The sequence below is a fragment of the Shewanella insulae genome (genome assembly GCF_009831655.1).
Taxonomy (GTDB): Bacteria; Pseudomonadota; Gammaproteobacteria; order Enterobacterales; family Shewanellaceae; genus Shewanella; species Shewanella insulae.
Map to the genome: position 1 here is coordinate 115344 of NZ_WRPA01000001.1, position 57671 is coordinate 173014.

The window sequence follows — 57671 nt, forward strand, 5'->3', positions numbered from 1 at the left end:
TGATCATCTCGGGTGATCTCGACGGCAAGAACTGGCAGCGCCGCCTGGCCTTGACGGGGGGAGATAAGCCAAGGGGGATAGATCTTATCTGGGCGCGCAATCAGATAGCCAGTTTGCAGCTGAGCAAGAATGCGCAGAATCAGGCGGCGATAAAAGAGAGCGTGACCCAGTTGGCGATGGAGTACCACCTGGTCAGCCCTTATACCAGCCTGGTGGCGGTGGATAGAACGCCAACAAGACCCGAGTCTATGGATGCCATGGAACTGTTTAAACCCGCCCCCATGCCGATGCAACATCAGTGGCCACAGACAGCCACCGAGAGCCGCCTCTATCTTGCGCTAGGAGCCATGATACTGCTATTGGTCGGGGCTTATTGGGTGAGTTATCTACCTTGTCTGCGCAGACTTTGGTACAGACGCTGGGAGGCTTGCTGATGAATCGTCGTAGACGCCTGGGACTCAGGCATGTTTTGCTTCTGACCGCATTGATGGCGGCCATGACACTGATCTTTAAAGGAGGTTATATGCAAGCCAAGGCACATTTTGCCCAGTTCCTGATTGAGCAGGCATGGGACAAAACCTTAGCGGATCGCCAGCAACATAAGCCCTGGAGCTGGGCCGATACCTATCCTGTGGCCAAGCTGCACTTTGTCGATGACCAGGGGCGGCGACGCGGCGCCCCCCTCTATGTGCTGGCGGGGGCATCGGGGCGTAATCTGGCCTTCGGACCTGCCGCTATTCTGGCCAATAATCAGATCAATCATTGGGGCAACACGGTTATCGCCGGGCACAGGGATACACATTTCGCCAGGCTAGAGGGAGTTCACCCGGGTCAGGTGATCACCCTGCAGGATGCTTCGGCCAAGACGGTAAGTTATCGGGTGTTGGGCACTAAGGTGGTGGATGAACAAGACACTGCGCTGCTGGCTCAGGAAGATGCGCTGCGCCTGACTTTAGTGACCTGTTATCCCTTCGACAGCTTAGGCGGCCAGAGCCGTCAGCGCTTCGTGGTGGTCGCCGCGCCTATGCCGGGGGAGGAGACTGTGGTGACACGTCTATCCGCATCGCCGGATAGGCCTGGTCTCTTTGAGGAAACTGAATTCACTGAGTTATCTCAGTTTCCTCAGTCCCAGCAGTTACCCCAGTTATCGCTGCAATCTGGGCGACTCCAATCTGGGCGACTCCAATCTGGGCGACTCCAATCTGGGCGACTCCAATCTGGGCGACTCCAATCTGGGCGACTCCAATCTGGGCGACTCCAATCTGGGCGACTCCAATCATAGCGTTCAGCGCCTAGGGAACCGGTCATAGAGATTAGCGATTAGAGTGGCATTACTCGATTTCGGCCAAGGCGCTTGGCATCATAGAGGAAAGCATCTGTGCGCTCGATGAGCGACTCGAAGGTATCACCCGCCTGCCATTCGCTCACCCCAAACGAGGCACTGATCTTATCGATCGTCTGATTCTTGCGTCTGTCCTTGAGGGAGATCTTCTCCAGGGTTCTACGCATGGCATCGGCCAGGTGACGCGCCTTGCGCTGATGACTGTGTGGCACGATCAGGGCAAACTCTTCACCGCCATAGCGATAGAGCTTGACCCCGTCGCGGCAGGACTCGCTGAGACGCTTGGCTACCGCCTTTAACACATTGTCACCGAGGTGGTGGCCATAGGTGTCGTTGAAGCTCTTGAAGTGATCCACATCGGCTAAGATCAGACAGGTTCCCTCTGGGGATTGGGCCAGCAGCCCCTTGAGATCTTGATCGAAGGCGCGGCGGTTGAGGGCGTCGGTGAGGGCGTCATGATAGACGTCCTGCTCGGATCGTTTCAGTGCCTCTCGCAGGGCGGCGATCTCCTCCTGAGCCTTGTCGAGACGGCCGGTAAAATACTCGGTACTCTGACGAATGTCGTCTGACTCCTTCACCAGATCCCGCACCAGTCCCAATACCTTTTCCAGGCTCAGACCTTCCTCCTCGATGCGATTGAGGCGACTGAAGTTGCTGTCGACCCGTTGCTGAAACAGCATGGCATCCTGATTGGTGTCTTTGATCGATTGTGATAGCTCTATGGTCATCGCCTCGAGATTCTGGCGCATGTTGAGCACATTGACCTCGTTGGGATCGGCAATATGTTCCCGGTAGAGGAGCTCGGCCGTGACCGGCGGACAGGTGTTGTACTCATTGACTATCCTGTCCATCTTAGTGATCAGCTCGGGGTTTTGCTGCCCGACATAGGCGTACCAGAGGGCATAGTTGGTAGGGGTTGTCGGGATCTGATGCTTTAACATCAAGGGGACGGCTCTCTTGAGATTGATTGCGGCTTCGCGCAGCAAATCTTTGCTCATATCGACTCCTGGTTAGGCTGGTCTGGAAGGCGCCTGCTAATCTGGTGGCTACTAATAGCATAGCCACCAAAGTGACGCCTTGTCTCTCAATACTAGAGAGGCCTAGTTAAGACTTTGTTGATTTGGCGCCCATTTTAACCAATCGGGATTTAGGCTGGATTGCAGACTAAAGACATGATGCTGCCCAATACGGTTGTTTTCCGTGGTGGGAGATTGGGTCGCAACGCCAATACCGCCGGCGATGATGGTCTCAAGGGAGCCGGTTTCTATCTGCGCGCCAGAGAAGAGTCCGACATCCACCTTTATGCCGGAGAGATCCCAGAACTGACTGCTCCGATTGACCAGGTGGCTATAGCCCTTGGCAATCTGCGCTGTCATCTCGACCTGAGTGCCGCTGGCGGAGAGCTGTACCTGTTTCACTTCGCCAATCTTGATGCCGCGGAAGATGATAGGGGTGCCTATCTTTACCGAACCCAAGTTGTCATCTATCAGGGTGAAGGTGAGCGCGTCTTGCGCCAGCAGTGCAGGCGACTCGACGCTGCCCATAAAATCATGGACGCTATTGTTACTCGTACCTGGGAGCACGGATACATAGGGCCCGGTTATCAGGGTTTCGACGGCCGTGATACCCGACAGAGAGATGTCGGCATCGACGATAAAATATTGGGCATCGTCGGCCAGGAAAGGCGTGGCATAGTCGCCATATAGATAGGCATCGACACTGACGCTGTGTAGGTCCTGCGACAATCTAACCTTTTCGACTTCGCCTATCTGGTGACCCTGATAGCGGATCGGCGCATGGCTGCTCAGGCGAGTGCTGGCATCGAATACAATACTAATGGGCGTCGCCTTGGCACGGGCTAAAGTCTCTGAGCCGTAGAGATGGCTTTGATTGCCTATGTCATCTTGCTCCAGCAGTCCTAGAGATACGCTGCCCTTTAAGGCGCCTTCTAAGGGCGCCACGTCTACCTTGACGCCATTAAGGCTGGCGTCGACGCTTAGGGCGCCGTTGCGCCAGAAGATGGTATTTGGCTTAACCAGAGAGGCAAACGGCTTGTCGATACCAAGCTCGATAGCAAAATCCTGGCTGCTTGCGCGCCAGTCGACTCCTTGCACCTGACCAACCTGCATCTTCTTGTAGTAGATAGGGGAGTGGGCGGCGAGTCCGGCACCGTCAGGGCTAGTCAGCACTATCTTGAGTCGATTCTGCTTGGCGAGGTAGCCCTCGGCCTGCTTAATGTTGGCAAAAAGCGGCAGCGATCGGCTTGGATTTGCGGCCTTCTTGCTGCGTCCTTGTATCAGGCTAATGGCGCCTTTGGTGAGTGTGGTCAGATCCCGGGTGTTTACACTCACGCCGTCCAGCGAGGCATCTATGGCCAGGGCTGATTCGGCAACGAAGTAGCTCCCCCTATGGATGAGCTTGGCAAACTCGGGCCAGATCTGGATGCGGTAGGCGAGGCCGGAAAAGTCTGGTTTAAACTCGACGCTTTCGACTTGGCCTATGGGTAGCTGTTTAAAGCGCACCTCGGCGCCGGCGCTGATCCCAGGGTTTTCCTCGGCGCTCAGGCTGAGGATGAGGGGCGCCTGTGAGTGCTTTGGCGCCTCGGTCAGCAGCGGATAGCTGGTCTGATGCTCGCCGCTTCCTGGCAGGAAGGCTACCACATTGCCGGTTACCAGACGGCTGGCGTGCTTAATGCCGCTGAGAGAAAGATCCGCGCCTTCGAGCCAGAATTGGCTATCAGTGCCCAACAGCTCGGCGTATTGAGTCGCTATGTTTGCATCGAAGCGCACACCCGACTCGGTCAGGTGAGTCTGGGTGATCTGGCCAATACTGATGCCACGATAGACGATGTCGGCCCCCGTGCTCAGGCTATCGGCATCGTTGGCAGTGAGGCTAAAGCTGATGCCGCCAAGGGCATGCTCTTCGTCTTCGAAGATAGCGAAGGTTTGATTCGTCTCTGCCTGCTGGCTCGTCCCCTCTGATGAAAAGCTGACGCCGCCGGCGAGGATGGCCGACAGGCTCTCAGTCTTGACCTTGATGCCTGAGAGTGAGGCGTCCAGAGCTAATCCAGATACGTTCCAGAAGCGCGAATTTTGCTTTACCAGGTGGGCGTACTTCTTCTCTATGTAGGCATTGAAGAGGATGCTGTCGTCGTTCACCAGGCGGTAACTGACTATTTTGCCGACCGGGATCTGACGGTAAAACACCTGGGAGCCCACATCTAAGGAGCCGAGGGATGCGCTGGTCAGTTCTATCATCAAACCGTCTGAGCCGGGCGCCACGGGCGGTGCCTGATCCTCGGCGGTAAATTCGTTTCGATAATCTCCCTCGCCAGGCTGGATGGCGATATAGTTGCCCGAGAAGAGGGCGTCAAGCCCCTCGACGCCGGTGATCGAGGCCTTGGGGGTGACCAGCCAAAACTTGGTTTCATCCTTTAAGAAAGGGGTTGAACGATAATCCATCAGCAGATCTACGTAAACGCCCTGGAGCTGATCGTCGATACTAATATCCACCACCTTACCCACGGTGAGGCCCTGATACCTGACCAGTGTCTTACCCACGTCTATCCCCGTGGCGCTCGGGAAATGGATACGCACCTCGACGCCTGATTCGCGAATACTCTTGATGCCTAGCCAGGCTCCAAGCGCCAAGGCGATCAGGGGAAGTAGCCAGATAGGAGAGAAGAGTTTTTTCTTAACGACTTTTGGTGTTTCAATTTGTGTCATCTTTCGATTCCAATCGGTCCCAGAGTAAACGCGTGTCTAATACTTTTGCGGCCAGTTGTGTCAGCAGGATAACCAGGGCGAAGGCGGTGGCCGCCGGCGCCGGCTTGGCATCCCAAATCTGCCCCATGTTAATGAGCGCCGCAGTTATGGAGATCACAAACAGATCCAGCATTGACCAGCGGCCTATCCATTCGATGATATGAAAGCCTGCCATGAGAGTCTTTTTCGAGATCGGCAGGCGATAGCTGATCGCGGTCAGATAGAGCGCCAATCCAAAAATCTTCAACATGGGTACTAAGATACTGGCGGTAAAAAGAATAATGGCAATAGGTAATAGGTCTAGGTGCACCAGATGGTTGATGCCGCTGAAAATGGTGTCCTGGCGTACCTGCCCCTGACTGGTCATGATGGTGATAGGGTAGAGATTGGCCGGAAACAGCAGAATGGCGGCAGTGATCAGCAGCGCCCAGCTCTTCTGCACGCTGGTGCGATCCCGGCTCTGCACCGCTTGGCCGCAGCGAGGACAATTACCCTGCTCGAGGTGACACAGATACTTGCAGGTGGGGCAGTTGGTCAGTCCCAATGTTTCGCCCTGGGGAGGCCTGCTGAGTTTACTCATCCAGCACGCTCCACATATGTTCTATGTCATATTCCCGCTGCATGAAGATCACCATGATAAACAACATGGTGAAACAGAAGGTGCCGATACCAAAATAGAGATCGGTGTAATCGGAGAGCTGAAATACCGAGACGAAGATGCTGATCATGTAGATCTCTAGCATGGAGAGCTGCGCCAATAAACTGTGCTGTTTCAGTAGTTTCTTATAGATGTTGCGAAAGAAGGGTACCCTGAGCCGATATTTGACGATCAGCACTTGGGTCAGAATTGACACAATCAGCAGGCCGGGGGCGATCACCGCCGCCACCAAGACTGCGATACCTACAACCCAATAGCCCTGGGAGGCGACGGCCATAGCACCACCGGCTATGGTGGTGGTGCGAATACTGCCTAGAAAGTGCATCTCCAGCACGGGGAAAAAGTTGGCGGGAAAATAGAGCACCAGGGCCGTGATACACAAAGCCAACATGCCGTTGACGGAACAGTAGGGAGTATCATAGAGATTGGTGTGGCAACGAGGACAGAGGGCCCGCACGCCAGTAGGCAAAGCGCGTTTTCTCACGACCAGATCGCAAGCACGGCAGAGAACGATACTCTTATCTAACACCTCTGTTTTCATATCTGTTCTGGGGCGCTTCCTGTCATCTAAGGTCATAGCAAGAGTGCAAATTTCTTGATATAGACCAGTAATCTATTGCCTATAAGATATTACTATAGTCAATCTATTGAAATACCTAGTAAGGTGGCTCTTAAATCCAGAGCCAATAGTGCAGCAGATTCTATCAGATAAAGTTTGATACTTGCATAAGAAGTTGTATTTATGAGATTCTACAACTGTATATAAAAACAGTGTGAGGGCGAATATGGCAGTTATAACGAAATTTGTCGTAGTCAGAGAAGGGGTGGAGAAGATGACATTCACATCTAAGAAGGAGGCGGATGCCTACGATAAGATGCTCGATATCGCGGATAATCTTCTTCCTTTTATCGAACAAGTTGATTTAGGCTTAGATGAAAATGCATTAGAACAGCTCTGTTTCTACATGGCAGAGAATAAAGATCAGCTCATGGGACTCTTAAAAGGCGGCGCTGCTACAAAGGCCGCACCGGCTAAGAAACCCGCCAAGAAAGCTGAATCGAAAGCTGAAACGAAAACATAAAATGTTAGGAAATTTGTATGAGTGCACCTTGTTATACGACGCTTACCCGTCAAGTTGAAGCGCTTTTTAGCGGCGAAGATAATCTCGTTGCGGCGATGGCGAACTTTTCAGCGCTGCTCAATGAGCATCTGGAGGATATAAACTGGGTCGGTTTCTATCTGCTGCAAGGTGAACAGCTTATTCTGGGACCCTTCCAGGGCAAAGTGGCCTGTACCCGTATCCCAATGGGTAAAGGGGTTTGCGGCACCGCGGCCCAGAGTAACACCACTCAGCGCATCGCCGATGTCCATGCCTTCGACGGCCACATCGCCTGTGATGCCGCCAGCAACTCGGAAATTGTTATCCCGCTGCGCCGCCAGGGGCAGGTGATCGGCGTGCTCGATATCGACAGTCCTTCCTTCTCGCGTTTCGATGAGGCGGATCAATTGGGGCTAGAGTCCTGCGTAAAAAGTCTGGAAAAGGCTTTATTTGCTTAAACTACAACCAATTTCGCACAATTGATGGTCGCTTTCGTCTGACGCGCCCTTATAATAGGCCGCTTGATGAATTCAAAAACATGCCGTGACATTTTTCATTAGTTGAAATGAATACATGGCGTTTATTGACTGTAATTGATAAGGTATGTTGGATTGTGTGGTCGCCGCCTAGTGGCAAATTAGCGACCGGATGTCTAACCAATATGAACGACACGCCAGTGCCGAAGTAAACCCGGCGAGGTGGTAGTCCCTTTTAAACTGTGGAAGTAATGATGGAATCAACAGAAAAGTTGACCGACACCAACGCAATTCTTGCGTATTTATATGAAACATTTCCTTTATGCTTTATCGCTGAAGGTGAAACTAAGCCTCTAAAAATAGGATTGTTTCAGGACTTGGCTGAAAGGTTAGCTGATGATTCTAAAGTCAGTAAAACGCAATTGAGAATCGCCTTACGCCGTTACACCAGTAGCTGGCGTTACCTGAAAGGGGTTAAGGCTGGGGCACAGCGTGTCGATCTCGACGGCAACGAGTGTGGCGAGCTGGAGCAGGAGCACATTGAGCACGCACAGGCTACACTGAAAGAGAGCCAAGAGAAGGCTAAGGCAAAACGTGCCGCTAAAGCGGCGGCGGAGAAGGGCGAGAAGTCTGGTGCTAAGCCTGAGAAGAAAGCCTTCAAGAAGCCACAACCTAAGCGCAACAAGCCGGCCCCTAAAGCCGCTAAGCCACAGGTTGAAGTTAAGGATTTAAGCCCGGCAACGCTGACCGAATTGAAACCAAATCAACGCGTGAGTGTCAAATTAGGTAAATCGCCTGTTGCAGGTGTGGTCCTGGACATCAAGAAAGAAGATGTTCAAGTGCAGTTAGATTCAGGGTTGACGGTAAAAGTCCCGGTAGAGCATATCCTGTTATAACTGTTCATCGTTTAAAAGGAGTAACTTGTTGATGCGAAAACTCACTCTGGCAGCATCCATTGCCAGCATCTTTGTAGGATTCTCGGCATGGGCACTGACGCCCAGTATTCCATCTAGCGAGTTGCCCTCTCTGAAACAAGAGCCGCAACATAAAGTAGCGAGCAAGCGGGTGACGGGTCTGTTCACTCGCGCCCATTACCATAGATTCGACCTCGATGATGCATTCTCCGAGCAGGTGTTCGAGCGTTATCTTAAGCAGCTCGATTATCGCCGCAATGTCTTGCTTCAGAGTGATATCGACAGTTTCAAGCCTTATGCGACCCAGTTCGACGATATGTTGAAGAGCGGCGATCTCACCGCGGCCTATAAGATATTTGATCTGGTGCAGCAGCGTCGTTATGACCGTTTTGCCTACGCCTTATCCTTGCTCGATAAGGAGATGGATTTCAATGCTCCCGGCGACAGCTACCAATATGACAGAGAAGAGGCTGCCTGGCCCAAAGATGAGGCCGAGCTCAATGAGCTGTGGCGTCAACGGGTTAAGTATGATGCCCTAAACCTTAAGCTGACCGGTAAGAACTGGGATGAGATTGTTAAGGTGCTTGATAAGCGCTACAACAACGCCATCAAGCGTTTGAGCCAGACCAAGAGCGAAGATGTCTTCCAGGGTGTGATGAACGCCTTCTCTCGCAGCGTCGAGCCGCATACTAGCTACCTGTCACCGCGTAACGCCGAACGTTTCCAGATGGAGATGAACCTGAGCCTAGAGGGCATAGGTGCGGTGTTGCAGATGGATGATGACTACACAGTGATCAAGAGCCTGGTGGCTGGCGGCCCGGCGGCCAACAGTGAGAAACTTGCGCCTGAAGATCGCATCGTGGGTGTTGGCCAGGAAGGTGAAGAGATAGTCGATGTGATCGGCTGGCGACTGGATGACGTGGTCGAGTTGATCAAGGGGCCTAAGGGCAGCAAGGTGATTTTGCAGATCCTGCCTAAGAAGGGCGGTTCTTCTGCTAAGCCAATCGATGTGACCATAGTACGCGACAAGATCCGTTTAGAGGATCGCGCCGCGACTTCTGAGGTGATCGAGCCTGAAAGCGGCAATTACGCCGGCCGCAAGGTTGGGGTGATTAAGATCCCAGGTTTCTATATGAACCTGTCTCAGGATGTCACCAAAGAGTTGGTTAAGCTCAAGGAGGCCAAGGTCGAAGGTGTGGTCATCGACCTGAGAGGTAACGGTGGCGGCGCGTTAACCGAAGCGACGCTGTTAACAGGTCTATTTATCGAGCAAGGCCCTGTGGTGCAGATCCGTGATGCTAACGGCAAGGTGTCGCAAAACCGCGATAACGATGGCCGAGTTACCTACGCTGGCCCCCTCACCGTGATGGTGGATCGTTACAGCGCCTCGGCATCCGAGATCTTCGCCGCCGCATTGCAAGACTATGACCGCGCACTTATCGTGGGTGAGTCGACCTTTGGTAAGGGCACTGTGCAGCAGCATAAGAGCCTGGGTCGTATCTATGATATGTATGACAAACCTATCGGTCATGTGCAGTACACCATCGCCAAGTTCTACCGCATCAACGGCGGCAGCACTCAGCTTAAGGGCGTGACGCCGGACATCCCATTCCCGAGTGCACTCGAGCCGGGTGAATACGGTGAAGCTGAGGAAGCCAACGCGCTGCCTTGGGATAAGGTGCCTGTAGCTCAATACGGTACGCTTGGGGATATTACCCCTGAGCTTGTAACCAATCTTGACTCGCGTCATCAGCAGCGTATCAAGAAAGACGTTGAATTTGGCTATATCGATCAGGATATTGCCGAGTTTAAGAAGAGTCACAAAGAAACCAGCGTCTCTTTGGTTGAGAAAGAGCGAGTGGCCGAGCGTGAAGCCAACGATGATAAGCAGCTTGCGCGTCTCAACGAGCGCCGTGCTGTGGAAGGGCTCGAAGCACTTAAGTCTCTGGATGATGCCGAAGAAGATATGAAAACGCCGGACGCATTTCTCGATGAGACTGTCTATATCACACTGGATTTAGTGGATATGGAGAGAGTGGCTAAGAATCAGGCGAAATAATATTGAGCCAACTTTTTTAAAAACGCGCTATTGGCGCGTTTTTTTATAATCTTTTCAGATGAGGGAATCTAAATGGCACAGGTTAAGGCCAAATATTTAAAAGACTATCGCGCACCGGATTTCACTATTACTCATGTGGATCTCTCCTTTGTGCTCGATGGTGCCGATACCCGGGTGACCGCGGTCAGCCAAGTTAAGCGTATAAACCAGGATGCTAAGACGCTGGTATTGGATGGCGAAGGGCTGAGTGTGAGTCAGCTACTGGTCAATGGTAAGAGCCATGATTATCGTGTCACCGAGGGACAGCTAAGCATAGACACCGATTTAGTTGAATTTGAACTCTCCATAGTGACAGAGCTGGATCCCCAGGCCAATTTGGCGTTGGAAGGCTTGTACATGTCGGATGGCGCCTACTGTACTCAGTGTGAGGCAGAAGGTTTTAGACGCATTACCTTTTTCCTCGACCGCCCCGATGTGCTGGCGGTATACAAGGTTCGCATCGAAGCCGATAAGGCGGCGTTTCCATACCTCTTGAGTAACGGTAACCGTGTCGATAGCGGCGATCTCGACGGCGGACGCCATTTCGTGTGCTGGGAAGATCCTTTTCCGAAACCTGCCTATCTGTTTGCCTTAGTTGCGGGCGATTTCGACCTGCTCGACGATAGCTTCACCACCAAGAGTGGCCGCGATGTGGCGCTGCAGGTCTTCGTGGACAAGGGTAACCTGCACAAGGCCCATCACGCCATGGCATCGCTGAAGAAGTCGATGGCCTGGGACGAGAACCGCTTCGATCTCGAATATGACCTCGATATCTACATGATAGTCGCGGTGGACTTCTTCAACATGGGCGCCATGGAGAACAAGGGCCTGAACGTGTTCAACACTAAATATGTGTTGGCCGATAAAGACTCGGCGACCGACGAAGATTATCACGGTATCGAGTCTGTGGTAGGCCATGAGTATTTTCATAACTGGACGGGGAACCGCGTTACCTGCCGCGACTGGTTCCAGCTGAGCCTGAAAGAGGGACTGACGGTGTTTCGCGATCAGGAGTTTAGCTCAGATGTGGGCTCCCGAGCGGTTAACCGTATCCATGCCATCAAGGTGATCAAGAACCAGCAGTTCGCCGAAGACAGCGGCCCAATGGCCCACGCGATTCGTCCCGAGTCTGTGATCGAGATGAATAACTTCTATACCGTCACTGTGTATAACAAGGGCGCCGAAGTGATCCGCATGATGCATACCCTCTTGGGTGAGCAGGGATTCCAGGCCGGGATGAAGTGTTATTTCGAACGTCACGATGGCCAGGCGGTCACCTGTGATGATTTCGTGGCGGCGATGGAAGATGCCAGTGGTGTAGATCTGACTCAGTTCAGACGCTGGTACAGTCAGTCGGGTACGCCAGAGCTAACGGTCAATGAGACTTATGACGCCGAGAGTCAAGAATATCGCCTGAGTCTGCGTCAGCACACGCCGCCGACGCCGGAGCAGAGTGAGAAGCTGCCGCTACACATTCCTCTCGATCTTGAGCTGCTTGGCAGCGACGGACGTTCGCTAGTTAGTCAAGTCTTTAGCATTACAGAGGCCGAGCAAGATCTGGTGTTTAGCGGTATGACTGAGCAGCCTGTCCCTTCGCTGTTGCAAAATTTCTCGGCGCCGGTGAGGCTTAACTTCGACTATAGCGTAGATCAACTTATCCACCTGATGCGTTATGCTGGCAGTGAGGTGGCCAAGTGGGAGGCTTCAGCAGCATTGTTTAGCCAGGCGGTTTGGCAGAACGTGGCGCACCTCAAGGCGCAAAAGGCGATGTATGTGGATCCACGTCTGGTCGATGGGGTGAAAGGTTTGTTGCTCGATGAGCAGCTGGATCAGGCCCTGCTGGCCGAGGTGCTTAAATTCCCGAGCCTAAATACCTTGGTTGAGCAGGTGAGCCGAGTCGATCTAGATGCCCTGGCGTCGGCCCGCGAATTTATGCTCGAAGAGATCGCATCGGGTGGTGAAGATGAGCTATTGGCGCGTTATCGTGAACTGAGCACGATGGACAGTGCCGGTGCGAGGGCGCTAAAGAATGCCTGCCTTGGCTTGTTGCTGCAAACATCGGATGCCCATCAAGGCCTGGTGCAGAGCCAATATGAACAGGCTGGTAACATGACAGACAGCCTGGGCGCACTGGCGGCGCTAAACCTTGAGCAATCTGAGCTTCGCGTTAGTCTATTACAGGATTTCCAGCAGAAGTGGGCCGACACCCCATTGGTGATGGATAAATGGTTGACCCTTGAGGCGTGCTGTCCAGGTGAAGATCGCTGCGATGCGCTACGTGAATTGACCCAGCATAGCGCCTTTAGTTTTGCCAACCCGAATAGAGTACGCTCGTTGATCGGCGCCTTCGCGGCGGCAAACCCTGTGGTGTTCCATCGTATCGACGGTAGCGGCTACCGCTTTCTGACAGAAGCCATCATTAAACTCAACACCTTAAATCCTCAGGTAGCTGCACGTATCATTACGCCGCTGATTCAATTTAAGAAGTTTGATGAGCAGCGCCAGAAATTGATGCGCAGTGCCCTGGAGGACATTTTGGCCTTACCGGATCTGTCGAAAGACCTTTATGAGAAGGTTTCTAAGGCGCTGGCTTAGGAATCAGCTGAGAAGCGAGTAGGGCGGGGAGCAACGGCACCCCGCCTCTTATTAGATCAAACTATGATGACATTTACCTTCCCCATGCAGGTGAGTTACCAGGATTTTCTCAATTACTATCAAGGCAGTATCGATAAGATCGAGGTGAGAGACAGCTCTGGTAAGACCCTGTGGATCCATGCCCGTCACTTCCGTCCCTTCCTGACCACTTCAGGTATCAGGGGCTATTTTCGCTTGCAACTGGACGATAACGGCAAATTTGTTTCGCTCGAACAGTTTTAAGTTTTTTAGAGTATATACTTCAAACGGGTGATTGTACTTCATTTGAGTGTTAGCTTGGATTAATACAAGTTTAATTGCCTGTTTATGCTTGCTTTTTCAACCTGTGAATTTCATCTGGTATGACTTGTTAGATTAGATTTAAATCGCGCGTTTGAATTTCGGTAAGCCCTTTAGCTTAAGTGCACAAATATCAAGGTAATTTTCTGTTTTTTCGCCTTGCTCATCACCCCCAAATGCTGTAACAATGGTGTTACCTGTACGCTAACAAGATGTTGGCCACCATTCCTATAACAAAGAATCCAGCAGGTTACGGAGAAGAGCTAAAATGAAAAACGTTAAAAATGGCTTTAACAAGTCAGCGCTAGCTTTGGGGATCGTCGCGGCGTTGAGTATTGGAGCGACATCGGGCGTGCAAGCCGTGTCGTTCGATTGGGGAGAAGTTCAAGGTACGTTCGATTCAACATTCAGTGCCGGTGCAAGTTGGCGTGTTGAAGAGCGAGACTGGGATAATCAGATCGGTAAGGTGAATCACCCGCGCTTCGACTGGTCAAACTATACCGCGTTCGGTAACACCAAATACACCTCGGCCGAGATTTGGGCTCAGCCAGGTTCCTACTCGAGTAACGGTGACTTGAGTAACATGCTCTATTCTCAGGGTGACGTAACCTCGATGGTCTTCAAGGGATTGCATGAACTGTCGCTCAAGTATAAGAATTTTGGTCTGTTTGCCCGTGGCATGTATTTCTACGACCAGAAGGCCAACAACGGCAGCTATGGCTACAGCGATCCGATAACCGGAAAAGAGTATGACCCTTGCGCCGACTCCGAAGCTTCTAAGGTGCAGTGTAAAGATGTGCGCCTGTTAGATGCCTTCATCTACGGTGATTTCGATTTCAACGATGGCGCCAACCCGCTGACCGTTCGTATCGGTAATCAGGTGGTGTCTTGGGGGGAAAGCACGCTGATCCCGCACGGCATCGGCGTGATCAACCCGGTGGATCTTAACATTCTTAATGCCCCAGGGGCCGAGCTAAAAGAAGCCTTTAGGCCGCAGGGCATGATCTGGGCGTCTCTTGGCGTGACTGAGTCACTGTCGGTCGAAGCCTTTTATCAATACGATTGGGAGCCAGTTTGGGTACCGACCCCGGGTTCTTACTTCTCGACCAACGATTTTGCTGGCTACGGTGGCTACTCGCAAAATGCGCAGCTGGGCTTCAATGCTAACCCGGATATCAATCTCGACTTCTTGATCGACGAGTATCAGAAGCTGGCAGCCATGGTTGCATCGGGTCAATATGATCCGGCGACACTGGGTTCATTGGCGTTAGCCTACCCGACTAAGGTGACCCTGATGCAAGATCAGGCGAGCGCCAGCGATTCGGGTCAGTACGGTATCAAGCTGGGTTATTACGCACCAGAGCTGGGCGAGACAGAGTTTGGCTTCTACTACATGAACTATCATAGCCGTCGTCCGCTGATCAGCGGCACTACTGCTAACTTTACTGCCGAAGCAATAGGTGCAGATCTGGCACAACTTGGAATGCTTGGTGGTACTGGGGCAACAGTTGATCGTCAAACATTGCTCGGTTTAGAGACCTTCTCAAAGGCGCAAATCGTTTACCCTGAAGATATTCAACTCTACGGCTTTAGTTTCAACACTCTGATTGGCGATACCTCCGTTGCCGGTGAAATTGCTCATAGACTGGATGAACCATTACAAATTGATGACGTTGAGCTTTTGTTTGCGGCGATGCCGCAGCAATTAGCGAACATTGATCCTAACCTCCCGCACTATAGAGGCGATCTCGATGGGATCTCACAGGTGCAGAATTATGGACCGGGCGAATATGCAGAAGGCTATATCCGCCGCGATACCACTCAGGCACAGGTAACCTTTACCCATCTGTTCGGTCCGACACTGGGGATGGATAATCTGGTGATGCTGGCCGAGGTAGGTGGCGTTTGGATCCATGACATGCCAGGCTTCGATGAGCTGCGTCTCAATGGTCCTGGCACGGCGCGTTCGGGCGGTAACCCAGATATGCCTGGTATCATCGAGGCGGTACATAACGGCCCTGAAACGAATCCTTTCCCAACGGATTTTGCCTGGGGTTATCGTTTAGTTGCCAAGGCCGATTACAACAACCTGTTTGCCGGTGTAAACATGTCGCCGCGCATCATCTTCTCCCATGATGTTGACGGGATCACCCCAGATCCTATGTTCCTGTTCACCGAAGGTAAGAAGTCCGTCGCTATCGGCGTGAACTTCGATTATCAGAGTCGTTGGGGCGCAGATTTCTCATACAACTCCTTCTTCGGTGGTGTCGGCACGACGAATCTGATGTCAGATCGCGATTATGTGTCGTTTAACATCAAGTATTCAATCTAATTCACAAGGACAATAAGAATGAAAAAACTAACACTATTGTCGGCTGCTGTGATTGTCGCATTGACCGCACCAACAGCCTTTGCGAAAGTTTCAGAGGCGCAGGCGGCCAAGCTTGGCACCGAACTCACGCCACTTGGCGGTGAAAAGGAGGGCAACGCCGATGGTTCTATTCCGGCTTGGGATGGTGGTATCACCAAGCCTGTCGCCGGCTACGAGAAGGGAATGCATCATCCCGATCCTTTCCCGAACGACAAGATTGAATTTACCATTACCAATGCTAACAAGGCGCAGTACAAAGACTACCTGACCCCAGGTCAGATGAAGTTGTTCGAACTGTACCCTGATAGTTACAAGATGAATGTCTACCAGACACGTCGTACCGCTTCTGTACCTCAGTTTGTCTACGACGCAACCAAGGCCAACGCCACACGTGCCGAGCTAGTGGCAGACGGCAACGGGATCTCTGGTGCCTCAATTGGCGTGCCTTTCCCGGTGCCACAAAATGGGCTTGAAGCCATCTGGAACCATGTGCTGCGTTTTCGTGGCGTAGACGTCGAGACGGCCCGTAGTCAGGCGGCACCAACGGCATCTGGTGGTTACACCCTGGTAGAAACCGCCGAAGAGATCCGCTTTCAATATTCGCGTCCTGAAATGACGCTGGATAAGTTAAAAGAGTCTAATACCCTGTTCTACTTTAAGCAGGTGGTGACTCAGCCGGCACGTCTGGCGGGTACCGCGCTGCTGGTTAAAGAAACTATGGATCAGGAAGCACTGCCACGTCAGGCCTGGACCTATAACACAGGACAGCGCCGCGTGCGCAAGGCGCCAAACGTTGCCTTCGATACGCCGGGCACCGTATCTGATGGTCTGCGCACCACAGACGATTTCGACATGTTTAACGGCTCACCCGTTCGATACAACTGGGAGCTTGTGGGTAAGAAGGAGATCTACATTCCTTACAACGACTACAAGTTGCACTCAGACAAGCTGAAATATGAGCAGATCCTCAAGCCAGGTCATATCAACCCAGATTATGTGCGCTGGGAGAAGCACCGTGTATGGGAAGTTAAGGCACAGCTTAAGGATGGTATGCGTCACATCTACAAGACCCGCGTCTTCTATCTCGATGAGGACTCTTGGCAGGTGGCTATGGCAGACATGTATGACAACCGTGATGAGCTTTATCGCGTAGCCGTGGCACACGCCATCAACTACTACGAAGTGCCGACTCACTGGACCACACTTGAAGTGATCCACGATCTGCAGTCTCGTCGTTACCTGGCCATGGGGCTGGATAACGAGGGTCGTATGTATAACTTCGATGCCAAGCTGAGCGAAGCGAACTTTACGCCAGCGGCATTGAGACGTGCTGGCATCCGTTAAGCACTCGTTCGTTAAGTACTTTTTAAGAACTTAGGGGAGAGGGGCCTGTTGGCCCCTCATTTTACGAAAGGAAGTTTGTATGTGGTTTAGCATGCTTCGGCTTGTCGCTTTATCTTCTCTGTGTTTTGTCACCCTAGCCGGGGCCCAAGCGGCAACCGAGGTGGCATCTTCCGATATTCAGCCGCTGGCGACACAATCCCTGGTATTGGATATTGCCAAGCAGGGAGAAACTATGATTGCCGTGGGCGATCGTGGTCATCTATTTCGTTTTACCGACAGCTGGCAGCAGGTGATCTCACCGAGTCGCGCCTTGCTGACCAAGGCAACGCTGCTGACGCCAGAGCTTGGCTGGGCAGTGGGTCACGATGCCACCATCTTACATACCCAGGACGGGGGCAAGAGCTGGGTGGTGCAGATGCGTTCCCCCGAGATAGAAAAGCCTTTCCTGGATGTGCTCTTCTTCGACGCCAACCATGGTATAGCGATTGGCGCCTATGGACTCTTCTATCGTACCAAGGATGGCGGTAAACAGTGGCAGCAGGAGTTTCATACCGAGCTCTTATACGAAGAGGATCAGGCCTATCTCGATGAACTCAAGGCGGAAGATGAAAGCCTGTATCTAAAAGAGCGCAGTACATTATTACCCCACTTTAATCGTGTGGTGCGTCTAGCCGATGGCCGCCTGTTGATGGTGGGCGAACTTGGTCTGGCGGCCGAGTCACAAGACAATGGCCTTAGCTGGCAGCGTATCGAGTTTCCCTATGAGGGCTCGCTGTTTAATATCTTAGTGGCCAAGCAGGGGATCTATGTGCTTGGCCTGCGTGGACATCTGTTTAAGAGCGCCGGCGACCTAGAGCAGTGGCAGGCAATCGAGCTGCCTTCCAAGTCGACGCTGAATGGTGGAATTGTGCTGAGTGACGATAAGGTCAGGCTGGTCGGCAATGGCGGCGTGGTGATCGACGTAACCGCCGATGATGGCGTGACTATGGTGACCCAGCGTCAGGGGGAAAACCTGGTGGCTATCGGCCAGGATAAGTCAGGTACACTGTGGATTGCTGGTACCAAAGGCTTAGTTGCATTACAACAAAAATAATAAGGCCATGGCATGTTAGATAAATTAGTTAATGGATTAGAATCCTTCCTGTTTCGGCAACGGGCCTATGTGATATTCGCCTTCTTGCTGGCAACCCTGTTTCTCGGCTTTCAGGCCAGCCATCTGAAGATGGATGCGGCGTTCGTTAAGAATATCCCGCTTAATCATAGCTATATGCAGACTTATCTTAAGCATCAGAAGCAGTTTGGCGGCGCAAATAGCATCATGGTGGCGGTGGAAGATACCAGTGGCAACATCTTTAACCCCAACTTTTTCGATACCTTAAAGCAGGTACACGACCAGCTGTTCTTCATTCCAGGTGTCGATCGTGCCCAGGTTAAATCACTCTATTCGCCATCGACCCGATTTACCGAGGTGGTGGAAGATGGCTTCGCAGGTGGCCCCGTGATCCCGGCGGATTTCTCTACCACGCCAGCCGGGCTTGAAGTGGTGCGTAGTAATATCGAGAAGGCGGGTATCGTCGGACGTCTTATCGCCGAAGATTACTCGGCGGCCATGGTGACCGCTCAGTTGATGGATTTCGATCCGCAAACTGGCGAGCCACTCGATACCTTGGCCTTTGCCAGTCAGCTCGAGAAGGAGCTGCGGGGCCAATATGAAAATGACAAGATAAAGGTTCATATCATTGGCTTTGCCAAGATGGCCGGTGACGTCGCCGAGGGGGCCAAGGGGGTCGTGCTCTTCTTTGCCATCGCCATCTTAGTGACCGCCGTGATGGTGTATCTCTTCTCCCATTCGGTCAAGCTGACCCTGCTTCCTCTGGTTTGTAGCCTGGTGGCCGTGGTTTGGCAGCTGGGCCTGCTTACCGTGGTCGGCTTTGGCCTGGATCCCATGTCGATTCTGATCCCCTTCCTGGTGTTTGCCATTGGGGTGAGTCATGGCGTGCAGATGATCAACGCCGTTAGACGTCGCGTGGGGGAGGGGGAGAGCACCAAATCTGCCGCCGCACTAGCGTTTCGTAGTTTGCTGATCCCAGGTGGCGTCGCGCTGCTCTCTGACACCGTAGGCTTCATGACCTTGCTGGCCATTGATATCGGCATCATTCGTGAGCTGGCCATCTCGGCATCCCTGGGTGTGGCGGTGATCATACTGACTAACCTGGTGCTCCTGCCGCTGCTGATCTCCTTTACCGAGGTCAAGGCGCTACCGACAAAATCAAACGGCAAAGTGGAGGCTATCTGGCGTAAACTCTCCTGTTTCGCCACGCCTAAGTATGCGCTAGTCGTGCTGATCGCCACCGCACTCCTCTACGGGCTTGGGTTGCAGCAGGCCAATAAGATGAAGATTGGCGATCTACAGGGCGGAGCGCCGGCGCTGCACTTTGACAGTCGCTACAACCAGGATACCTTCTATATTACCGATCACTTCTCCATCACCACAGATGTGATGACTGTGATTGTCGAGGCCTTTCCCGAGGCCTGTACCTATCATGACGTGCTGACGCAAATCGATGAGTTCGAATGGCAGGTAGCCAATACGCCTGGGGTCGAGTCCACGGCCAGTCTGGCCTCAATCGCCAAGCGGGTTAATGCCGGCTTTAACGAGGGCAACCCTAAATGGCAGGTGCTGCCGCGCACCACCGCAAGCTTAGTACAGGCGGTTGGGCAGATCCCAACCACCTCGGGCCTGCTGGATGGTAACTGCTCTGTAATGCCTGTGTACCTGTTTCTCACAGATCATAAGGCGGAGACTATTGAGCTGGTTATCGACAAGGTGAAGACACTGTCGGCCCAGATGGACAACGACAAGCTTAAGTTCAGGCTGGCATCTGGCCCCGTCGGTGTGATGGCGGCCACCAATGAGGCCGTAGCCGAGGCGCAGCTGCCTATGATGCTCTATGTCTATGGCGCCGTGTTTGTACTCTGCTTGATCAGCTTCAGATCGATTCGCGCGACCGTAGCAGTGATCTTGCCGCTGTATGTGGTATCGACCCTGGCGCAGGCGCTGATGACCTTGCTCGATATCGGCCTGGCGGTGAGCACGCTGCCGGTGATCGCCCTTGGGGTCGGTATAGGCGTCGACTATGGTATCTATATCTTGTCGACCATGGCGGTCAAACTCAGAGACGGCATGCCGGTGCAAACCGCCTATCATCAGGCGCTTATCGAGCGGGGTAGCGCGGTGATCTTCACCGGTCTGACACTGGCCATAGGTGTCAGTACCTGGTTTTTCTCGGCACTCAAGTTCCAAATGGACATGGGGATCCTGCTAACTTTCATGTTTTTAGTGAATATGTTAGGCGCAATAATTATTTTACCGGCAATAGGCGCTGTTTTCTGGCGTAAGCCGCGATAGTGAGCTGAAAGAGAGAGCATTAGCTCTCTCTTTTTTTGCATAGTTACGCTCACTTTACGATTGTTTTTTCATCGAGTACGCCCATATGGCCGCAAAACCCCGGGGGATGAGGATCTACCACTAAAATAGTTCTCGAAAATTGGCACATTTAGTAATAAACTTCGCGCTATGACTTAGGTCACATAATTAGATTTGGCCTGTCATATGCTCAAGCATCCATAAAATTACAAAAACGCTGCCATAGACCCTAAAGGAAACAGCAACATGGCCTTGAAAGATGCAATGCCTTCAGTACTACTCGAGAACGTAGTCAGCCTAATTCATTCGAAAGTTCCCAATACACAAGCCAAACAAGTTGAACAGTTCGCAACTTGTATTTATGCCCACATGTCGAAAGATGACTTGCAACACCGCAATGACAGTGATCTTTACGGCGCTGTCCTCAGCCTTTGGAATGCCGTGAATAAGACGCCGGTAGGTGAGACTCATATTCGCGTGTTTAACCCGAGTCAATCTAAGCATGGTTGGAAATCATCCCACTCTATTATCGAGGTGATTCAACCAGATATGCCTTTTCTTGTTGACTCGGTAGGCATGGCGCTTAACCGCATGGGGATCACCACCCACATGATGCTGCACACGCCATTAACCGTTAAGCGTGAGCAAGGCGTGATCACCGGCGTTAGCTATAACGAGGTAAAGGATGAGAGCAACGACAAGGTTGCCGTATTCCTGATCGAGGTCGACAGACTGAGCAGCGACGCCGATATCAAGAGCCTGGAGAAAGAGATTCAATCAGTATTGGGCGATGTTGCGGCGTCGGTCAATGACTGGCAGGCGATGTCGAATAAACTGAGCGACACTATCGCCGAGTTGGCCGACCGTCCGTTCCCGGGTGAGAAGCGCGAGCTGGAAGAGGCCATCAACTTCCTGACCTATCTCAATAATCATCACTTCACCTTGCTTGGTTACCGTCGTTACGACCTGCACAAGGTCGAAGGTGATCTCGAGCTGTTGCCGGTCAGCGAATCAAGCCTGGGTCTAATGAATGTACCGGGTAAGCCTAAGAGTTCTAAGGGACTCATGCTCTCTAGCCTGTCGGACACAGCGCGTAAAGAAGCGCTTGATAGCAGCCTGCTGATTTTAACCAAGAGCACAGAGAAGAGCCGCGTTCACCGCCCAGCCTATGTCGATTACATCGGCATCAAGCGTTTCGACGAGCAGGGTAACGTGATAGGTGAAGACAGGTTCATCGGCCTGTATGCCTCAAATCTATACAACCGTAGCCCACGTGAGATTCCGCTGTTGGCGCAGAAGATCCAGCGCGTACTGGATGATTCTGGCTTGACGCAACACTCCCACGACTACAAGGCCTTGATGCATATTCTGGAGACCTTGCCTCGTGATGAGATCATTCAGGCGCGGGAATCCGAATTGGCCAGCATGGCCCATGGCGTTCTGGAGATGCAAGATCGCGACAAGCTCAAGTTGTTTGTACGCAAGGATGGCTTCGGTCGTTTCCTCTCTTGCCTGGTGTATGTCTCTAAAGACAGATACAACACTAAGCTGCGTGAAGATACCCAACGTATTCTGGCGCAACACTTCAACACTAAAGAAGATGTTGAATTTACAACCTATTTTTCTGAGTCTACGCTCGCACGTACTCACTATATAGTTAAAGTCGATAATAATATTACGGATGTAGATGTGGCTGCCATCGAAAACAATCTTATTGAAGCTGCGCGTTCATGGGAAGACAAGTTAAACACAGCGCTGATCACTGCCCAAGGCGAAGAGTCGGGCAACCGTCTGGTTAAACGCTATGTCAATGCGTTCCCACGCAGCTATAAAGAGGATGTGTTGCCTAGCTCAGCCGTGGTAGATATCGAGCATCTCGAAGCGCTGGATGATGATCACAAGCTTGGCATGCTCTTCTATCAGCCACAGGAAACGGCTTTAAAAGACAACAAGGTCCGCCTGAAGCTCTTCCACAAGGATGAGCCGATCCATCTGTCTGATGTATTGCCTATGTTGGAAAACTTCGGCCTGCGGGTGATCAACGAGCGTCCTTATGAGGTGATGACTGCCGATGGTTCGACCTTCTGGATCCTTGACTTCTTGATGACGGTTCAAGGGGCGGCGGTTGATAACCTGGCAGATAGCCAAGATAGATTCCAGACGGCCCTGTCTCAGGTGTGGCGTAAAGAGCTTGAAGATGACGGCTTCAACCGTCTGGTATTGGCAACGGGTCTCTCTGGCCGCGAAGTCTCTGTGCTGCGTGCCTATGCTAAATATATGCGTCAGATCGATGCGACCTTCAGCCAGGCCTATATTGAAGAGACCTTTAGCAGCTATCCACAGATCGCCGATCTGCTGGTGAAGATGTTTATTCGCAAGTTCAATCCTAAGCTGAAGACGCGTACCCTGTCTAAGTTTGTTGAACAGATAGATATGCGTCTCGAAGAAGTCTCTAGCCTGGATGATGACCGTATCATCCGTCGCTACCTGGATCTTATCAACGCCACGCTGCGTACCAACTTCTATCAGGTGTTGCCTGACGGTAACAACAAGCCTTACGTGTCATTCAAGTTCTCGCCTGAAGAGATCCCTGAGATGCCACGTCCGCTGCCTAAGTTTGAGATCTTCGTCTACTCGCCAAGGGTAGAGGGTGTTCACCTGCGTGGTGGCAAGGTTGCCCGTGGTGGTCTGCGCTGGTCTGATCGCCGTGAAGATTTCCGCACCGAAGTACTGGGTCTGGTGAAAGCCCAGCAGGTGAAGAACACGGTTATCGTGCCTGTGGGCGCCAAGGGTGGTTTCGTCTGTAAGCAACTGCCGACTGAGGGTGGACGCGATGCCTTCTTCACCGAAGGCCAAGAGTGTTACCGTCTGTTTATCCGCGGTCTGCTTGATATTTCTGACAACATCGTCGAAGGCGACATCGTTCCTCCGGTTAACGTGGTACGTCACGATGAAGACGATCCATACCTGGTTGTGGCGGCAGATAAAGGCACCGCAACTTTCTCGGATATCGCCAATGCCATCTCTGAGGAGTATGGTTTCTGGTTAGGCGACGCCTTCGCGTCGGGTGGTAGTAACGGTTACGACCATAAGAAGATGGGTATCACGGCGCGCGGCGCCTGGGAATCGGTTAAGCGTCACTTCCGTGAGATAGGTATCGACTGTCAGACCACAGACTTCACCTGTTTGGCCATCGGTGACATGGCCGGCGACGTATTCGGTAACGGTATGTTGCTCTCTGAGCACACGCGTCTGGTGACGGCATTTAACCATATGCATATCTTTATCGACCCGAACCCAGATGCGGCCAGCAGCTATAAAGAGCGTGCGCGTCTGTTCGAGTTGCCGCGTTCAAGCTGGGAAGATTACAACAAAGACCTGATCTCTAAGGGCGGTGGAATATTCCTGCGCAGCGCAAAATCGATCACACTCACACCAGAAATGAAGAAGATGCTGGATACCAAGAAAGCATCTATGACACCAAACGAGCTGCTTAAAGAGCTGCTGAAGATGAAGGTGGATCTGATCTGGAATGGTGGTATCGGTACCTATGTCAAGGCAACCAGTGAGACTCATGCCGAGGTGGGCGACCGTGCCAACGACGCGCTGCGCGTTAATGGCAACGAGGTACAGGCTCGCATCATAGGTGAGGGTGGTAACTTAGGTTGTACTCAGTTGGGCCGTATAGAATACGCCGCCAACGGTGGCCGCATGAACACCGACTTCGTCGATAACGTAGGTGGTGTGGATTGTTCGGATAACGAAGTTAACATCAAGATCTTGCTGAACGCCATGGTGGCCGAAGGTGAGATGACGGTGAAGCAGCGTAACCGTCTGCTGGTTGAGATGACTGATGAGGTCAGCCGCATCGTATTGCAAGACTGTAAGGATCAGACCCGTACCATTTCTGTGACTCAGGTGCGCGGCGCCGAGCAGCTAAAAGAGCAGATCCGCTTCATCCACTACCTGGAGAAGGAAGATAAGCTAGACAGAGCGCTAGAGTTCCTGCCGACCGATGATGAGTTGGCAGAGCGCCTGGCGAATGGTAAGTCGCTGACTCGCCCTGAACTTTCTGTTCTGGTGGCCTACGCTAAGATGGTATTGAAGGAGCAACTGCTCACGTCGGAAATTACCGACGATACCTTCCTGAGCCAGCTGCTTATCGAGTACTTCCCTCGTCAGCTGCAAGAAAAGTACAGCGAGCGCATGGTCAACCATCCGCTACGTGCCGAGATCATCGCAACTTCGTTGGCCAATGAACTGGTTAACGATATGGGTCTGAATTTCGTTCAGCGTATGCAAGATGAGACAGGCGCCTCAGTCGCCGAAGCTGCCATCTGCTACACTATGGCCCGTGAAGTATTTGGTTTAGCTGATTTAACTAAATCGATCACGGCGCTAAACGGTGTGGTACCTGCTGTGGTACAAGGCGAGATGTTGCATCAGTTACGTCGTAATCTACGCCGTGCCTGTCGTTGGTTCTTACGTCATCGTAACCGTAACCAAAGCATCGAGCAGGTTGTGGCCTTCTTTAGCCCAGTGTTCCAAGAGCTTCGTCAAAACGTTCATCAGTATCTGGTGGAAGATGAAGTGAACGGTATCCGTGCAGAGATCGCGGCATTGGTAAAAGAAGGGGTACCAGAACAGGTGGCGACGGATGTTGTCAACATGAGCACGCTGTTCTCGGCGCTGGATATTTCGGAGATCGCTCAGCTGGAAGACAAGCCGGTGGCCTTGGTTGCCGAAACCTACTACAAGTTAGGTGCACGTATCGATCTGCACTGGTTCCTGGAGCAGATCAGCGCCCAACCTGTAGCAAACCACTGGCAAGCCTTGGCGAGAGCGGCATTTAGAGAAGAACTCGATTGGCAACAGCGTTCACTGAGTTCCGCAGTGCTACGTACTTGCCCATCGGTTTGCGATGCTGACGCCATTATTGAACAGTGGGTCGAATCCAATCAGGGCTTATTGGAGAGATGGTTCCACATGCTTGCAGACTTTAAGACCTCGCAGACCCATGAGTTTGCGAAGTTCTCAGTCGCCCTACGTGAGCTGAATCTGTTGATCCTTCATTGTGAAGGTCAATCGTAAAAATAAAATATAGTCATGAGCCCTGGCAATCGCCGGGGCTTTTTTCGGTCTAGGAGAATGCATGTTTTACAAAATCGCACAGAAAGTGATGTTTCAGATGGATCCTGAGAAGGCACATAACCTTGCCATAGGCAGTCTGAAATCAACTGCGAATTCGCCATTAAACTGTTTCTACGCACAGAAGCTGCAAGCGGCGCCTGTCGAGTTTATGGGCTTGACCTTTCCCAACCCAGTAGGCCTTGCCGCCGGTATGGATAAGGATGGTGAATGTATCGATGCGTTCCACGCGATGGGATTCGGGCATGTCGAAGTCGGTACGGTTACGCCTCGTCCACAACCTGGCAATGATCAGCCCCGTCTGTTTCGTTTAAAGCCTGCAAAGGCGATTATCAATCGTATGGGCTTTAACAACAAGGGCGTCGATAATCTAGTGGCCAATCTCAAGGCGGCCAAGTCTGGCGCCATGGTTGGGGTGAATATCGGTAAGAATAAGGATACACCGGTCGAGCAGGGTAAAGATGATTACCTTATCTGCATGGAGAAGGTCTATCCCTATGCGGCCTATATTGCCGTTAACATCTCATCGCCGAACACACCTGGTCTACGTACATTGCAATATGGCGATCTACTCGATGATCTCTTGGGATCATTAAAAGCCAAGCAAAAAGATCTTGCCGAGCGTCATGGTAAGTACGTGCCGATCGCGCTGAAAATTGCGCCGGATCTGGAGCCCGATGAGATTGAGAAGATTGCCGAATCGTTGATCCGTAACGAGTTCGATGGTGCCATTGCGACCAACACAACCCTGACACGCGATGGGGTTAGCGGCTTGGTGAACTCTAATGAAGCCGGCGGACTAAGTGGTAAGCCATTGAATTCGTTGTCAACCAAAGTGATTAAGCAGTTAGCCGATTGCCTAAAAGGTCAGGTGCCCATCATAGGTGTTGGTGGTATTAATAGTGCTGCCGATGCGCTAGATAAGCTCGACGCAGGCGCGACCATGGTGCAAATTTATTCTGGTTTTATTTATCGTGGACCAGAATTAATTAAAGAGATCGTCGATGCTTATCGAGTTAAAACAAAATAAGATCTAATTTCAGATCTAAAAACGATCGCGCGATCTTGTTTAGATCGCGTTTGATCGCGATAACATATTGTAATCTATATCATATTTGTAATATTTTTTTTGATATTGGATGAAATATCATCTATTATCGAGTTGTATTAAGGTATATAGGTACACGTTATGTTATTAATGCCACAAAGGGATTGGCAATGGATATATAACGATTCGTATGGGGTTTTAAGCGTTTCGTTAGGTTCGGATATGGAATTTCTGACTCCCTATAAAACGAAAGCACTTATTCCTGATGCCCTGACAACTACAGAATTTAATGTAGAGCATGCCAAATTCTATATTGAGTTTATTGAGCGTATTGGTAAGTCATTAAATAGTGCCGATGCGGTGAGGGTACAGCTGGCGCTTAATGCCACGGCCGCTCATTTTCTATTGAAGCCACAGATGCCCAAGTCGTGGTTTTTCGAGACTTCGGCGGTTTGTGTCTATAGCGAACTGGGTAAGGTGTTTCAGCTGAAATGCCAAGAGCAGGCGGTTAAGGTACTTGTGGTTGAGTCTAATATTCAGGCCTCCCTGGTGATGTTGTTATCACCGGAACTGCACTTGAGCGATAGCAAGGCGATGCGTCAGTTCGATTGTATTAAGGTGATGAACGATAGATTACATCCTTTGAAGGCGAGTCGTCAGATCGCGGCTGCTTAATAACTCAAATAGAGAAAATATTAATCGAATGGGGAGCAGATGCTCCCCATTTTTATGCCTGTTATTTGATCTGTTTAATTTATTGAGAAGATCGAATGTAAATCATTTTTTCGATCCATCACCATTGGTTGTCTTATTTATCCTTCTTCTCCCTATCTTCTTTCAGCGGTTCATGGTCATTGAATAAGTAGTTTTCATTTTATTAGTTAGCGTGCTATAGGCGATTTAATGACCGCTCGCTAAGCATTAATATTTTATTGTTTAATGCATGATCACTCATCGGGGTGAAAACGAAGGATAGAGGTCTGAGATAAAACTGATTTAAACCGTATGGGCTTGGACATGACAATCTGGGTATAGTGAGTTTATTGATTTGGATTGTTATTAAGGCTTTTGTAACCCATGGTGATGTGTATCCTTGGTTGCCTTTATCGCGAGTTAAGCCGAGAAGGTACCAGGCAGCTTTGGCTAGAATTTGAATATGATAAGGAAAGGGAGTTACTTATATAAGAAATTGGTTGCGGGAAGATGGATTGCAACTGGGCGGTATACCTTCGATGACCTTCGCAGCTTATAAAGGATTGGGCCCGGCAATGCTACCAAGCTGTCTTTTCTTTCAGCTTAATACAATAAGGAAGGGGGGTATTTACATAAGAAATTGGTTGCGGGAGCCGGATTGGAACTGGGCGACATACCGTCGATGACCTTCGCGGCTTTTATAAGAGCTGAGCCCGACGAGATTTTTGCTTTAGCTGTTTGAGAAAGGGGGTTAAACAAGAGAGTGTTTAGAAAAGTTATTTTATAAGAAATTGGTTACGGGAAGATGGATTGCAACTGGGTGGCATACCTTCGATGATCTTCGCAGCTTATAAAGGATTGGGCCCGGCAATGCTACCAAGCTGTCTTTTCTTTCAGCTTAATACAATAAGGAAGGGGGGATTTACATAAGAAATTGGTTGCGGGAGCCGGATTTGAACCGACGACCTTCGGGTTATGAGCCCGACGAGCTACCAAACTGCTCCATCCCGCGTCCGTAAGAAACGCTGTAGTTGTTTTGATTCTTGCTACAAAAGAAATTGGTTGCGGGAGCCGGATTTGAACCGACGACCTTCGGGTTATGAGCCCGACGAGCTACCAAACTGCTCCATCCCGCGTCCGTAAGAAACGCTGTAGTTGTTTTGATTCTTGCTACGAAAGAAATTGGTTGCGGGAGCCGGATTTGAACCGACGACCTTCGGGTTATGAGCCCGACGAGCTACCAAACTGCTCCATCCCGCGACCGGATGTTTACTCTAACCTCTGAAGCAACAACAGCTTTATGCTGTGTAGTGCCCAGTGCGTCAAAGCGGGGCGAACTATATCGACATGACGGATTCAATGCAAGTAACAATTACGAATTTCGCGTCAAGCGTTTATTAATCCGGCAATGTGTCGAGGTATCGATCAAACCTGGCATTTTTAAACCTTCATTTGGCAGAACTTTTTATCATTTAATCTGAGGACAAGGTATAATGACGGATTGATTTTTGAAGTGTGTCTATCTATCCATGTTAAATTTTTTTGCCGCAGCCCCACGAGGCTATGAGTACGCCCTGTCTTTAGAACTGGCAGAGCTTGGTGCAGCCGAGATAAAGGAAAGCGTTGCTGGCGTCTATTTCTCTGCTCCCCTTAATCTGGCTTACCGTATTACCTTATGGTCGAGACTCGCCAGCCGTATCATTTTGGTGATCTATAAGGGGCCATGTGAGAATCCCGAGCAGCTCTATAATGCGGCCTACTGCATCGATTGGCAGACCCATTTCTCCAATAAGAGCAGCTTCAGCATAGATTTTCATGGTGTGGGTGGCTTTATTAAGAACTCACAGTTTGGCGCGCTTAAGATAAAAGATGCGGTCGTCGACCGTTTCCGTGACGATGGCTGCGCACGTCCCGATGTTGCTCGTGTCGATGCGGATTTTAAGATAGATGCCCACTATCGTCGTGGCCAAATTACCCTGGGGATTAACTTCTCGGGGCCTGCATTGCATCAACGTGGTTACCGCTCCACCACAGGTGAGGCGCCACTGAAGGAGAACCTGGCGGCCAACATGTTGGTACGTAGCGGTTGGCAACAGGCGCCTAAGGATCTGCTTGACCCCTTCTGCGGTAGCGGCACCATATTGATCGAGGCGGCCATGATGGCCTGTGATATTGCACCGGCCCTGCAGCGTCGTCGTTTCGGTTTCGAGCATTGGTTACGCCATCAAGAGGCAGACTGGCAGGAGCTACTTAGTGAGGCCAAGGCACGCGCCTCTATCGGCACCAAGCGCTGTGAGATTAAGTTTTATGGTTCGGACATCGATTCGCGTCTGGTGGCGCTGGCAAAACGCAATGCCCAAAATGCAGGTGTCGCCGAGCTTATCGAGTTTTCGGTATCTAACGCGCTCAACGTCACGCCGCCGGTGGAGCAAGGTTATCTGATCACCAACCCGCCTTATGGTGAGCGTCTGGGTAATGTTACCTCGCTATTGCAGCTCTACTATCAGCTTGGAGATAAGCTAAAGGCTGAATTTGGTGGCTGGCAGGTGGCTGTGCTCAACAGCGACATCGAACTGCTCTCAGCCCTTAAGCTTAAAGCCGACAAGCAGATGAAGATGTATAACGGCGCGCTCGAGTGTGCCTTTAACCTCTATACCTTGCATGCCAAGAGCACCCGGCGTATCGATCCTAGCCAGGTGCTGAGCCAGGGTGGCGAGGTGAGTGAAGTCGCCACGGCCTTTAGTAACCGAATCAAGAAGAATTACAAGCAGCTGAGCAAATGGGCCCAGCGCGAGGGGATAGACAGCTATCGTCTCTATGACGCCGATATTCCAGAATACAATGTGGCGGTAGATATCTATCTGGATCATGTGGTGATCCAGGAGTATTCGGCGCCCAAGTCGATTCCCGAGGCGGTGACTAAGCGTCGTCTGACCGATGTCTTACTGGTGTTGCCACAGGCCATAGGGGTTGATCCCGATAAGATCATCCTTAAGACCCGTGAGCGTCAGAAGGGCACTAACCAATACCAGAAGCTGGATGCCACTAAGCTCGAGCTAGTGACCACAGAGTACGGCGCCAAGTTTAAGCTCAACTTGAAGGACTACCTGGATACGGGCCTGTTTTTGGATCACCGCTTGACCCGCAAGCTAGTGGGCGAGAAGTCGAAAGATAGAGACGTGCTTAACCTGTTCGCTTATACGGGTAGCGCTTCTGTGCACGCTGCGCTGGGTGGTGCCAAGTCGGTGACCACGGTAGATATGTCTAACACCTATCTCAACTGGGCGCAGGACAACTTTGAGTTGAACGGCCTTAAAGGCAAGCAGTATCAGTTCATTCAGGGCGATTGCCTGCAATGGATAGACGACTGCGAGCAGCAGTATGACCTGATTTTTATCGATCCGCCAACCTTCTCTAATTCTAAGCGCATGGAAGATTCCTTTGATGTGCAGCGTGACCACGTCAAGCTGTTGAGTGCATTGGTGAAGCTGCTGCGTCCGGGTGGGGAGATCCTGTTTTCCAACAACAAGCGTAAGTTTAAGATGGATAGCGAGGCGCTGAGTGCTCTTGGTTTATCGATCACTAACTTGGATAAGCAGACCCTGCCGCTGGATTACAAGCGCAATCCTCATATACATAACACCTGGTTGATTAAGCATGCCTAAGACCAGCGCCTATATTCTTTTTCATACCGATGGCTGTCACCTGTGTGAGCAGGCCCAGGCGCTCATTTGCGCATTGAATATCGATTTTGTCTTGCAGGATATCTGCGATGACGAGCAACTGGCGCAGCGCTATGGCGTGCGCATCCCTGTACTGCTGCGTGAGGCTGATGGTGCCGAGTTAGGCTGGCCCTTCGACAGCGAGCAGTTGCAACAATTTACAGGAGTATAAATTGAGTCTGGTTCGTATTAATAACGGCTCATTGGCCTATGGCTACACGCCCTTACTTCAAAATGCCGACTTTACCATAGAGCCGGGCGAGCGCGTCTGTATCGTGGGGCGCAACGGCGCCGGTAAATCTAGCCTGATGAAGGTGATTGGTGGTGACGTGTTACTCGACGACGGCGAGTTTAACATTGCCACAGATGTCAAGGTCAGCCGATTACAACAGGATCCCCCCAAGGCAGAGCTGGGCACGGTTTACGCCTATATCTCGGCCGGCCTGCAGGAAGTGGGTGAGAAGCTCGAGCGTTATCATCAACTTTCGCATGATGTCGCCCACGTTGACGCCCAGGAGATGGAGCGTCTGCTTAAGCAGATGGAGCGCCTTCAGGCGGATCTCGATCATCTTAACGGTTGGCAGCTCGATACCCGCATTAACCAGACCTGTGAAATGCTTGGATTAGATGCCGATGCGAGTCTGGCGAGCCTGTCCGGTGGCTGGCAGCGTAAGGTTGCTCTGGCGAGGGCCTTGGTGAGTGAGCCGGATCTGTTGCTCCTCGATGAGCCTACCAACCATTTGGATATCGATACTATCGAATGGCTGGAAGAGTTTCTGCTCAACTTCCGTGGCGCTATCGTCTTTATCAGTCACGACCGTGGCTTTATTCAGCGCATGGCGACCCGAATCGTGGATCTCGACCGTGGTGTGGTGACCTCCTGGCCTGGCGACTATCAGACCTACCTCGACGGCAAGGCCGAATGGCTCAGGGTGGAAGAGGAAAAGAACGCCCAGTTCGATAAGCGGCTGGCGGAAGAGGAAGCCTGGATCCGCCAAGGGATCAAGGCGCGCCGTACCCGTAATGAAGGCCGTGTGCGCGCGCTGAAGGCGCTGCGTATGGAGCGTATGGCGCGTATCAATCGTCAGGGCGGTGCTAAGATGGCCGTGGCCGATACCGAGCGCTCGGGCAAGTTGGTATTTGATATCAAAGATCTCAACTATAACCTGCCTGATAAGAACCTAGTGAAGAATTTCACCACTTCGGTAATGCGCGGCGATCGTATCGCTCTCATAGGCCCAAATGGCTGTGGTAAGTCGACCCTGATCAAGTTGTTGATCAGTCAGCTTGAACCTCAGTCTGGCGAGGTGAAGGTAGGCACTAAGTTGGAAGTGGCCTATTTCGACCAGTATCGAGAGGCGCTGGATCCGGAAAAAACCGTTGAAGAAAATGTCGGCGAAGGCAAGAAGACGGTGACCATCAATGGTCAGGACAGGCATATCCTCAGCTATTTGCAGGACTTCCTGTTTTCGCCCATGCGCGCGCGCACGCCGGTGAAGGCGCTCTCGGGCGGCGAGAAGAACCGATTGCTTTTGGCGCGCCTGTTGCTGAGGCCGGCAAACCTGATCATTCTCGATGAACCGACAAACGATCTTGATATCGAGACCTTAGAGTTGCTAGAGTCGCTGTTGACCGATTATCAAGGCACCTTGTTATTGGTGAGTCACGACCGTGCCTTTATCGATAATACGGTCACCAGTTCCTGGTGGTTTACGGGCAATGGCGGCTGGAGCGAATATGTCGGCGGTTATCAAGATGCCGTGTCCCAGGGGGCAAAATTTTATTCTGAGGAACCAGTTGCCAAGGAAACTGTCCAACCCAAGGTTGCCGAGCCGGTTAAACGCGAAACCAAGACAGTCGCTAAGGCAGAGAAGAAACTTTCTTATAAATTACAGAGAGAACTCGATGCCTTGCCTGCCAAGATGGAACAACTCGAGGCCGAGATAGAGGGCTTACAAGCGGTCATTAATGAACCCGACTTTTATACGCAAGCACAAGATCTGGTTAGCTCGCGATTAAATGAACTGGCGGCCCTGGAGCAGGAATTAGAAGTGTGTTTCGAACGTTGGGAAGAGCTAGAAGCCCTCAAATAGACGATAGAATAATAGGAAAAGTACATGAAGTTGAAGTTTGATAGAGCCATCTCTTTAGTCGCCGCCGGGGTGATCACCGCGCTGCAGACGGCTCATGCTGCACCTGTCTATGAGATTCAGAATATCGAAGACTATGATCTTAATGGTACTTTGGAGGCGACCATCAATGGTTATGGCATGTTTATCAATCAGCAAGACAAAATGGTGGGGATCTCTAAGGGTAAGAAGAAGCTCGAGGTGGATGATGAGACAGGTGGTGCTATCGATATCGAAGATGGTATTCCGCCTGAGCAGCTGGTGTCTTACTCCATCAATGAACCCATCATAGCCAATAATTTTACCTTTATGGCCGATGGCAATGGCGCTGCCGGCAGCTGGATCCCGACTTTCGATTCTGTTTTCGGCACGACTCACCCGAAAGATACCGACGAAGATCAGCCGGAAACCATCAACTCGATCAATGCCTATTACTATGGCATTAACAATAACGGCATCAAGGTTGGGGCTTATACCGCACCCGAGCAGAAAACCGAGTTTACCGGCGAGCGCAACGACAATAATCAAGATCAGGAATATTGGTATTACCGTGAGTTTGAGGAGCGCGGTTTCCTCAAGACTGCCGAGGGAACCGATGTAGCCCTGGTCCCACCTTATACCGTATATACCAAAGATGATACCGATGTGGTTGTGGGCGGTGTTTCCGTGGCTTCGGCCATCAACGACAATAACCTGATCACCGGCTATGCGACCACAGAACTGTCAGAGTCGAGTAAGACTCGGGTTGATAAATGTATTACCGGTGAAGATTACCCTGTCGATGTCTGCGTGCAGAAGGAACAATACCCAGATAGTAGCAATGTGCGTCGTATTCTTTATCAGACGCGCGCATTTGTGTGGCAGTTTGACGGCTCGGATGTGACGCCGACCGAGCTGCCTCTGGGGTTGGAATCGACTTCAGATAGTGTATTTACGGCTCAGGGCCTTGGGGTCAACAACCAAGGGGCGGTCGCCGGTCGCTCTCATGTCTATCGTAATAACGATAAGGATAAGCTGGCGTTCGATGCCGCCTATTGGAAGAAAGACAGTCAGGGTGATTACCAGTATCACTGGGTGAAGATGACTAATGATCAGCTTTCCTCTGTGGCCTATGATGTTAACGACAATGGCATCCTAGTGGGGAGCTATCGCCGCTACATTGAAGGCTACTTACGTGACAAGTTCTTCTACCTGGACACCAACGCAGAAGATCCAGCCTTTGTCACGCCAAATGATTTTTACGAGGTGATGTCGGATCGCAGCTCGCGTCCACGTGATATCAACAACAAAGATCAGGTCGTGGGTTTCGTTGAAGTAACCAGTGAGAAAGAGAAGCCTCGCATGAAAGGTGCCTTCTTGTATGACAAGGCAAGCGATGAGTTTAGTGTCATCGACGATCTTCTGGTGTGTGAGTCTAAGGGCTATATCAAAGATGATGCCGGTAAGTGGACACCTAACCAAGTTGAGGTGCTCGACGGCGATGGCAAGGTGCTCTTTTATGATAGTGAGATCCGCATCGTGGAGGCTAACAGCATTAACGATGATGGCACCATAGTGGGTACCGCCTTCATTCGTAAGCCATCTTATCAATTTGATGAAGATGGTAAACTGGTGATAGGTGAAAATGGCAAGCCGTTATTCTCGCTCAATGCCGATGGCCAGCCGGTAACGGCCTATATTCCGCGTATGGTGGTGCTTAAGCCAACCTCGTCTGGTGTTGCCTGTGAGGTTGAGGAGTCTGATAACTCTGGCAATGGTAACTACAAGCGTAAAGGCGCCGCAAGCTTTGCCTGGTTGTTCCTGCTGCCTCTGGTCTGGCTGAGACGTCGTTTTCAGGCATAATAGCCGTTAGAACTTTATGAACTAAAAATCGGGGCCTTTGCCCCGATTTTTTTTAAATAAGGAACTCATGAGTTTAAAAGATAACCATCTTGAAAGGCGAATTTTTGATTGATCTCGTGATGAAAAAGTTCTATTTCTATGGGTGAGGCTTAGGCCTTTAGGATTTGAGAACAGAGGATGCTTGCATGAAAAGACAAAAAAGAGATCGTCTCGATAGAGCTTTTTCAAAGGGATTCCAGGCCGGGATAGGTGGCCGCTCGAAGGATAACTGTCCTTATTCTACTTTAGACTCTAAATCACAGTGGCTCGGAGGGTGGCGCGAAGGCGTCGATGGCCGTCTCAGCGGCCTATTCAACAAGTGATTTAGCAGTTTGCCCTCAGTTTAGAGGGCATTTTCATATCTGGCGCAATAAAACTTGATTAGAAACTTGAGGTGTCGGTAAAGATACCAACCTTAAGATCTGTCGCCGAATAGATCTCGCGGCCATCAACTTCCATTACCGCATCGGCAATGCCCATCACCAACTTTCTGTAGACCTTACGCTTGATGGTTAACTTGTAGGTAACCTTCTTGGCATCGGGTAGCACCTGACCGGTGAACTTTACCTCACCAACGCCCAGTGCACGTCCTTTACCCTCGGCGCCTTCCCAACCCAGGAAGAAACCGACCAGCTGCCACATGGCGTCTAGGCCCAGACAACCTGGCATCACAGGATCTGTCTCGAAATGACAATCAAAGAACCAGAGTGATGGATCGATATCCAGCTCAGCAACAATTTCACCCTTACCAAACTCACCGCCGTCATCGTTGATCTTGGTGATGCGATCTATCATCAACATGTTGTCGATAGGCAGACGTGGCGAGTTAGCGCCAAATAGGTTACCGTGCCCACAGGCGACTAATTCTTCTTTACTGAAACTGTTTGCTTTATTCATTGTTAACTTCACTCTAGCAATTTGAGTCGCCAAGGTTAGCTAACACGTGTACGCCAAACAACTCCGATCAGCTAGAAATTTTCAGTTTATGGAGCAAGTTGGCAAAAAAAGAACGCTCCTCATCGGGGTAACCCGCGAGTCCCTCTAATCGCGCCTGAACCGTGCCATACAGGCTTTCCTCGGGGAACTGGCCATTATCGTCACGGCTACCGGCCGGCTTGTTCATCAAGATGGCCACTGCCTGATCGGTATGCTCGACTTGGTACAGGTGAAACTTTTTTTTCTTAACGGCATCTATCACTGCAGGCGTCAGATTGAGTTGCTGCACGTTAGAGGCGGGGATGATCACCCCCTGGTTGCCCGTGAGCCCGCGCCGCTGGCAAAGATCGAAGAAACCCTCGATCTTCTCGTTAACGCCGCCGATGGCCTGAACCTGGCCAAATTGATCTATGGCGCCGGTGGCGGCAATGCCTTGCTCAATCGGCTGCTCGGCAATGGCCGACATCAGGGCGCAGTACTCCGCCAGTGATGCGCTGTCGCCATCGATCTCTTGGTAAGACTGTTCGAATACTATGTTGGCGTTGAGGTGAAGCGGCGCATCCTTACCGAAGATACGGTAGAGGCAGGAGGTGAGGATCATCAACCCCTTGGCGTGAATGTTGCCGCCCAGCTCAGATTTACGTTCGATATCGGCCACTTCGCCGTCACCATAGTGGACGGCGGCGGTGATACGGGCTGGCTCACCATAGGTATATTCGGCGGCGTCTAATACGGTCAGGCCATTGATCTGGCCAATCATGGCACCTTGAGTCGGCAGGTTGATGAAGTTGTCATCGAAGCTTTGCGCCGACAGGCTCTGAGAGGCATTGTGGCGTGCCTGATGGCGAGCGAGGGCTATGCTAATACATTCGCCTGTGAGCTGCTTGCTCTTGCCGTAGAGGCTGGCCTGCACCATGAGCTGGCTGATCCCCTGGGTCTCGAGGCTCAGGTGATGCTGATGCTCCGCCAGTCGGGCACTGTGATTAAACAGGGGGGCTAGCGCCGACTGCTCCAATGTGAGCTGGTTGGCATCTGCCAGTTCGACTAAATAGTTGCCATAGTCCAGTTCACTAAACTCGTTAAGGTCTATCTCATCCACCAACTCACCGAGTAAGGGAAAGGCCGCAGGAAAGTTACGCTCTTCCAGATAGCTGATGCTATATAAGGTGCTGCTACCCACCAGAATGATCTTGCTGTAAAGGGGAATTGCCGGCCAGCCGGAATGCAGCTGGTATTCGCCGCGATGAGCGGCTTCCATTACCAGTTCCCACAGGGCTTCCCGTTTCCACAGTGACTCGGCGCAGATAAACAGGTAATCGCAGTCTGCCATGGCGCCCGGATGATAGACATTAGGGTTATGGGTATCGAGATGCCCGACCAGATCTCGGCGTTTAATGGCGCCGCTCAAATAGCGATAGGGTTTACTCGCGCTACACAGGCATTCATCACCCGCCTCAGCCTGCCATGCCAGACCGGCATCTGGCGCCAGACGGTTTAGATATTGGGTTGGCCTGTGCCCCTGATAGTCTACTAGTGCTAAAATGAGCGCTAGTCTATCGATACCGCTCTGATCGGCGAGGTACATATGTTGGCCGCTGGCCCTGGCCAACAAGTTGAAGGCATCTAGGGTGCGCTCCTGGCCTAGGAGTCGACTGTGTAGATTAGGCTTAAGCTGGTCGACTTGAGGTAAGTTAAATTGAGGCGATAATGCGGTTGCGTCGATGGAATGTGCGATCATTTCTGGGGTTGTTTATTGAAACATGGGCTGATGTTAGCACAGTTTAGCGACGGCTCGACCTAGTTTCGACCGAGTTTCGCGATAGTTTAACGATAGTTTCGCGCTAGAGTCACGTTAGTTTCAATACATGTGTCTTTTTAGGTGGCGCTTACATGACGCCTTAACTTAGATTTCGTATCCATGAGAGCTTAATGATTTGCCAGGCATTAGAATATGTTGTCGACAATTCACCCGTTAAATCAAGATTTGTAGCTTGTCGTTAAACCTGTCCCTAAGTCACCGTTTTCAGATTTTAGCGATGTGATGCATAAGACCGATTAGCCCTCTTTGATTGAATCGAATTGGCTGTTTAATGACCATGTGTAAGCCTGGATTCGTGGGATGATCAAACTCGAGGCGTTAAGACTTTAGTCGAAACAGACCTCTTTTTGTCGACAATTTTCTGGTTTTGGCTTGAGAAAGTCGGTTATGAAGGCTATATTGTCGACAACTAATTGTTTGACGGCGATCACATTCACCATGACTCGATACAGCCAAACGCCCGTGACAACGGCAGATAAAACCTTTTATCAACTCAGGCAAGACATTGTCGAAGGGGTGATAGCGGCGGGTGCTAAGTTGAGCGAGACAGAATTGTCGACAACCTATGGTGTCAGCCGCGCCGTGATCCGTGAGGCGATCAATCGCCTCGAGTCTTGTCACATCGTTGAGCGTCGGGCCAACGTGGGCGCCAGAGTGGTGGCGCTCAGCGAAGAGGGGCTGCTGGCCCTGTATGAAATCCGCGAATCTCTCGAGGGAATGGCCGCCCGCCTGGCGGCAAAGAACATGAGCGATGAAGAGATTGCAGAACTCGAAGCCCTGCTGGTCAGCCATTTTCAAGACGTCAAACAGGGTGAATCCTATTATCAAGAGGCCGGCGATGTGGATTTTCATTACCGCATCATATTGGGCAGCAAGAATAAGCACCTTATCTCTATGTTGTTCGACGGCATCTATCATCTGGTGCGTATGTACCGCGTTCAGCTCGGCATGGCGGGGCCTAGAGTCACCACTGCCTATGACGAGCATAGGCATATAGTGCAGGCCATCGCCAATCGCGATCAGGAGCTGGCCGAGATGCTGATGCGCAGACATATCACCTATTCAAGAAACAACATCAGAAACAAACTCTCATCAATTCAGTCATAAGAGGAAGCGAGCATGAGCGCTGGAAAGAAATTCCGTCAGGCCTTGGCCGACAACAAGCCATTGCAGATCGTCGGTACCATTAACGCCTACACGGCCATGATGGCCAAGCAGATAGGCCATAAGGCGATCTATCTCTCTGGTGGCGGGGTGGCCAACGCCTCTTATGGGTTGCCGGATCTGGGGATGACCTCGCTAAATGATGTGATCGTCGATGTGCAGCGCATCACCTCGGCCTGCGATCTGCCGCTGCTAGTGGATATAGATACTGGCTGGGGCGGGGCATTTAATATCGCCAAGACCATCAAAGATATGGAGAAGGCGGGCGCCGCTGCCGTGCACATGGAAGACCAGGTCGCTCAGAAGCGCTGTGGTCACCGTCCAAACAAGGAGATCGTCTCTGTTGATGAGATGGTGGACCGTATCAAGGCGGCGGTAGATGCGCGCACGGATCCTGACTTCTTTATCATGGCCCGTACCGATGCCTTCGCCCAGGAAGGATTGGAAGCAGCCATCGAACGTGCCAAGGCCTATGTGGCTGCAGGTGCCGACGGCATCTTCGCCGAGGCAGTAAAGACAGAAGAGCATTACCGCGCTTTTGCCGAAGCCTTAGATGTGCCTATTCTGGCCAATATCACAGAATTTGGTCAGACGGAGCTGTGGAATCGCGAGCAACTAGGTCAGTGGGGCGCAGCCATGGTGCTCTATCCATTGAGCGCCTTCAGAGCCATGAACAAGGCGGCAGAGAATGTATATCAAACCATTCTGCGAGACGGTGACCAGAAGGCGGTACTCGATACCATGCAGACCCGCATGGAGCTCTATGACTATCTTGGTTATCACGCCTACGAGCAGAAGCTCGACAGCCTGTTTGCCGAAGGTAAGAACAAGTAACACTGCATGGCTCGCCCAGGGCGGGCCAGATTGACAGCATACCCCCTACAACCTAGATGATGCAGTACTAGGGATAGACAAAAATATAATAGGAAGACGTTATGGTAGATAAAAAATTAGGCGGCGCCGGACTACGTGGACAGAGTGCAGGCGAAACGGCGTTATGTACAGTGGGCAAATCAGGCTCAGGTTTAACCTATTGTGGTTACGATGTGTCGGATCTGGCCGACAATGCCACCTTCGAAGAGGTTGCCTACCTGCTATTTAATGGCGAGTTGCCAAATGCGGCGCAGCTCGATGCCTATAAGAGTGAGCTGATGTCGATGCGCGACCTGCCGCAGACCCTTAAAGAGGTGCTGCAGCGTATCCCGGCCGATGCTCATCCTATGGATGTGATGCGTACCGGTTGTTCTTTCCTGGGTAACCTGGAGCCAGAAACCGATTTCAGCCAGCAGCATAAAGCGGCTAACCGTCTGCTAGCCGCTTTCCCTGCCATCATGTGTTACTGGTACCGTTTTAGCCATGACGGCGTCGAGATCGACTGTGTGACTGACGAAGACTCGCTCGGTGGCCACTTCCTTAAGCTGCTTAACGGCAAGACGCCATCTGATCAACATCGCCGCGTGATGGACGTTTCGTTGATCCTCTATGCAGAGCACGAGTTCAACGCCTCGACCTTCACGGCGCGCGTTTGTGCCTCGACCCTGTCTGACATGTTCTCTTGTATTACAGGCGCAATCGGTTCGCTACGTGGCCCATTGCACGGCGGTGCCAACGAGGCGGCGATGGAGATGATCCAAAAGTTCAGCTCGCCAGAAGATGCCAAGGTGCAGATGGCCGGTATGCTGGAGCGCAAAGAAAAGATCATGGGCTTTGGCCATGCCATTTACCGTGAGTCGGATCCGCGCAACGTGATCATCAAGGCTTGGTCTGAGAAGCTGGCTAAAGAGTTTGGCGATACCTCGCTCTACGATATCTCTGTGGCCTGTGAAGAGTATATGTGGGACACCAAGAAGCTGTTCTGTAACGCCGACTTCTTCCATGCGTCAGCCTATCACTTCATGGGGATCCCAACTAAGTTGTTTACCCCCATCTTCGTTTGCTCGCGCCTGACCGGCTGGGCTGCTCACGTGATGGAGCAGCGGGCCAACAACCGTATCATCAGACCGAGTGCCGACTATATAGGCTCTGAGCCGCGTAAAGTGACCCCTATCAGCGAAAGATAATATAGGCCATTAGCCGGCCCAGTTGCCGTAAGGTGCAGGGCTGGCTATCTGTTGTCGCTTAAACTCTTAATTCGTTTGGATGATTCTATGAACTCTCTACACCGTAAATCGCTTCCCGGCAGCGCGCTAGATTACTTTGATACCCGCAGCGCCGTCGAGGCCCTAAGCGAAGGCGCCTATGACAAACTGCCCTATACCGCCAAGGTGCTGGCAGAAAACCTGGTCAGGCGCTGTGAACCCGAACTACTTAACGACGCTCTGAGCCAGCTCATCGAGCGTAAACGTGATCTCGATTTCCCCTGGTACCCGGCGCGCGTCGTGTGCCACGATATTCTTGGCCAGACGGCGCTTGTCGACCTGGCTGGCCTGCGTGATGCCATCGCCGAGAAGGGTGGCGATCCGGCCAAGGTTAACCCTGTGGTGCCGACTCAGCTGATCGTGGACCACTCGCTTGCGGTTGAACATGCAGGCTTTGAAAAAGATGCCTTCGAGAAGAACCGCGCCATCGAAGATCGCCGCAACGAAGACAGATTCCACTTCATCAACTGGACCAAGACGGCCTTTAAGAATGTCGATGTGATCCAGCCGGGCAATGGCATCATGCACCAGATCAATCTGGAGAAGATGTCGCCGGTGATCCAGGCCCGCGACGGCGTGGCCTTCCCCGATACGCTTGTAGGTACCGACAGCCACACGCCCCACGTAGATGCCCTGGGGGTTATCGCCATAGGTGTGGGCGGTCTGGAGGCCGAGAACGTTATGTTAGGCCGCCCATCTTACATGCGTCTGCCGGATATTGTCGGTGTCGAGCTGACGGGTAAGCGTCAGAGTGGCATCACAGCAACGGATATCGTGCTGGCACTGACCGAGTTTTTACGCAAAGAGAAGGTGGTTTCTGCCTATCTTGAATTCTTCGGTGAAGGCGCCGCGGATCTCACCCTCGGGGATCGCGCCACCATCTCAAACATGACGCCAGAATTTGGCGCCTCGGCCGGTATGTTCTATATCGACCAGCAAACCATCGACTATCTCACCATCACAGGTCGTGACAGCGAGCAGGTTAAGTTAGTGGAAAATTACGCCAAGACCACGGGTCTGTGGGCCGATAGCCTGAAAGACGCCGAGTATGAAAGGGTACTGACCTTCGATCTCTCGAGCGTAGTACGTAACATCGCCGGTCCTTCAAATCCCCATCGCCGGGTGGCTACCAGCGAGCTAGCGAGCCAGGGCATTGCCGGTGTGGTCGAGCAGGATGACAAGCTGATGCCAGATGGCGCGGTGATCATCGCCGCCATCACCAGCTGTACCAACACCAGTAACCCTAGAAACGTGATTGCCGCAGGTCTCCTGGCCAAGAAGGCCAACGAGATGGGTCTAGTACGTAAGCCCTGGGTGAAAACCTCTTTCGCGCCTGGTTCCAAGGTGGCCGAGCTTTACCTTAAGGATGCCGGGCTGCTGCCTGAGCTGGAGCAACTGGGCTTTGGTATCGTAGGTTTTGCCTGCACCACCTGTAACGGCATGAGCGGCGCCCTGGACCCTGTGATCCAGCAAGAGGTGATCGACAGAGATCTGTATGCTACCGCTGTGTTATCGGGCAACCGCAATTTCGACGGCCGTATTCATCCTTATGCCAAACAGGCGTTTCTGGCCTCGCCGCCATTGGTGGTGGCCTATGCCATAGCGGGTACCATGAGATTCGATATCGAAAAAGATATCTTAGGTCATGATGACAAGGGCGAGCCGATTCGCCTCAAAGATATCTGGCCGAGCGATGAGGAGATCGACGCTATCGTGAAGGCGAGCGTTAAGCCCCAGCAGTTTAGGGACATCTATACGCCTATGTTCGACCTTGCGGTGGACTATGGTGAGCAGGTTAACCCCCTGTATGACTGGCGTCCACAGAGTACCTATATCCGTCGTCCTCCTTACTGGGAAGGGGCACTTGCCGGTGAACGTACCCTGAAGGGCATGCGTCCGCTGGCGGTCCTTGGGGATAACATCACCACAGATCACCTCTCGCCTTCAAACGCCATCCTGGCCAGTAGCGCCGCTGGCGAATACCTGGCGAAGATGGGTCTTCCTGAGGTCGACTTTAACTCCTACGCCACCCATAGGGGCGACCACCTGACGGCCCAGCGCGCGACCTTTGCCAACCCTAAGCTGTTCAACGAGATGGCGCTAGTGGACGGTGAAGCCAAACAAGGCTCGCTGACTCGCCTAGAGCCAGAGGGTGAGGTGATACGTATGTGGGAGGCGATCGAGACCTATATGGATCGTAAGCAGCCGCTGATCATCATCGCCGGCGCCGACTATGGTCAGGGTTCTTCTCGCGACTGGGCGGCAAAAGGGGTGAGACTGGCCGGGGTTGAGGCGATTGTCGCCGAAGGTTTCGAGCGTATTCACCGTACCAACCTAGTGGGCATGGGCGTACTACCCCTTGAGTTCAAGGCGGGTGAAAACCGTCACACCTATGGCATAGACGGTAGCGAAACCTTCGATGTGATAGGCGAGCCGACACCTAGGGCTGAGCTGACTTTAGTGATCACCCGTCAAAATGGCGAGCGTGTCGAGGTGCCTGTGACCTGTCGCCTGGATACCGCCGATGAGGTGCTTGTCTATCAGGCAGGCGGTGTATTGCAGCGCTTCGCGCAGGATTTCCTCGAAGCGAACGCCTAAGGGCAGTAATAGCGGGTAGGGTGAGAGCGCCTTACCCGCTTCTTAAAGGATAAGCCAATGAAACAGATGAAAATACCGGCAACCTATATGCGTGGCGGCACCAGCAAGGGGGTCTTTTTCGCGTTAAAGGATCTGCCTTTAAATGCCCAGCAGCCAGGCCCGGCCCGTGATGCCTTGTTGCTGCGGGTGATCGGCAGTCCAGATCCCTACTGCAAGCAGACTGACGGTATGGGCGGCGCCACCTCCAGCACCAGTAAGACGGTGATTTTGGATAAGAGCCAGCGCGATGATCATGACGTGGATTATCTCTTCGGTCAGGTGGCCATAGATAAGCCTTTCGTCGACTGGAGCGGTAACTGCGGTAACCTGACCGCGGCGGTAGGCGCCTTTGCCATCACCCAAGGCTTGGTGGATAGCGCTAAGATCCCAGACACCGGCACGGCTGTGGTGAAGATCTGGCAGACCAATATCAACAAGACCATCATCGCCCATGTGCCTATGGTGGATGGCGAGGTACAGGAGTTGGGGGATTTCGAACTCGACGGCGTGACCTTCCCGGCGGCAGAGGTGCTGGTGGAGTTTGTCGATCCGGCCGATGGCGAGGGAGACATGTTCCCTACGGGCAATCTGGTGGATAAGCTGGAGGTTCCGGGCGAGCCGGTCTTAGATGCTACCTTTATCAATGCGGGTATCCCGACCATCTTCCTCAAGGCTGAGCAGCTGGGATATGAGGGCACAGAGCTGCAGGAGGCGATCAATAGCGATGGGGCCGCGCTTGAGCGTTTCGAAACCATACGCGCCCACGGCGCCTTGCAGATGGGGCTGATCCAGTCTCTCGATGACGCCGCTGGTCGTCAACACACGCCTAAGGTCGCTTTTGTTGCCCCCGCTAAGGCTTATACCTCCTCTAGCGGTAAACAGATCGCGGCAGATGAGATAGACCTGCATGTGCGAGCTCTCTCTATGGGTAAGCTGCATCACGCCATGATGGGAACGGCGGCGGTGGCCATTGGCACGGCGGCATCAATTCCCGGCACACTGGTCAATCAGGCTGCCGGTGGTCAGGCCCGTGAGAGCGTGCGTTTCGGTCACCCCTCAGGTACCCTCAAGGTGGGCGCCAAGGCCAGTGAACAGGCGGGTCGCTGGCAGGTCGAAAAAGTCAGCATGAGCCGCAGCGCCCGTGTGCTGATGCAAGGCTGGGTCTGCGTGCCTGAGTCCTTGGGATAAGGCTTGTCGGATTTGATATAAAGGATGCCTCGGCATCCTTTTTTGTTTTCATATGCTAGTGCTTTAGTATGAAGGGAATCGAATACTAACGGTTAAGTGCTATAATTGCCCCTTAAGCTTCCCGGCGGATAAAAATAGTTCACTTATAATTCATATGCTTAGTTGCATTTAATTTCCGCTTTCTTCTTTACTCCATTTGGGATAAATTACAAGCTGTTGCCGACATCTCGTCTATGTGGGCCGAGTATTAGCTGAAGGGTAGATTGAAGTTGATTTCTGTATATTTAGTTGATGACCATGAGTTAGTGAGAACAGGAATCCGCCGCATCCTAGAAGATGAGCGCGGGATCAAGGTTGTCGGCGAAGCAGGGGATGGCGAGTCTGCCGTGCAGTGGTGTCGAAACAACGAGGCTGACGTGATCCTGATGGACATGAATATGCCAGGTATTGGGGGGCTCGAGGCGACCCGTAAGATCCTGCGCTATCAGTCCCACGCCAAAATCATCGTGCTGACCATACATACCGAAGATCCTTTCCCGACTAAGGTGATGCAGGCGGGCGCCTCAGGTTATCTGACCAAGGGAGCCACACCGCCCGAGGTGATACAGGCAATTCGCCAGGTGGCACATGGCCAGCGTTATCTGTCGCCAGAGATTGCCCAGCAGATGGCCCTGAGTCAGTTCAATCAGTCGGAAGATAATCCGTTTAAATCCCTGTCTGAACGCGAATTGCAAATCATGATGATGATCACCAACGGCGAACGGGTCAGCGATATCTCTGAGCAGCTCAACCTGAGCCCAAAGACGGTCAATAGCTATCGTTATCGCTTGTTTGCCAAGCTTGGGATCAGTGGCGATGTCGAGCTGACCCGGTTGGCGATCCGCTACAAGATGTTGGATACCGGCCAGTTCTAGTGTTAACCCGCGTGACTTTTATGGCCTCGATGTGACAGATAGCTTCAATGCGACCCAGTTTTTAAAAACCGTTTCCTCCTCTGCCGGCGTTTATCGCATGTACGATGCACAGGGGGTCGTTATCTATGTGGGTAAGGCCAAAGATCTCAAGAAGCGCCTCAGCTCCTATTTCAGACGTAATCTGCCTAATGTAAAGACCCAGGCCTTGGTGTCTCACATCGCCAATATCGATGTGACCCTGACCCCAAGCGAGACAGATGCGCTTATTCTGGAAAACGATTACATCAAGCAGTACATGCCCAGATACAATGTGCTGCTTCGAGATGATAAGTCTTATCCCTATATCTTCCTGAGCGGCCATCGTCATCCGAGGCTCGCCTATCACCGTGGGCCTCAGCGGGAGAAGGGACACTATTTCGGTCCCTATCCCAATGGCGGTGCTGTACGTGAAAGCCTGCATCTGATGCAGAAGCTGTTTCCTATCCGTCAATGTGACGATCTCTACTACAAGGCGCGCTCTCGTCCCTGTTTGCAGTATCAGATAGCCCGATGTAGCGCCCCCTGCGTGGGTAAGATAAGCGACGAAGACTATGCCGAGCAGGTTAAGCTGGCAAGCCTGTTTCTGCGGGGCAAGGATCAGCAGGTGATCGCCACCCTGGTAGACAAGATGGAGCAGGCGGCTATGGACCTCAACTATGAGGAGGCCGCCCGATATCGCGACCAGATCAGTGCACTGCGCCGCGTCGCCGAGCAGCAGGAGGTGTCAAGCGATTCAGGCGACATGGATGTGATTGGCGCCTATTACGCCTCTGGCATCGCCTGTTTTCATCTGCTGTTTATCCGTAACGGTAAGATATTCGGCAGTCGCAGCTATTACCCTAGCGTGCCAGATGAGACAGAGGTTAGCGAGGTGCTGCGCGCCTTCATGTTGCAGTTTTATCTCAATCTCGACAGTCAGCGCACGCTGCCAAGAGAGATAGTGGTCAGTCATGAGTTTGAAGACATTCATGAGCTGGAAGAGGCGATCGCTCAGGCCTCCAATAGACGCCTGCTTATCAAGACCAAGGTGCGCAGTGAGCGCGCCAGTTTCTTGCGAATCGCCGATGCCAATGCGAAAAATGCGGTTGAGACCAGGCTGTCTCACCAAAATACCGTCGAGGAACGTTTCCTGTTGCTGGAAGAGGCCCTGGAGCAGACTCAGGCGATCAATCGCATGGAATGTTTCGATATCAGCCATACCATGGGAGAGAGCACAGTGGCTTCCTGCGTGGTGTTTAATCGCGAAGGGCCGAGCAAGGGAGAGTATCGCCGCTATAATATCTCAGGGATCACCCCAGGGGATGATTACGCGGCGATGAAACAGGCGATCGGTCGCCGCTTCGACAAGGTAGAGGCGGATGGCAAGATCCCAGACATTCTCTTTATCGATGGCGGCATGGGCCAACTGAGAATCGCTCAGAAGGTAGTGAATGAAAAATTTGCTCATCTGGATGTAGCACCGACACTTATCGGGGTGGCAAAGGGGGAGGGGCGCAAGCCCGGACTCGAGACCCTCATCTATGGCGAGAACGAGGTGGCCTTTAGTTTGCCGGCTGATTCAGGCGCGCTGCATTTGATCCAGCACATTCGTGACGAGTCCCACCGTTTCGCGATAACCGGCCACCGTAATAAGCGCCAGAAGACCCGCAATACCTCGACGCTCGAATCGATACCTGGGGTAGGGCCTAAGCGTCGTAAGGCGTTATTGCAATACTTAGGTGGTTTACAGCAAGTTAAGGGGGCCAGCGTAGCGCAATTGTCTAAAGTGCCGGGCATTAGCCTAGAAATGGCACAAACAATACATGATGCGTTGCGAGGGTGAGAAAATTAAGGCAAGATTGGCGCTGCTTTTAGATAATTGGTTTACACATGCCGTTTAACGTACCGATAGCTCTCACATTTTTTAGATTAATATTACTACCTGTTTTCGTAGTGCTTTTTTATGTGCCTTATAGCTGGTCTCCCTTTGCGGCTGCCTTTGTATTCTGGTTGGCGGCGGTGACCGATGCGTTGGATGGCTATGCGGCGCGAAAATTACAGCAATCGACCCGATTCGGTGCGTTTCTGGATCCCGTGGCTGATAAGATCATGGTTACAACTGCGCTGGTGCTCTTAGTCGCCGAATATAAGAGTATCTGGCTGACACTGCCGGCGCTGTTTATGATTGGCCGGGAGATAGTGATCTCTGCACTGCGGGAATGGATGGCCGAGATAGGTAAGCGTGGTACGGTGGCCGTTTCTTGGATTGGCAAGTATAAGACGGCGGCGCAGATGATCGCCATCATAGGGCTTATCTGGAAGCCTAATGATTGGCTGACCTATACGGCTATAGCCCTATTTTATGTGGCGGCCATCCTGACGTTTTGGTCTATGGTGAGCTATATAAAGGCCGCCTGGGCGGATCTCACCGACGAATCGAACAATTAAAATGCAATGCGATCACTTAGTGTGCAAATGGTGCGTTAAGGTGAAATAGGACATTGACACTTGAGGGTAAATCGGTAGAATGCCAATCCGCAGTCAGGGGAAAGCTTATTAAGACTCTGACGCGAAATAAGATGAAGTAAGCGACATTAGCTCAGTTGGTAGAGCGATACCTTGCCAAGGTATAGGTCATCGGTTCGAACCCGATATGTCGCTCCAATCTTAACCTAAGGCGCGATGGCAGAATGGCTATGCTGCGGATTGCAAATCCGTCGATCTCGGTTCGACTCCGGGTCGCGCCTCCACTTTATGTTTTAGTGCCAATATGCGGTAAAACACACTTTGCCCGAGTGGTGGAATTGGTAGACACAAGGGATTTAAAATCCCTCGCTGGTAACAGCGTGCCGGTTCAAGTCCGGCCTCGGGTACCATCATTTGATGACAAAAAGGCCTCAACACAAGTTGAGGCCTTTTTGTTTATCCACTAAAATTTCTGTCTATTCATTGAAAACTTTTCTTCATTTATTAATTAAAAATCATGGGTCTATCCCATTTTGTGCTGTGCTTGCTGGGATTTCACGAAAGGCGTAATACAATTATTGAATGAAACTTTCAATGAATCGGTTATTAAGGTCTTGAATCGAGATGCGTAAAGTAAGCGGGTTTACCCTGATTGAATTAGTTGTGGTGATTATCGTGCTGGCAATTCTGGCCGTGGTCGCCTTGCCAAGGTTTATTTCTGTGGGCCAGGATGCTCACGACAGCGCGGCGAAAGGGGCGTTTGCTGCCTTTACTTCGGGCGTTTCACTCTATCACAGCTGTTGGTTGGCCTCGGGAGCCAGTGGTCATGTGGTCGACCTTGCCTGTTTTGGTGATGGGTCTATCGATTCGACCACTACAGGCTATCCGCTGGGACAGACGACCCAAGCAAGTGGCAACAATGGTACTCAGTTGCAGGGAGAGTTCTGCCGTCAACTTTGGGAAGGCTTGTTAGATAATAACGACTACCAGTTGGTGCCTCATGGTGATGCGGCATTTGGCGGGAGTAATGACATTGTCTACTGGTATTCTGGTGGTGAGATAAGTCTTAGCAACACCTATTGTTACTTTAACTATATACGCGATAACCGGGCAAAAGGCAGTGAGAACTGGCAGTTGAGATACTACCCTGGCACGGGGAAGACGCTCATCACCCGCTCGACCCTGAGCTGACGGGCGGTCTAACCGTCAGTCGATGAAGGTCTGGTTTGTTTGGACCACACTTCAGCTTATAAAAAATCCGTCTTTAGTCGCTTAGGCCGCCAATGCTTCTATGAGCCATAATTATCCAAGGAGGTAATTATGGCTTTGAGACGCATTTTCATATCGCTTCTACTGCTTTGGTCTTGCTTAGGTGTTGCCGATGAGCGCCTCGATGCGGCGCGTCAAGCGTTACTCAATCAGGTTGAAGTGATTCGACTCGCCTATGCCTCCCGGGAGTTTGACAACTACCATCAGCAGCTCAAGGCTGAACAGCAACTACCGACTGAAAGGCTTTATGCCATAGCCGAGGCGACGACTGATTTCTGGCGTCGTCAGGGCATTGCCACAGGTGGATCTCCCTTAACCCTCAATGATCCATACATGGCGGTGATCGCCAGTGAACCCAGAGCGTCCGATTATTTGATGTTGAGTAATCGTGTGCGCTATCTCTTGTGGTTGGCGCGCCATGAATCCTGGTTGCCACTCGAGCCCTTGGGCTGGCTAAAGCCGGGAGACAGTCACAAGGCGATCAGCGAGATAAGAGGGCGCCTCCAGGCACTAGGAGACTATCCTCAAGGCGCCACAAGTGGTTCCTATTACGATGAGAGATTAAAAGAGGCGGTGCTTAGGTTTCAGGTCCGTCATGGTCTTAAGTCCGATGCCATCATAGGCCCAGCAACCTTAGCTTGGCTAAATCGCTCTCCCAGGGAGCGAGCGCAGCTCCTGGTCGTGAACTTTATTCAGCGAGCCGAATATCTGGCAGAGATAGGAGAGCGTTATCTTCTGATCAATATTCCCGCCTATGAGATGTGGCTGGTGGATGATGATAGAGTCGCATTGCGCTCTAAGGTGATTGTCGGTAAGCCGTATCGCCAGACGCCTATCATCAGTGGTGAGATAAAAAACCTAGTACTCAACCCCAGTTGGCGGGTACCTCGTCGGTTGTTAACCCGGGATCTCCTGCCTAAGGTAAGAGAAGATGGTAGTTACATTAGCAGCCGAAACTTCGAGGTGTTTGATTACCATGGCGAGCGGGTTATCAAGAGTGACGATGAGTGGCGTGATGTAGCCAGGGGCAAATTTCCCTATCGTTTGGTGCAAAAACCTGGAGCAGGAAATACCTTGGGGCGTTATAAGTTCTTCTTTCCTAACGAGTACAGCATCTATCTCCATGATACCTCTGACAAGGCGCTATTTGAGCGTAGCGATAGGGCGCTCTCCTCGGGCTGTATTCGGGTGGAAAAGGTCGAACAGTTGGCCAACTGGATGGCTTCACATCTGGTGCGAGACAAGCAAACCTGGGTCAACATGCAGCGTGAGCGCGATAAGACCCAATGGTTCGCCTTCGATGCGAGCCTGCCAATTCATCTTGTGTATTGGACCTCCTGGCTGGATGACGACAATGTGGCCCAGTTTAGAGAAGATATATACAAAAAGAATCAAAAATTTAGTCTGAATTTGCAAGCCACAAATTAGCCTCCAGCCCAGTGTTTGTCTGGGCTCAGGTAAAAAGTAACACTTGATCTCGTTTGGAATTAAGGTTAATTTGTCCGCTGTTTTGGTTAAAAAATAAACGGTGGTGTTGAGGTGACGATAGTTTGTCCTGCGCGTAGGCAGTTGTTATTAGGCCTAGGTGGTGTAGCAATGTTTTCTATGGTGCCGTCTAAAGCTCGAGCGAGTCGCTCGACTCAAGGAGTTCGCTCTTTAGGGTTTTATAATCGGCACACGGGAGAACGGGGGCAAGGAAGCTATTGGATCGATGGTGATTATCAAACAAATACCTTAAATGATTTTAATCATCTACTGCGGGATCATCGTCAAAACGAAACGGCGCCCATGGATAAGCGCTTATTCGATCTGCTCTTTTCGCTGAGGCAGACCCTACAGGTTGATGAAGATTTTCATGTGATCTCGGGTTATCGTTCGCCCAAGACCAATAAGATGCTGGCCAGTCGCAGCTCTGGTGTGGCGAAGAAGAGTTATCATATGAAGGGAATGGCGATGGATATCGCCCTGCCAGACGTTAACCTTAAGGAGCTGCGTGATGCGGCGATCTCCCTTAAGCTCGGCGGAGTAGGTTATTACCCGAGCTCTGGGTTTGTCCACGTAGATACTGGCCCGGTACGTACCTGGTAGCTAAATACCGGCTTTAATTTACTTAAAGTTTGTTAAAGCCGGATCACTGTGCTAGTATTCGCTCGCTTTAAATGAGGTCATCGTTGGTCGAAAGCGATGACCACCTATAATACTATTGATTTAAGTGAGTAAATTATGTCTTACACAATTACCGCACAAACCCGCACTGAAATTGGGAAAGGTTCGAGCCGCCGCCTACGTCATGCTGGTAAAGTTCCTGCAGTTATCTATGGTGCGGGTAAAGAAGCCGTTTCTATCGAATTCGAACACCGTTCAATCATCAACATTCAAGCTAACGATGATTTCTACAACAACGACATCACTATCGTTCTAGACGGTAAAGAAGTTAAAGTTCGTGTTCAAGCTATGCAACGTCACGCGTTCAAGCCAATGATTGAGCACGTTGACTTCAAATTCGCTTAATCGCGGATCTGAAATAAAAAAAGCGCCCATGTGGCGCTTTTTTTATGCCTCTATTTTCCATTCTCCTAAGCCGTCTGCTCAGACTCTGAGACCTTTTCAGGGCAGCTGGCGATAACGATAGGCTCGCCCTGCTCGTTGATCTCCTCCAAGCTTACATTAAAGCCCCAGAGCCTATGTAGGTGTTTGACCACCTCCTGAGAGCTCTTATCCAGTGGAATACGATTGATGGGGATGTAGCGTAGCGTCAAGGAGCGATCGCCAGAGATAGCTACGCTCTGTACCTGGATATTGGGCTCTAGGTTAGACAGATTGTACTGCTGAGACAGGGTCTGGCGGATCTCCTGGTATCCCAGGTCGTCATGGATCGCAGAGATGCTGAGATAGTTTTTCTTATCATCATCTAAGATACTGAAAAACTTGAATTGGCGAATCATATTTGGTGACAGATATTGGCTGATAAAGCTCTCGTCTTTAAAGTTCTCCATGGCAAAATGTAGGGTATCGAGCCAGTTGCTGCCGGCGATATCTGGAAACCAGCGTTTGTCCTCTTCGGTGGGGGCCTCGCAGATACGACGTATGTCGACAAACATGTTAAAGCCCAGGGCATAGGGGTTGATGCCGGAATAATAAGGGCTGTTATAGCTCGGCTGGGCGATCACATTGGTGTGATTTTTCAAAAACTCTATCATGAAGCGATCGGAGACTAGCCCCTCGTCGTAGAGGTGGTTGAGTATGGTGTAGTGCCAGAAGGTGGCCCAGCCTTCGTTCATCACCTGGGTCTGACGCTGGGGATAGAAGTATTGCCCCATCTTACGCACGATTCGTACTATCTCCCGTTGCCAGGGTTCGAGCAGCGGCGCATTCTTTTCGATGAAGTAGAGGATATTTTCCTGGGGCTCTTCGGGAAAGCAGGGTGCGGCCTGCTGTTTTTGGGGATCCGGTGCCAGTGGTATGGTACGCCAAAGATCGTTCACCTGGCTCTGCAGGTAGGCTTCACGCTCCTTTTGACGCACCTTTTCTTCCTTGAGTGAGATCTCGCTGGGGCGCTTGTAGCGATCGACACCATAGTTCATCAGGGCGTGACAGGAATCTAAGATGAGCTCGACTTGCTCCTCGCCGTAGCGCTCCTCACACTCTCTGACGTAGTTTTTGGCGAACACCAGATAGTCGATAATCGAGCTGGCATCCGTCCAGGTCTTGAATAGATAGTTGCTCTTGAAGAAGCTGTTGTGGCCGAAGCTGGCGTGGGCCATCACCAGCGCCTGCATGGTAATGGTGTTCTCTTCCATCAGGTAGGCGATACAGGGATCTGAGTTGATCACTATCTCGTAGGCTAGGCCCATCTGTCCCCGTTTATAGCCTTGTTCTGTTTCGATAAACTTCTTACCGAAAGACCAATGGGTGTAGCCTATTGGCATGCCTATTCCCGCATAGGCATCCATCATCTGCTCGGCGGTGATCACCTCTATCTGATTTTTATAGGTGTCCAGGCGGTAATGCTCCGCTACGCGTTCGATCTCGACCAGGTAAGATTCCAATAACTCGAATGTCCAATCCGGGCCATCATTTAATACAGCGCGCTTCTTTTTTGAACTCATAAGGCCCCCTAAACAGCTTGTTTCTTAAACAGTTCTCTAAATACAGGGTATATATCCTCAGCCTGTTTGATGTGCTGAACTGCAATATTATCGTGAGTCTTCTGTAGTCCTTCATATTCGCGCCACAGGGTCTGATGGGCACGGTTGGTGATCTCTATATAGCTGAAATAACGCACCACGGGCAGTAGCTTATGTTCCAACAGTTGCCGGCAGGTAGGAGAGTCATCTGCCCAGTTGTCGCCATCCGATGCCTGGGCCGCATAGATGTTCCACTCGCTTTCGGGATAGCGTTCACGCTGGATCTCATGCATCAGTTTGAGCGCGCTGGAGACTATGGTGCCGCCGGTTTCCTGTGAGTAGAAAAATTCATGTTCATCCACCTCCTTGGCCTGGGTATGGTGGCGAATATAAACGACCTCCAGATTCTTATAGGTACGGGTGAGAAACAGGTAGAGCAGAATGTAGAAACGTTTAGCCATATCTTTGGTGGCCTGATCCATTGAACCCGATACATCCATGAGGCAAAACATCACAGCCTGACTCGAAGGTACTTCGCGTTTGGCGAAGTTGTTGTATCTAAGATCGAAGGTGTCTATAAAGGGCACCTTGGCTATCTTGGCTTCGAGCTCTGCTATCTGTTCCTTCAGGGCGATGATCTTCTCGGCCTCTGAGCCCGGTGTCTGCTCGAGTGTCTCCAGCTCAGCCTTGAGTTCAGCTAGCAGTGCCTTCTTAGAGGAGGACATGGCAATACGTCTGGCTAAGGATGAGCGTAGCGAGCGAATGATGTTAATGTTTGCCGGTACGCCATCATTGGTAAAGCCGGCACGATAGGTTTGATACTCCACCAGCTTGTTGAGGCGATTGCGCTGCAGGTTGGGGAGCTCGAGATCTTCAAACAGCAGCTCTAGATATTCATCTTTAGAGATCTGAAATACGAAATCGTCCTGGCCCTCTCCTGAGTCTGAGGCATCTCCCTGGCCGCTGCCTTGGCCGCCTTGTGGCGGGCGCTCAACCTTGTCGCCGCGGGAGAATTGATCGTTACCCGGATGCACTCGCTCACGCATACCCCCCTGTCCCTGATGAAAGGTTGGCTCGCTGATATCCCGGGTGGGGATACTGATTTTCTCGCCTTTATCTATGTCGGTCACGCTGCGTCGGGTCACGGCGTCACTGACGGCCTTCTTGATCTGTTGCTTATAGCGGTTGATAAAACGTTGACGATTGACTGTACTCTTTCCCTTAGTATTCAGTCTTCTATCGATAAAATTAGCCATGCGCACCTCCCAAGACTAGCGGGGAGCGAACTCCCCGTGTACGGGTATCAAGATGATTTACGAACCCGTAAATACCACTCAGACAGGAGTCTGACCTGTTTCTTGGTGTAGCCTTTCTCCATCATGCGATTGACAAAGTCGTCGTGTTTACGCTGATCGTCTGTGGAGGTCTTAGTGTTGAAGGAGATGACTGGCAGGAGATCTTCCGTGTTGGAGAACATCTTCTTCTCGATGACGGTACGTAGCTTCTCATAGCTGGTCCACAGTGGGTTAGAGCCTTCGTTGTTGGCCCTGGCACGCAGCACGAAGTTGACGATCTCGTTGCGGAAGTCTTTCGGATTACTAATCCCCGCGGGTTTCTCTATCTTCTCGAGTTCGGCGTTGAGGGCGGCGCGATCGAACAGCTGGCCTGTTTCGGGATCCCGATACTCCTGATCCTGGATCCAGAAGTCAGCGTAGGTGACATAACGGTCGAAGATGTTTTGACCATACTCCGAATAGGACTCTAGGTAGGCGGTTTGGATCTCTTTGCCGATGAACTCGATATATTTGGGGGTGAGGTAGCCTTTCAAGAACTCCATGTAACGCTCGGCCATTTCGGCCGGGAACTGTTCCTGTTCGATCTGGCGTTCCAATACATAGAAGAGGTGTACCGGGTTAGCGGCGATCTCGCTATGGTCGAAGTTAAACACCTTAGAGAGGATCTTAAAGGCGAAGCGGGTAGAGAGTCCCTGCATCCCTTCATCTACGCCGGCATAGTCACGATACTCCTGATAAGACTTTGCCTTAGGATCGGTATCTTTAAGGCTCTCGCCATCATAGACCCGCATCTTAGAGTAAATGGAGGAGTTTTCCGGCGCCTTGATGCGCGACAGCACGCTAAATTGCGCCAGGGTCTCCAGGGTATAGGGAGCACATGGCGCCTGAGCCAGTTCTGAGTTGGTGAGCAGTTTCTCGTAGATCTGGATCTCTTCTGACACTCTGAGGCAGTAGGGAACTTTCACTATGTATACCCTGTCCAGGAAGGCTTCGTTGGTCTTGTTGTTTCTAAAGCTGGTCCATTCGGACTCGTTGGAGTGAGCCAAAATGATGCCGTTGAAGGGCAGGGCCGACAGGCCTTCGGTGCCGTTGTAGTTACCCTCCTGGGTGGCTGTCAGCAGGGGATGTAACACCTTGATCGGCGCCTTAAACATCTCGACGAACTCCATCAGGCCTTGGTTGGCACGGCATAGAGCGCCGGAATAAGAGTAGGCGTCGGCATCATGTTGGGCATAATGCTCAAGCTGGCGAATGTCCACCTTACCCACCAGAGAGGAGATATCCTGATTGTTCTCATCGCCGGGCTCTGTCTTGGCGATTCCCACCTGGTCAAGGATTGAGGGGAAGACTTTGACCACCTTGAATTTAGAGATATCGCCTCCAAACTCATGCAGACGTTTCACTGCCCAGGGTGACATGATTGTCTTGAGATAACGCTCGGGTATCTTGTATTCGTTTTTGAGTAGTTCACCATCTTCCTCTGGATTAAACAGACAGAAGGGATGGTCGTTGACTGGGCTTCGTTGTCCGTTGGCGCTCAAGACATAGATGGGCACATTCTGCATGAGAGATTTAAGCTTCTCGGCCAGAGAGGACTTACCACCGCCTACAGGGCCGAGCAGGTAGAGGATCTGCTTTGATTCTTCCAGCCCTTGAGCCGAATGTTTGAGGTAGGCGACTATCTGCTCGATCGAGTCTTCCATACCGTAGAAATCTTTAAAGGCGGGATAGTGAGAGATCAGCCTGTTGGAGAAGATACGGCTCAGTACCGGATCCTTAGAAGTATCTATCACCTCGGGTTTGCCGATGGCCGCTAGCAGACGCTCTGCCGCAGATGCGTAGGCGATTCTGTCTTCTTTACAGATCGCCAGAAACTCTTGCAGTGAATACTCTTCATCTAATTTTTTTTCATAGCGCTGTTGATAATGCTCGAAAATGCCCATGTTCCACCCCCTGAAAAGCCAACGATATGTCTTAAGGGACAACTGAAAATCAGTGACCTACTACTAATAATAGTCCTTAAACGAGATCTGGGTATCAAAAAAGACAATAAAAACAATGACAAACAGTTGCAAATGCAACTATTGCAACTGTAGCGATACACTGGGTGACTCGAGTGTTCGAAGAGAGAGGTATGAAAGTTAGCCCGAGAAATGTGCTAAGCGAGCCGCAAATGAGGGAAGAAATTCAACGGCAGAGAGGAGAGAAAGTAAACCCAGGCGATTAACTGTATGCCCCAAGCCAACCATTTACCTTAATTTAAGCAATAAAAAGGAGCCGTGAAGCTCCTTTTCAAATCTGGTCGAATAAGATTAAGCAGCGAAGTTGCTGTTTACGAATTCCCAGTTAACCAGATTCCAGAACGCCGCCATGTAATCAGGACGTACGTTACGGTAATCGATGTAGTAGGCGTGCTCCCAAACATCAACAGTCAGAAGTGGTGTAACACCTTCGTCAGTTAGTGGGGTAGCAGCATTGCTAGTGTTAACGATGGCCAGGCTACCGTCAGCTTTCTTCACTAGCCAAGTCCAAGCGCTACCGAAGTTGTTAACGGCTGCGTCGGTGAACTGTGCCTTGAATGCATCGAAAGAACCGAAAGCTGCGTCGATAGCTGCGGCGATCTCGCCAGTTGCAGCGCCGCCAGCGTTAGG

42 protein-coding genes, 6 tRNA genes and 1 pseudogene (2 of these 49 cut by a window edge) are annotated in these 57671 nt (G+C 51.5%); 36 read left to right on the plus strand and 13 right to left on the minus strand.

The features are described from left to right. The 3 genes and pseudogenes from GNT65_RS00530 to GNT65_RS20750 all read left to right on the plus strand — a co-directional run. Positions 1–434: the final stretch of a marine proteobacterial sortase target protein gene (locus GNT65_RS00530; RefSeq protein WP_160793193.1), read on the plus strand. The gene continues 1846 nt to the left of window position 1, outside the view; 434 of the gene's 2280 nt are visible here — the last part of the coding sequence; its start codon lies beyond the left edge, outside the window; the stop codon is at positions 432–434. Between the two features lie 62 nt (positions 435–496). Next, positions 497–1012, plus strand: a pseudogene (locus GNT65_RS20745) (class GN sortase); the annotation flags it as partial. A 73-nt stretch (positions 1013–1085) separates the two neighbouring features. After that, a complete protein-coding gene (locus tag GNT65_RS20750; RefSeq protein WP_160793194.1) occupies positions 1086–1310 on the plus strand; it encodes a hypothetical protein in 225 nt (74 codons plus the stop codon). 10 nt (positions 1311–1320) lie between these two features. Here the strand turns inward: GNT65_RS20750 and GNT65_RS00545 are convergent, their stop codons facing one another. From GNT65_RS00545 to GNT65_RS00560, 4 genes are all read right to left on the minus strand, one after another. Continuing rightward, entirely contained in the window at positions 1321–2340 is a 1020-nt protein-coding gene (locus GNT65_RS00545) for a GGDEF domain-containing protein (protein WP_160793195.1), read from the minus strand. 102 nt (positions 2341–2442) lie between these two features. After that, positions 2443–5067, minus strand: a complete 2625-nt coding sequence (locus GNT65_RS00550) for an MlaD family protein (RefSeq protein ID WP_160793196.1) — start codon at positions 5065–5067, stop codon at positions 2443–2445. Then, complete coding sequence (locus GNT65_RS00555) at positions 5054–5686, minus strand: paraquat-inducible protein A (protein WP_160793197.1); 633 nt, start codon at positions 5684–5686, stop codon at positions 5054–5056. The genes GNT65_RS00550 and GNT65_RS00555 overlap by 14 nt, the downstream gene beginning before the upstream one ends. After that, on the minus strand, positions 5679–6305 hold the full coding sequence (locus GNT65_RS00560; protein WP_160793198.1) for a paraquat-inducible protein A: 627 nt from the start codon (positions 6303–6305) through the stop codon (positions 5679–5681). Before GNT65_RS00560 ends, GNT65_RS00555 begins: the two co-directional genes overlap by 8 nt. A gap of 244 nt (positions 6306–6549) precedes the next feature. On the opposite strand from GNT65_RS00560, the gene GNT65_RS00565 reads away from it, so the two are divergent. From GNT65_RS00565 to GNT65_RS00625, 13 genes are all read left to right on the plus strand, one after another. Continuing rightward, on the plus strand, positions 6550–6846 hold the full coding sequence (locus GNT65_RS00565; RefSeq protein ID WP_160793199.1) for a YebG family protein: 297 nt from the start codon (positions 6550–6552) through the stop codon (positions 6844–6846). A 17-nt stretch (positions 6847–6863) separates the two neighbouring features. Then, complete coding sequence (locus tag GNT65_RS00570; RefSeq protein WP_160793200.1) at positions 6864–7322, plus strand: GAF domain-containing protein; 459 nt, start codon at positions 6864–6866, stop codon at positions 7320–7322. Positions 7323–7594: 272 nt separating this feature from the next. After that, a complete protein-coding gene (proQ, locus tag GNT65_RS00575; RefSeq protein ID WP_160793201.1) occupies positions 7595–8236 on the plus strand; it encodes an RNA chaperone ProQ in 642 nt (213 codons plus the stop codon). Between the two features lie 31 nt (positions 8237–8267). Beyond that, a complete protein-coding gene (gene prc, locus GNT65_RS00580) occupies positions 8268–10313 on the plus strand; it encodes a carboxy terminal-processing peptidase (RefSeq protein ID WP_160793202.1) in 2046 nt (681 codons plus the stop codon). A gap of 72 nt (positions 10314–10385) precedes the next feature. Further along, positions 10386–12947, plus strand: a complete 2562-nt coding sequence (gene pepN, locus GNT65_RS00585) for an aminopeptidase N (RefSeq protein WP_160793203.1) — start codon at positions 10386–10388, stop codon at positions 12945–12947. Positions 12948–13013: 66 nt separating this feature from the next. Next, positions 13014–13229: a DUF2835 domain-containing protein gene (locus GNT65_RS00590; RefSeq protein ID WP_160793626.1), complete on the plus strand. Its 216-nt coding sequence runs from the start codon at positions 13014–13016 to the stop codon at positions 13227–13229. A gap of 325 nt (positions 13230–13554) precedes the next feature. Beyond that, a complete protein-coding gene (locus GNT65_RS00595; protein WP_160793204.1) occupies positions 13555–15618 on the plus strand; it encodes a DUF1302 domain-containing protein in 2064 nt (687 codons plus the stop codon). 18 nt (positions 15619–15636) lie between these two features. Further along, entirely contained in the window at positions 15637–17001 is a 1365-nt protein-coding gene (locus tag GNT65_RS00600) for a DUF1329 domain-containing protein (RefSeq protein ID WP_160793205.1), read from the plus strand. 79 nt (positions 17002–17080) lie between these two features. Beyond that, complete coding sequence (locus GNT65_RS00605) at positions 17081–18094, plus strand: WD40/YVTN/BNR-like repeat-containing protein (RefSeq protein WP_160793206.1); 1014 nt, start codon at positions 17081–17083, stop codon at positions 18092–18094. A gap of 12 nt (positions 18095–18106) precedes the next feature. Further along, positions 18107–20410 carry an efflux RND transporter permease subunit gene (locus GNT65_RS00610; protein ID WP_160793207.1) on the plus strand — a complete coding sequence of 768 codons (2304 nt, stop codon included), beginning with the start codon at positions 18107–18109 and terminating at the stop codon, positions 20408–20410. A 264-nt stretch (positions 20411–20674) separates the two neighbouring features. Then, positions 20675–25519, plus strand: coding sequence for an NAD-glutamate dehydrogenase (locus GNT65_RS00615; RefSeq protein ID WP_160793208.1), 4845 nt, complete (start codon positions 20675–20677; stop codon positions 25517–25519). A gap of 61 nt (positions 25520–25580) precedes the next feature. Beyond that, positions 25581–26606 (plus strand): quinone-dependent dihydroorotate dehydrogenase, encoded by a 1026-nt coding sequence (gene pyrD / locus GNT65_RS00620; RefSeq protein WP_160793209.1) that lies wholly within the window; start codon positions 25581–25583, stop codon positions 26604–26606. 159 nt (positions 26607–26765) lie between these two features. After that, positions 26766–27299 (plus strand): cell division protein ZapC, encoded by a 534-nt coding sequence (locus GNT65_RS00625; protein ID WP_160793210.1) that lies wholly within the window; start codon positions 26766–26768, stop codon positions 27297–27299. Between the two features lie 953 nt (positions 27300–28252). Here the strand turns inward: GNT65_RS00625 and GNT65_RS00630 are convergent. The 3 genes from GNT65_RS00630 to GNT65_RS00640 all read right to left on the minus strand — a co-directional run bounded on the left by GNT65_RS00630 (position 28253) and on the right by GNT65_RS00640 (position 28577). Next, positions 28253–28329 (minus strand) — tRNA-Met (locus tag GNT65_RS00630). Positions 28330–28376: 47 nt separating this feature from the next. Beyond that, a tRNA-Met gene (locus GNT65_RS00635) sits at positions 28377–28453 on the minus strand. A gap of 47 nt (positions 28454–28500) precedes the next feature. Beyond that, positions 28501–28577 (minus strand) — tRNA-Met (locus GNT65_RS00640). A 269-nt stretch (positions 28578–28846) separates the two neighbouring features. Between GNT65_RS00640 and rlmKL the strand changes: the two genes are divergently transcribed. From rlmKL to rmf, 5 genes are all read left to right on the plus strand, one after another. Continuing rightward, positions 28847–30982, plus strand: coding sequence for a bifunctional 23S rRNA (guanine(2069)-N(7))-methyltransferase RlmK/23S rRNA (guanine(2445)-N(2))-methyltransferase RlmL (gene rlmKL, locus GNT65_RS00645; RefSeq protein WP_160793211.1), 2136 nt, complete (start codon positions 28847–28849; stop codon positions 30980–30982). Next, complete coding sequence (locus GNT65_RS00650) at positions 30975–31211, plus strand: glutaredoxin family protein (RefSeq protein WP_160793212.1); 237 nt, start codon at positions 30975–30977, stop codon at positions 31209–31211. The genes rlmKL and GNT65_RS00650 overlap by 8 nt, the downstream gene beginning before the upstream one ends. 1 nt (position 31212) lies before the next feature. After that, complete coding sequence (locus GNT65_RS00655) at positions 31213–33132, plus strand: ABC transporter ATP-binding protein (RefSeq protein WP_160793213.1); 1920 nt, start codon at positions 31213–31215, stop codon at positions 33130–33132. A gap of 24 nt (positions 33133–33156) precedes the next feature. Then, complete coding sequence (locus GNT65_RS00660) at positions 33157–35010, plus strand: DUF3466 family protein (protein ID WP_160793214.1); 1854 nt, start codon at positions 33157–33159, stop codon at positions 35008–35010. A gap of 185 nt (positions 35011–35195) precedes the next feature. Continuing rightward, positions 35196–35372, plus strand: a complete 177-nt coding sequence (rmf, locus tag GNT65_RS00665; RefSeq protein WP_082035666.1) for a ribosome modulation factor — start codon at positions 35196–35198, stop codon at positions 35370–35372. Positions 35373–35430: 58 nt separating this feature from the next. On the opposite strand, the gene fabA is transcribed toward rmf, so the two are convergent. Beyond that, positions 35431–35946 carry a bifunctional 3-hydroxydecanoyl-ACP dehydratase/trans-2-decenoyl-ACP isomerase gene (gene fabA / locus GNT65_RS00670; RefSeq protein ID WP_160793215.1) on the minus strand — a complete coding sequence of 172 codons (516 nt, stop codon included), beginning with the start codon at positions 35944–35946 and terminating at the stop codon, positions 35431–35433. Positions 35947–36013: 67 nt separating this feature from the next. Continuing rightward, entirely contained in the window at positions 36014–37723 is a 1710-nt protein-coding gene (locus GNT65_RS00675) for a S16 family serine protease (protein WP_160793216.1), read from the minus strand. A 519-nt stretch (positions 37724–38242) separates the two neighbouring features. On the opposite strand from GNT65_RS00675, the gene GNT65_RS00680 reads away from it, so the two are divergent. The 15 genes from GNT65_RS00680 (at position 38243) to rplY (ending at position 52109) form a co-directional block, all read left to right on the plus strand. After that, the gene (locus tag GNT65_RS00680; RefSeq protein ID WP_160793627.1) at positions 38243–38911 is read left to right on the plus strand and encodes a GntR family transcriptional regulator; all 669 of its coding nucleotides are present in this window, start codon (positions 38243–38245) and stop codon (positions 38909–38911) included. A 12-nt stretch (positions 38912–38923) separates the two neighbouring features. Next, positions 38924–39802 carry a methylisocitrate lyase gene (prpB, locus tag GNT65_RS00685; RefSeq protein ID WP_160793217.1) on the plus strand — a complete coding sequence of 293 codons (879 nt, stop codon included), beginning with the start codon at positions 38924–38926 and terminating at the stop codon, positions 39800–39802. A gap of 101 nt (positions 39803–39903) precedes the next feature. Continuing rightward, positions 39904–41028, plus strand: coding sequence for a bifunctional 2-methylcitrate synthase/citrate synthase (gene prpC, locus GNT65_RS00690; protein WP_160793218.1), 1125 nt, complete (start codon positions 39904–39906; stop codon positions 41026–41028). 87 nt (positions 41029–41115) lie between these two features. Then, a complete protein-coding gene (gene acnD / locus GNT65_RS00695; protein ID WP_160793219.1) occupies positions 41116–43704 on the plus strand; it encodes a Fe/S-dependent 2-methylisocitrate dehydratase AcnD in 2589 nt (862 codons plus the stop codon). Positions 43705–43761: 57 nt separating this feature from the next. Then, positions 43762–44931, plus strand: a complete 1170-nt coding sequence (gene prpF / locus GNT65_RS00700) for a 2-methylaconitate cis-trans isomerase PrpF (protein WP_160793220.1) — start codon at positions 43762–43764, stop codon at positions 44929–44931. 269 nt (positions 44932–45200) lie between these two features. Next, positions 45201–45845, plus strand: a complete 645-nt coding sequence (gene uvrY / locus GNT65_RS00705; protein WP_160793221.1) for a UvrY/SirA/GacA family response regulator transcription factor — start codon at positions 45201–45203, stop codon at positions 45843–45845. 31 nt (positions 45846–45876) lie between these two features. Beyond that, positions 45877–47706, plus strand: a complete 1830-nt coding sequence (uvrC, locus tag GNT65_RS00710; protein WP_160793222.1) for an excinuclease ABC subunit UvrC — start codon at positions 45877–45879, stop codon at positions 47704–47706. 47 nt (positions 47707–47753) lie between these two features. Next, positions 47754–48311: a CDP-diacylglycerol--glycerol-3-phosphate 3-phosphatidyltransferase gene (pgsA, locus tag GNT65_RS00715; protein ID WP_160793223.1), complete on the plus strand. Its 558-nt coding sequence runs from the start codon at positions 47754–47756 to the stop codon at positions 48309–48311. Positions 48312–48451: 140 nt separating this feature from the next. Then, positions 48452–48527 (plus strand) — tRNA-Gly (locus GNT65_RS00720). 12 nt (positions 48528–48539) lie between these two features. Beyond that, a tRNA-Cys gene (locus GNT65_RS00725) sits at positions 48540–48613 on the plus strand. 39 nt (positions 48614–48652) lie between these two features. Then, positions 48653–48739 (plus strand) — tRNA-Leu (locus GNT65_RS00730). Between the two features lie 214 nt (positions 48740–48953). Beyond that, positions 48954–49520: a type II secretion system protein gene (locus GNT65_RS00735; RefSeq protein ID WP_160793224.1), complete on the plus strand. Its 567-nt coding sequence runs from the start codon at positions 48954–48956 to the stop codon at positions 49518–49520. A 129-nt stretch (positions 49521–49649) separates the two neighbouring features. Further along, positions 49650–51026 carry a L,D-transpeptidase family protein gene (locus tag GNT65_RS00740; protein ID WP_160793225.1) on the plus strand — a complete coding sequence of 459 codons (1377 nt, stop codon included), beginning with the start codon at positions 49650–49652 and terminating at the stop codon, positions 51024–51026. Positions 51027–51137: 111 nt separating this feature from the next. After that, a complete protein-coding gene (gene mepK, locus GNT65_RS00745) occupies positions 51138–51686 on the plus strand; it encodes a peptidoglycan L,D-endopeptidase MepK (protein WP_160793226.1) in 549 nt (182 codons plus the stop codon). 135 nt (positions 51687–51821) lie between these two features. Further along, the gene (gene rplY, locus GNT65_RS00750; protein WP_160793227.1) at positions 51822–52109 is read left to right on the plus strand and encodes a 50S ribosomal protein L25; all 288 of its coding nucleotides are present in this window, start codon (positions 51822–51824) and stop codon (positions 52107–52109) included. Between the two features lie 65 nt (positions 52110–52174). Here the strand turns inward: rplY and GNT65_RS00755 are convergent, their stop codons facing one another. The 4 genes from GNT65_RS00755 to sodB form a co-directional block, all read right to left on the minus strand. Then, on the minus strand, positions 52175–53707 hold the full coding sequence (locus GNT65_RS00755) for a SpoVR family protein (protein WP_160793228.1): 1533 nt from the start codon (positions 53705–53707) through the stop codon (positions 52175–52177). Positions 53708–53715: 8 nt separating this feature from the next. Then, complete coding sequence (locus GNT65_RS00760) at positions 53716–54981, minus strand: YeaH/YhbH family protein (RefSeq protein WP_160793229.1); 1266 nt, start codon at positions 54979–54981, stop codon at positions 53716–53718. Between the two features lie 47 nt (positions 54982–55028). After that, entirely contained in the window at positions 55029–56963 is a 1935-nt protein-coding gene (locus GNT65_RS00765) for a PrkA family serine protein kinase (protein ID WP_160793230.1), read from the minus strand. A 369-nt stretch (positions 56964–57332) separates the two neighbouring features. Further along, positions 57333–57671, minus strand: partial view of a superoxide dismutase [Fe] gene (sodB, locus tag GNT65_RS00770; protein WP_160793231.1) — the 3' portion only. Its footprint extends 246 nt past the window's final position; only the last 339 of its 585 coding nucleotides appear in the window; its start codon lies off the right edge, out of view — the gene reads right to left on this strand; the stop codon is at positions 57333–57335.

Bases quoted from the DNA above. Each gene is read 5' to 3' on its own strand.
- GNT65_RS00545 (WP_160793195.1), bottom strand. From the start codon at position 2,340: ATGAGCAAAGATTTGCTGCGCGAAGCCGCAATCAATCTCAAGAGAGCC.
- GNT65_RS00550 (WP_160793196.1), bottom strand. From the start codon at position 5,067: ATGACACAAATTGAAACACCAAAAGTCGTTAAGAAAAAACTCTTCTCT.
- GNT65_RS00555 (WP_160793197.1), bottom strand. From the start codon at position 5,686: ATGAGTAAACTCAGCAGGCCTCCCCAGGGCGAAACATTGGGACTGACC.
- GNT65_RS00560 (WP_160793198.1), bottom strand. From the start codon at position 6,305: ATGAAAACAGAGGTGTTAGATAAGAGTATCGTTCTCTGCCGTGCTTGC.
- GNT65_RS00565 (WP_160793199.1), top strand. From the start codon at position 6,550: ATGGCAGTTATAACGAAATTTGTCGTAGTCAGAGAAGGGGTGGAGAAG.
- GNT65_RS00570 (WP_160793200.1), top strand. From the start codon at position 6,864: ATGAGTGCACCTTGTTATACGACGCTTACCCGTCAAGTTGAAGCGCTT.
- proQ (WP_160793201.1), top strand. From the start codon at position 7,595: ATGGAATCAACAGAAAAGTTGACCGACACCAACGCAATTCTTGCGTAT.
- prc (WP_160793202.1), top strand. From the start codon at position 8,268: ATGCGAAAACTCACTCTGGCAGCATCCATTGCCAGCATCTTTGTAGGA.
- pepN (WP_160793203.1), top strand. From the start codon at position 10,386: ATGGCACAGGTTAAGGCCAAATATTTAAAAGACTATCGCGCACCGGAT.
- GNT65_RS00590 (WP_160793626.1), top strand. From the start codon at position 13,014: ATGACATTTACCTTCCCCATGCAGGTGAGTTACCAGGATTTTCTCAAT.
- GNT65_RS00595 (WP_160793204.1), top strand. From the start codon at position 13,555: ATGAAAAACGTTAAAAATGGCTTTAACAAGTCAGCGCTAGCTTTGGGG.
- GNT65_RS00600 (WP_160793205.1), top strand. From the start codon at position 15,637: ATGAAAAAACTAACACTATTGTCGGCTGCTGTGATTGTCGCATTGACC.
- GNT65_RS00605 (WP_160793206.1), top strand. From the start codon at position 17,081: ATGTGGTTTAGCATGCTTCGGCTTGTCGCTTTATCTTCTCTGTGTTTT.
- GNT65_RS00610 (WP_160793207.1), top strand. From the start codon at position 18,107: ATGTTAGATAAATTAGTTAATGGATTAGAATCCTTCCTGTTTCGGCAA.
- GNT65_RS00615 (WP_160793208.1), top strand. From the start codon at position 20,675: ATGGCCTTGAAAGATGCAATGCCTTCAGTACTACTCGAGAACGTAGTC.
- pyrD (WP_160793209.1), top strand. From the start codon at position 25,581: ATGTTTTACAAAATCGCACAGAAAGTGATGTTTCAGATGGATCCTGAG.
- GNT65_RS00625 (WP_160793210.1), top strand. From the start codon at position 26,766: ATGTTATTAATGCCACAAAGGGATTGGCAATGGATATATAACGATTCG.
- rlmKL (WP_160793211.1), top strand. From the start codon at position 28,847: ATGTTAAATTTTTTTGCCGCAGCCCCACGAGGCTATGAGTACGCCCTG.
- GNT65_RS00650 (WP_160793212.1), top strand. From the start codon at position 30,975: ATGCCTAAGACCAGCGCCTATATTCTTTTTCATACCGATGGCTGTCAC.
- GNT65_RS00660 (WP_160793214.1), top strand. From the start codon at position 33,157: ATGAAGTTGAAGTTTGATAGAGCCATCTCTTTAGTCGCCGCCGGGGTG.
- rmf (WP_082035666.1), top strand. From the start codon at position 35,196: ATGAAAAGACAAAAAAGAGATCGTCTCGATAGAGCTTTTTCAAAGGGA.
- fabA (WP_160793215.1), bottom strand. From the start codon at position 35,946: ATGAATAAAGCAAACAGTTTCAGTAAAGAAGAATTAGTCGCCTGTGGG.
- GNT65_RS00675 (WP_160793216.1), bottom strand. From the start codon at position 37,723: ATGATCGCACATTCCATCGACGCAACCGCATTATCGCCTCAATTTAAC.
- GNT65_RS00680 (WP_160793627.1), top strand. From the start codon at position 38,243: ATGACTCGATACAGCCAAACGCCCGTGACAACGGCAGATAAAACCTTT.
- prpB (WP_160793217.1), top strand. From the start codon at position 38,924: ATGAGCGCTGGAAAGAAATTCCGTCAGGCCTTGGCCGACAACAAGCCA.
- prpC (WP_160793218.1), top strand. From the start codon at position 39,904: ATGGTAGATAAAAAATTAGGCGGCGCCGGACTACGTGGACAGAGTGCA.
- acnD (WP_160793219.1), top strand. From the start codon at position 41,116: ATGAACTCTCTACACCGTAAATCGCTTCCCGGCAGCGCGCTAGATTAC.
- prpF (WP_160793220.1), top strand. From the start codon at position 43,762: ATGAAACAGATGAAAATACCGGCAACCTATATGCGTGGCGGCACCAGC.
- pgsA (WP_160793223.1), top strand. From the start codon at position 47,754: ATGCCGTTTAACGTACCGATAGCTCTCACATTTTTTAGATTAATATTA.
- GNT65_RS00735 (WP_160793224.1), top strand. From the start codon at position 48,954: ATGCGTAAAGTAAGCGGGTTTACCCTGATTGAATTAGTTGTGGTGATT.
- GNT65_RS00740 (WP_160793225.1), top strand. From the start codon at position 49,650: ATGGCTTTGAGACGCATTTTCATATCGCTTCTACTGCTTTGGTCTTGC.
- rplY (WP_160793227.1), top strand. From the start codon at position 51,822: ATGTCTTACACAATTACCGCACAAACCCGCACTGAAATTGGGAAAGGT.
- GNT65_RS00755 (WP_160793228.1), bottom strand. From the start codon at position 53,707: ATGAGTTCAAAAAAGAAGCGCGCTGTATTAAATGATGGCCCGGATTGG.
- GNT65_RS00760 (WP_160793229.1), bottom strand. From the start codon at position 54,981: ATGGCTAATTTTATCGATAGAAGACTGAATACTAAGGGAAAGAGTACA.
- GNT65_RS00765 (WP_160793230.1), bottom strand. From the start codon at position 56,963: ATGGGCATTTTCGAGCATTATCAACAGCGCTATGAAAAAAAATTAGAT.